The sequence below is a fragment of the Streptomyces sp. NPDC029014 genome, assembly GCF_055564695.1.
On the sequence record NZ_JBVHVT010000058.1, the window covers coordinates 1 to 50,411 of the forward strand.

Consider the following 50,411-nt stretch of genomic DNA (forward strand, 5'->3'; position numbering starts at 1 on the left):
CCCCCCCCCCCCCCCCCCCCCCCCCCCCCCCCCCCCCCCCCCCCCCCCCCCCCCCCCCCCCCCCCCCCCCCCCCCCCCCCCCCCCCCCCCACGGCTCCTCCCCCGGGCCGCGCCGCGCTCACGAGCGTCGGCACGAACCGGTACCGGGGACCACGCTCCAACGGGTCCGGTTTCGCCCGAACCGGCGAAACGTGGCCGTGTGCCCTCCCGTTGGCGGGCGCGCCCTGGGACCCTCGGGCCCATGGCGCAGATGACGGTCGAGGTGTCGCTGGACCCGGTGCTCGCGCGGATGCGCCGGCTGGACGACCTGCTGCACCCACGCGACGGGGTCGCCGTCTTCAACCGGATCTACCTGACGGTCACGCGGGAGCTGCGGGAGCGCATCGCCCGTGGGGGGTTCCCCGAGGTGCGCACCGCCACGACCCTGACCGTGCTGTTCGCGGAGCGGTACCTCGCGGCAGTGGAGACCGCCTCCGACGGGCGCCGGGTACCGGCCTGCTGGCGGCCCCTGTTCCAGTACCGGCGCCACCCCGGGGTGCGCCCGCTCCAGCACGCCCTCGCCGGGATCAACGCGCACATCGGCTACGACCTCCCCGTGGCGGTGGTGGCCTCCTGTCGCGCCCTGGACTGCGCGCCCGCCGCCCTGGAGGCCGACTTCGACCGGGTCGGGGACACCCTGGTGACACTGGAGGAGCACATCCGCGAGGACCTGATGCCTGGCCCCGACCTGCTGGAGGTCGCCGACCCGCTGACGCATCTGCTCGGCTCCTGGAGCCTGGAACGGGCCCGCGACGCGGCCTGGTCGGCAGCCCGCCTGCTGTGGGCCCTGCGCGACAGTCCCGATCTGGCGGGGGAGTTCACGCAGTCCCTGGACGCAGGCGTCGGCCTGGTCGGACGCTGCCTGCTCACCCCGACCGCCTGAGGTTCCCGCCGGGCCGCCGCCCCGGCCTCCCCTCGCGCCGCCACTTCGCAGCCGGGACCGCGCCACCCCGACCCCGCCGGCGTTCGAGACGCGTGGCTGGGGCAGCACCCTGGGAACCCGGCCGCGCTGGGCACCGGGCCGCGCCGGCGGGGGCGGACCTGCTCGCCTACAGTCGGGCGGTGACCAGCTTCGCCACGCACCGCCGCCGCGTCCACGACGTCTCCCGCCCGCCCCACCGGCGGCTGTCGGCCCTGCGGACCTGCCTGACGGAGTTCGCCCCGTACGGTTTCCGCGCGACCTACCACCACCTGACGGTGAGCGCCGGGGTCCCGGCCCGGCTGGAGGACGATCCGGGCGCGCTCGTGTGGGCGGTGGAGGAACTGCACGCCGCGCGGGAGCTGTGGCGGGCCGGGTACGCCGCCTGGCAGGTCCGGCGGACCGCCCAGAAGGCCGCGGGCGTACGCGCGGCGAACCCGCCGGAGCCGACACGCCGCCTGTGGTGTCCCGATCCCGAGTTCCACCCGGACGAGCCCCTGCATGCCGTCATGCCGCGGATCCTGCGCACCGCGGCCGGGGCCCCGGAGGGTTGCCCGGTCTGCGGGGCGGACCGTGGCACCCGGGTCCTGCGCGACGGCCACCACCGCCACCGGCTCTGCGCGGGCTGCGGGGTGAGCCTCGGCACCACCCCGACGACGCGGGACGAGGCGGTGCTGGCCGCGCGGGCGGAGCGCTGGCGGCTGGTGTGGCGCCGGTCGGCGCCGCCACGGGATCCCGCGGAGGGGGCTGCGCCGAACGCAGCGGCCGCCCCCGGGCATTGAGAACGGGCCGCCGCCGCGCTGTGTACGCGGGGGCGGCCCGTGGTCGCGGGGGCTGCGGAGGTCAGTCCTCCGGCAGCTCGACCGGGGCGATCTCGTCGTAGACGTCGCCCGGGCCCGGGTTGGTGGAGTCCGTGGCACCGCCGAGGTGGTGCATGACGCCCCAGACCGCGTTCAGCGCCGTCTGCACGGCGCCCTCGGCCCAGCCGGCCGTCCAGGAGATGTCGTCGCCGGCGAGGAAGATGCCGCGCTTGTCCTCCGGGAGGCGGTCCTGCATGAAGTGGGTGAACAGGCGCCGCTGGTAGCGGTAGTGACCCGGCAGGTTGGCCTTGAACGCGCCCATGAAGTAGGGCTCGTTCTCCCAGGAGACGGTCACCGGGTTGCCGATGATGTGGCGGCGGATGTCGACCTTGGGGTAGATCTCGCCGAGGGACTTCAGCATGACCTCCATCCGCTCGTTCGCGGACAGCGGGAGCCACTTCAGGCTGTCGTCGCACCAGGTGTACGACAGGCAGATCACGGCCGGCTGGTCCGGGCCGTTGTCGAGGAGGTAGGTGCCGCGGGTCATGCGGTCCGTGAGCGTCATCGACATGACGTCGCGGCCGGTCTCCTCGTCCTTGTCCAGCCAGAACGGCCGGTCGACCGGGACGAACAGCTTGGAGGACTCCATGTAGTGGGTGCGCTCCATCGCCGTCCAGTGGTCGATGGGGAAGAGCGAGTCGTCGCACTCGATCTTGGACAGCAGCATCCAGGACTGGGCCGTGAAGATCGCGGCACGGTAGGTGCGGATGTCGCCGGAGGCGTCGGTGACCGTGATGCGGTTGCCGGCCGTGCGGTGCAGGCGGGTCACTGCGGGGCGCGGGGTGCCGTCGTGCAGGGAGGACAGCGAGGTGCCCTGGGCCCAGTGGATGATCTTCTCGGGCTCGCGCTCCCACAGGCGCAGCGGCAGCTGCTGGGAGCCGCCGACGATGCCGCGGTGGTGGTCGTCGGCCTCGGTGTAGACGACGCGGAGGATCTCCAGGATGGAGTTCGGGAAGTCGGTGTCCCAGCCGCCGGTGCCGAAGCCGACCTGGCCGAAGATCTCGCGCTTGCGGAAGGACTGGAAGGCCTCCGACTCGCACAGGTAGCCGTAGAAGGTCTGGTTGTCGAGCTTCTCGACGAGCTTGGCCCAGATCTCGCGGATGCGCGGGACGTCGCGCTCGCGCATCGCGGTGTTCATGTCGGAGAAGTCGGCGCCCTCTTCCAGGCAGGCGTTCCATGCTTCGGCGACGTCGCGGTAGATCTGCGGGAGGTCGGCGATCGTCTCGGCGTAGTGGCTCTCGCCCTTGAGGTCCACGACCGTCGAGGGGGTGGCCTCGGCCAGCGGGTTCGGGAACGGCTCGGTCTTCAGGCCGACGAGGTCGATGTAGTGCTGCAGGGCGGTGGAGGAGGGCGGGAAGCGCATGGCGCCCATCTCCGCGGTGAGCCCCTCGGTGCCGGTGCCCTCGAAGCCGACGGTGCGCAGGCGGCCGCCGATCTGGTCCGCCTCGTAGACGACGGGCTTGAGGCCCATCTTCATGAGCTCGTAGGCGGAGATGATGCCGGACAGGCCGCCGCCGATGACCGCGACCTCGGTGCCGTGCTCGGTCGCCGGTATCTGGCCCAGGCCCGCCGGGTGGGCGAGGAAGTCGTCGTACGCGTACGGGAAGTCCGGGCCGAACATGGTGATCGGCGGCTGTCCGTCGCTGTGCGGGACGGCGGTGGTGGGCACCGTGGACGTCATGGGGTACGACTCCTTGCAGGGTGGGGCAGAGGGGGAGGACGGAGCGGGCCGGGGGGCTCAGACGAGGGAGGAGTAGAGCCCGGGGCGGCGGTCGCGGAGGTAGGGGTTGTTCTCGCGCGAGTTCCGCAGCAGTTCGGGATCGGCCTCGCCGATCACCATCTCCTCGCCGCGGCCGGCCCGGGTCCGGGTGACCCCGTCCGGAGAGGCGAGGCAGCTGAGTCCGACGAACTCGAACTCGCCTTCCGGGCCGGTGCGGTTGACGTACGCGATGTACATCTGGCTCTCGAAGGCCCGTACGGGGACGAGCTGTTCGGCGACGAACTGGAACGGGTGCATCTGCGCGGTGGGCACGAGGAGGAGGTCGGTGCCGGCCAGCGCGTGCGCCCGGACGTTCTCCGGGAACTCCACGTCGTAGCAGATCATGATGCCGATGCGGAGGCCGTTCAGCTCGGCCTGGACGACCTGGACGTCGCCGGGGGTGAAGGCCTCCTGCTCGAAGCAGCCGAACAGGTGCGTCTTGCGGTAGTTCGCGAGGCGGGCCCCGTCCGGGCCGATGAGCTGCGCCGAGTTGTAGACGGTCTCGCCGTCCCGCTCCGGGTAGCCGTACAGGACGGCGAGCCCGTGGCGGCGGGCGATCTCGCCGATGGCGCGGGCCGACATGCCGTCGGCGGCCTCGGCGAGGGAGGCGATGTCCTCGACCGGCAGTGCGTAGCCGGTCAGGAACATCTCCGAGGTCACGAGGAGCCCGGAGCCGGCCTCGGCGGCGCGGGCCGCGGCCTCGTCGAGCGCCTTCAGGTTCACGGCGGTGTCACCGAGAACTCCGGAGCTCTGGAGGAGGGCGGTGCGCAGCGGGGGCATGGGCGTACCTCTGTGGCAGATGGGGCGTGGTGTCCTATGAAGGTACGGTTACGCGTTCGACCCCGACAAGCCGTGACCGTTGCGCTGCGCGCATCGATTCGTTGCGCGTTTGGCCCGTGGGGCGGCGATTCGTTGCGCGGGGTTGCGGGGTTACCGTCACGACAGGGCGGAACGGGCCTCGGGGCGCCACCGCGGGCGGCCGGCCGGAAGCCGGGTCGCCGCAGGTCGTCCAGCATATCGGCCGTCGTCGGCGCGGGCGGGGGGTCCGTCCGGCGCTCCACGGGGCATAAAGCCGCCCGCGACCGTTGCTGACCATGGTGACCGTCGTACCGAGCAGTCTGTCGGCGGTGCGCGGGGCCGTCGACACGCTGTGCGGGGCCCGGGCGCGCCGTCCGGTGGAGAGGAGCGCCCCGCACCATGTCGCCCGAAACCGAGACCGCAGCGCCCGTGCACGTCCTGGACAACCCCGTCTGGGCCGCGCTGAACGGCCCCAGCGGCGGCGCCTTCGCCGAGACCGCGCCCGGCGGGCTCGCCGCCCGCTACACCGCCGACACCTCCCCGTTCGCGGCGCTCGCGGACCCGGGGGACCCGCGCGCCTGGGCCGACCTGGCGGAGCTGGTGGGGCCGGACGCGCCGGTGTGGGTCACCGGGCTGCTGGCCCCGCCGGACGGGTGGACGACGGTGCTCTCGATCGGCGGTGTCCAGCTGGACGGTTCGGCTGTCCGGGCCGAGTCCGCGCCGGAGGCGGTGCGGCTGGGCCCGGCGGACGTGCCGGAGATGCTGGAGCTGGTGGAGCTGACGAAGCCGGGGCCGTTCCTGGACCGGACCGTCGAGCTGGGCACCTACCTGGGGATACGGGACGAGGGACGGCTCGTCGCGATGGCGGGCGAGCGGATGCGGCCGCCGGGCTGGTCGGAGATCAGCGCGGTGTGCACGCACCCCGACCACCGGGGCCGGGGGCTCGCCGCGCGGCTGATCCGGGCGGTGGCGGCGGAGGTCGTGGCCCGCGGCGAGCGACCGTTCCTGCACGCCGCGGCGGACAACACGGGGGCGATCGCCCTGTACGAGTCGATGGGCTTCACCCTGCGCCGCCGCCCGTCCTTCATCGGCCTGCGCACCCCGGCGGCCCCGCAGACATGACCAGGCCCCGCCCTCAGCCCCGTCCTCGGCCCTCCGGGGGCGGAATCGCGCCATCCGGTGCGGGGTGGGGCGGCCGACAGGTTTGGCGGGGCGTCGAGCGGTCACACGCGGACTCATCGACGACAGGAGGTACACCGCCATGAACGACGTCTCACGGCTGCCGGGGGCCGCGTACCACCACTGGCAGTGGCAGCTGCGGGCGGCCTGCCGGAACCTGGGCCCCGGCCGCTTCTACCACCCGGCGGGCGAGCGGGGTCCGGAGCGGGAGGAGCGCGACGGGGCGGCGAAGCGGGTGTGCGCGGTCTGCCCGGTGCGGGCCGCGTGCCTGGAGCACGCCCTGCGGACGCGCGAGCCCTTCGGGGTGTGGGGCGGACTGACGGAGGAGGAGCGGCGGATGCTGCTGGCCCGCCGCCAGGCCGTCGTGGCCGACCTGGCGCCCGCGGCCGCGGCCGCGGCCCGCGGCGGCCGGTGAACGCCGTCCCCGCCCCCGCGGGGCTCGCGGTGCGGGTACGCGGAAGGCCCCCGGCACGATGTGCCGGGGGCCTTCCGTCGTACGTCCGCTGCCGCCGCGGGCCGCAGGGACCCGTCCCCTGCGGGGCCCCTACGCGGGGGCGCCGGAGGTGAAGCGGCGCAGGAGCGGGGAGAGGACGAGCACGGACTTGGTGCGCTCCACGAAGGGCTCGCCCGCGATGCGTTCCAGGACCCGCTCGAAGTGCCGCATGTCGGAGGCGAAGACCTGGACGAGGGCGTCCGCGTCGCCGGTCACGGTCGACGCGGACACCACCTCGGGGTACCGCTCCAGTCCTCGCCGGATGTCGTCCGGGGAGGTGTTGTGGCGGCAGTAGATCTCGATGAAACCCTCGGTCTCCCAGCCCATGGCGGCGGGGTCGACGCGGACGGTGAAGCCGGTGATGGCCCCTTCGGCGCGCAGCCGGTCCACGCGCCGCTTCACGGCGGGGGCGGAGAGTCCGACCTCGGAGCCGATGTCCGCGTAGGAGCGGCGGGCGTCCTCGGCGAGGGCGTGCACGATGCGTTCGTCGAGATCGTTCAGTCGCACTGCGGGTGGATCACATTTCTGCTGTGGCCACTTCTTCCGTGGCCAGGCGGGAACGGCGGATGCCGTAGCAGAAGTACACCACGAGGCCGACCGCCATCCAGCCACCGAAGACCATCCACGTGGCCATATCGAGGCTGAACATCATGTAGCCGCAGGCGAGGAAGCCCAGGATCGGGGTGACCGGGAAGAGCGCCACCTTGAAGGTGCGCGGCATGTCGGGCTTGGTGCGGCGCAGGACGATCACGGCGACGTTGACCAGGCCGAAGGCGAAGAGGGTGCCGATGCTGGTGGCGTCGGCGAGCTTGCCCAGCGGGATGAAGGCCGCGAGGACGCCGCAGAAGACGGAGACGAGGACGACGTTGGCGCGGGGGGCGCCGGTCTTCTCGTCGACCTTGGCGAAGACCTTGGGGACGAGGCCGTCGCGGGACATCGCGAAGAGGATGCGGGTCTGGCCGTAGAGGACGGCGAAGACGACGGAGAAGATCGCGATCACGGCGCCGGCGGCGAGGACGACGCCCCAGACGCTGGTGCCGGTGACGTCGGTCATGATCTGGGCGAGCGCGGCCTCGGTGCCCTCGAAGTCCTGCCACGGCATGGCGCCGACGGCGACGAAGGCGACGAGGACGTAGAGGACGGTGACGATGCCCAGCGACAGCATGATCGCGCGCGGCAGGTCCTTCTTCGGGTTCTTGGCTTCCTCACCGGCGGTGGAGGCGGCGTCGAAGCCGATGTACGAGAAGAACAGGGTGGAGGCGGCGGCGCTGATGCCGGTGACGCCGAGCGGGGCGAGCGGCGTGTAGTTGCCGGACTTGATGCCCATGACGCCGATGCCGATGAAGAGCAGCAGGGTGACGATCTTCACCGCGACCATGATCGAGTTGACCGTGGCGCTCTCCTTGGCGCCGCGCATCAGGAAGACCATCGAGAGCAGGACGACGACCAGCGCCGGCAGGTTGATGAACCCGCCCTCGCCCAGCGGTGCGGAGACCGACTCGGGGATGGTGACGCCGATGGTCCCGTCGAGGAGCTCGTTGAGGTACTGGCCCCAGCCGACGGCCACGGCCGCGACGGAGACGGCGTACTCCAGGACCAGGCACCAGCCGCAGATCCAGGCTATGAACTCACCCATGGTGGCGTACGCGTACGAGTACGAGGAGCCCGAGACCGGAACGGAGCCGGCCAGCTCGGCGTAGGAGAGGGCCGAGAAGAGCGCGGTCAGGCCCGCGATGATGAAGGAGATCGTCACGGCGGGGCCGGCCTTGGGGGCGGCGGTGCCGAGGACGACGAAGATGCCGGTGCCCAGGGTGGCACCGATGCTGATCATGGTCAGCTGCCACATGGTGAGCGAGCGGCGCAGCGTGCCGCCCTCACCCTGGCCACCCTCGGCGACGAGCTGCTCCACGGGCTTGCGGCGGAGCAGCGGGTTCACAGGCCCTCGCGACTCCTTCGGGAGCGGCGGCGCCTGGTCGTGATCGAGCACGAGGGGACTCCTTTGACACTGCGGATGAGGGTTGAGGCATCGGCCGCAGCGATCCGGAGCAGGACGCAGACAGGTGTCTGGGCATGGGCGGACCGCCGAGCAGGCGGACCGCGCCACTCCACGTACAGCGAGTGAGCCTACGAGCTGAGTGATACCGCCCGTAATGCACCATCCTTGCACATTGGCGCACGATCATTGCACGGATCCGTTCTGAGTAGCCCTTTGTTGCACGCTGATGATCGATCAGTGCGTGAATCACCCAAACCGCCCTTCTTGACAGTCCGTCAGAATTGCCGGAGCGTGCGGCCATGGATGCCGACACCACGGCCGCGGCCTGGCTCGATCCGCAGCCCTTCCTGCGCGGGGTCGCCTGGCTCGACCGGGGCCGCCCGGTCCGCGCCGATCCGGACGACACCCTGCGGCTGCCCTGGGACACCGGCGAGCGGGCCACGCTGCCGATCGGGGTGCGGCTGGAGTTCACCGCGGACGACGCGGCGCGCGCCCTGGAGATCCACTACCGGGCCACCGTCCCCGGCCCCACCGACGCGCTGCGTGACCTTTCGCACGGCTTCGCCCTGTGGGACCGCCACGGCGTGGTCCGCGAGGTGTGGACCGACCCGGCCCCCGAGGCCGTCGTCCGGATCGGCCTGCCCGGCGGGCCCGGCCCCTTCACCGTCCACCCGCCCGAGGCGCAGTCCCCGCTGATCCTGGGCCTGCGCGGGATCGGCGGCCCCGTCGCCCCGGCGCCGGCCGCGCCGCGCTGGGTGGTGCACGGCGACTCGATCACCGAGGGCTGGTGGTCGACCCGCCCCGCCCACGGTTGGCCGGCCGTCGCCGGGCGGGCGCTCGGCTGGGACACCGTCAACCTCGGGTACGCGGGCGCCGCGCGCGGCGAGCTCGCCACCGCCGAGCAGCTCGCCGCCCTCCCCGCCGACGTCCTCACCCTCGCCTTCGGCACCAACTGCTGGTCCCGCGTGCCGCATTCGGCGCCCCTGTTGTACGAGACCACCCGCGCCTTCCTCGACCTGGTCCGCCAGGGGCACCCCCGCACCCCGCTGCTGCTGGTCTCCCCGGTGCTGCGGCCTGACGCCGAGCGCACCCCGAACCGGCTGGGCGCCACCCTGGGCGCGCTGCGCGACGCGATGGAGCGGGCCGCCCGGGACCGGGTCGCCGCCGGGGACGACCGGCTGGCCCTGCTGCCCGGCCGGGACCTGCTCGGACCCGAGCACCTGGAGGACGGGCTGCACCCCAATGACGCCGGACACCGGGTGATGGGCCTTGCTGTGGTCACGGCTCTGCGGCGGGCCGGGTTCGACGGCGGCTGAGTGAAACACCCCACACCGCCCGCCGTGAACAGATCGGGCTCCCCACCCCGTGTCCTGAGCACAGTTGCCGACGCACCGCACATCGGGGCGCCGGACACGGGAACACCGACGTGGGAGAGATCGAGATGGGCATCAAGCGCGGAACCACCCTGGCCACCGTGGCGGTCTTCGTCGCACTGACCGCCACGGCCTGCGGCCAGGGCGAGACCAAGGCCGGCGCGGTCAAGCCGGCGGGGGCCGCCGCGCAGGCGGGTTCGGAGTACGGCTCGGACTACGGCTCGGGCGGCGACGCGGGTGCCGGCGCGAACCCGGGCACCAAGGCCGCCGGGCAGCTGGCGATCGCGCAGACCGAGCAGCTCGGGCAGGTCCTCACCGACAGCGCCGGCTTCACCCTCTACCGCTTCGACAAGGACACCCCCAAGCCGCCGAAGTCCAACTGCGACGGCGACTGCGCCAAGGCCTGGCCCGCGGTCGCGGCCGGCGACGTCACCGCCGCCTCGGGCATGGACGCGTCCGTGCTCGGCGAGGTCGCCCGCAGCGACGGCAGCAAGCAGCTGACGGTGGGCGGCTGGCCGGTGTACCGCTACGCCAAGGACACCAAGGCCGGCGAGCAGAACGGCCAGGGCGTCGGCGGCACCTGGTTCGCGCTCGCCCCCGACGGCAAGAAGGCCGCGAAGGGGGCCGCCGGCTCCGGTGAGGGCTCCGGCTCGGGCTCCGGCTCCGGCTCCGGCTCGGGCTCCGGTGAGGGCTCCGGGTCGGGCTCCGGCGGCGCCGCCCCGGCCCAGGGGTCCCTGTCCGTGGCCAAGGACCCCAAGCTCGGCGACCACATCGTCGACGGCAACGGCATGACGGTCTACCGCTTCAAGAAGGACACCGCCTGGCCGATGGCCTCCAACTGCACCGGCGACTGCGTGGCCAAGTGGCCGATCGTACCCCCGGTGGACAAGGCCAACGCCAAGGGCATCATCGAGAAGGGCTTCTCGGTCCTCGACCGCCCCGACGGCAAGAAGCAGCAGAGCGTCGACTGCTGGCCCATCTACACCTTCACCGGCGACAAGAAGCCCGGTGACATCAACGGCCAGGGCGTCGGCGGCACCTGGTACGCCGTCTCCCCCGACGGCAAGCTGATCACCACCTCCTGACCCCTTCCCCTCACCTCCCCCCCCACCCTGCGAGCCGCGCGGCCCCCCGCCTCCCCCTCCCCCGGCGGGCGGGCCGCGCACCGTTCCGCCACGGCGCGCCGCTCCCTACACTCTCGTCGCATGCTGCGCGTACTGGCCGTCGACGACGAGAAGCCGCTCCTCGAGGAACTCCTGTACCTGCTGCGGTCCGACGACCGCGTCCTGAGCGCCGAAGGCGCCTGCGACGCGACCGGGGCCCTGCGCCGGATCACCCGCGCGCTGGAGAGCGGGCCCGACGGGGCCGACGCCATCGACGTCGTCTTCCTCGACATCCACATGGCCGGGCTCACCGGCCTCGACATCGCCCGCCTGCTGGCCGGGTTCGCGCATCCCCCGCTGGTCGTGTTCGTCACCGCCCACGAGGGCTTCGCCGTACAGGCCTTCGACCTCAAGGCCGTGGACTACGTCCTCAAGCCGGTCCGGCCGGAGCGGCTGGCCGAGGCCGTCCGGCGGGCCTGCGACCACCTCGGCCGCAGCGCCGCGCAGCAGCCGCCCGGCGCGGCCGGCCCGACCGGCCCGACCGGCCCGACCGCGGTGCCGCCGGCCGGCCCGGCGCGGCACCGCCCCGCCCCGGACACCGCCGCGGCCCCCACCCCGGGGAGCGCGGCCGGGGCCGCCGCCGACCGGGCCCAGGACCTGATCGCCGTCGAGCTCGGCGGGGTCACCCGGTTCGTCGCCATCGCCGACATCGCCTACGTGGAGGCCCAGGGCGACTACGCCCGGCTGCACACCGACGCCGGCAGCCACCTGGTCCGCATCCCGCTGTCCACCCTGGAGGAGCGCTGGGCGCCCCGCGGGTTCGTCCGCATCCACCGCCGCCACCTGGTGGCACTGCGCAGGATCGACGAGCTCCGGATCGACGCCGGCACCACCAGCGTCCGCATCGGCGCCGCCGAGCTCCAGGTCAGTCGCCGGCACGCGCGCCAGCTGCGGGACCTGCTGCTGCGCCAGGCGACCGGCTGATCCGCCGACCGTCCGGCGCGCGGGCGGGCCGTTCGTCGCGTCGCACGGGACGTACGGCGCCCCAGCCGTGCCGTCGGTCGCAGGGGCGGCGGCCGCATGCGCCCGGACCCCCGGCCGCCCCTATCGTGGGACCGCGGGTCGTCAGGGAGGGGGGTGGGTGCCGATGGCGGAGATCCAGGCACTGCTCGACGCGGTGGCCGGACTGCCCCGGACCCGGCCGGCCGGTCCCGCCGAGGCCGAGGTGCTGCTCGCCCGGCTGCGCAGCGCCGCCGCCCGCTGGGCCGACGTCCTGTACGCGGTGAACGAGGGGGCCCACCTCCAGCTCCCGCCCCGGGCGGAGGCCGCGCTGCGGCTGGCCTTCCGGCGCGCCGAGGACTCGTACGTGGAGCTGGAGATCGCTCTGCGGGACTGCACGGAGCACCGAGACCTCACGCCGTGAGGCCTCCGAGGCGCCTCCCGAGGTGCCTCCCTCCGCAGGTCCCGGATGGCCGACGGGAGGCCCCCGGAACACGCCGGATCCCGCCTGTTGCCGGCCGGTTGCGCTGCATAGAATCCGGTCACCCCGCCCTCCCCCTCCCCGGCCGAAGGACCCCCGGTGAACCAGACGTACGCGCTGACCGCGGTCACCGTCGTCGTCCTGGTGACGGTCCTGGTCGGCGCGCTGGGCCTGCGGATATCCCGGACCACCTCCGACTTCTACGTCGCCTCGCGCACCGTGGGCCCCCGCCTCAACGCAGCGGCCATCAGCGGGGAGTACCTCTCCGCGGCCTCCTTCCTGGGTGTGGCGGGGCTGGTGATGCTCCAAGGGCCCGACATGCTCTGGTACCCGCTGGGCTACACCGCCGGCTACCTGGTGCTGCTGGCCCTCGTGGCGGCCCCGCTGCGCCGCTCGGGCGCGTACACGCTGCCCGACTTCGCCGAGGCCCGCCTCCAGTCGCAGGCGGTGCGCCGGACCGCGGTGCTGTTCGTGGTCGGGGTGGGCTGGCTGTACCTGCTGCCGCAGTTGCAGGGCGCCGGGCTGACCCTGGAGATCCTCACCGGGGCCCCGCACTGGGTGGGCGGGGTCGTCGTCGCCTCCGTGGTGACCGCGACCGTGGCGGCCGGCGGCATGCGCAGCATCACCTTCGTGCAGGCCTTCCAGTACTGGCTCAAGCTCACCGCCCTGCTGGTCCCCGCCTTCTTCCTGCTGGCCGCGTGGGCCGGGGACGGCGCGCCCCGGGCCTCCTTCGACGCCCCGGCGGTCTTCCGCGAGCACACCGCGGTCACCCTCGCCGAGGACGTCCGCCTCACCCTGGACGCACCGCTGACGGTGACCGTCACCGGACGGCTGGACGGCCGGACGCACACGGCCGCCCCGCTGACCCTCCCGGCCGGGGAACACCTCGTACGGGCCCCCGCGCGGCTGGAGTTCACGCCCGGCACCCCCGTCCCGCAGTCCCGGCCGGCCGCCGGGGCCGGAGCCTCCCGCTGGTCGGAGCCGCTGGGCGGGGACCGACAGGCGTTCGGCCTGTACGCCACCTACGGGCTGATCCTGGCGACCTTCCTGGGCACGATGGGACTACCGCACGTCGCGGTGCGGTTCTACACGAGCCCCAACGGCCCGGCCGCGCGCCGCACCACCCTGGCGGTGCTCGCCCTGCTCGGCTTCTTCTACCTGCTGCCGCCGTTGTACGGGGCCCTCGGCCGGACCTACGTGCCCGAGCTGGCGCTGACCGGCGACGCCGACGCGGTGGTGCTGGTGCTGCCGGAGCGGATGCTGGGCGGGCTGCTCGGGGAGCTGCTGGGGGCACTGCTGGCCGGGGGCGCGTTCGCGGCGTTCCTTTCGACGGCCTCGGGGCTGACCATGGCGGTGGCCGGGGTGCTGCACCAGGACGTGCTGGCCCGGCGGGGGGTGCGGACCTTCCGCATCGCGGTGCTGGTGGCGATGCTGGTCCCGCTGGCCGGGAGCGTGGCCCTGGCGGACGTACCGGTGGCGGACGCGGTGGGGCTGGCGTTCGCGGTGTCGGCCTCGTCGTTCTGTCCGCTGCTGGTGCTGGGGATCTGGTGGCGCGGCCTGACCCCGCCCGGGGCGGTCGCCGGCATGGTCACGGGCGGCGGGGCGGCGCTGGGCGCGGTGCTGGCGACCCGCGCGGGGCTGGCCCGGGAGGGCTGGGCGCACGCGCTGCTGGCCTGGCCGGCGGCCTGGTCGGTGCCGCTGGGCTTCATGACGATGGTGTTGGTGTCGGTGGCGACCCGGTCGCGGGTCCCTGCGGGGACGGCTGCGACCCTGGCCCGGCTGCACCTGCCGGAGTCCGTGGCCGGGACCCTGCCGGGCGGCGGCCGCCCGGGCCACGGGCGTACGGGCGCCGCCCGGGCCACGGGGGGTACGGCGTGACCACGGCGCTGCTGGCCGCCTCGGCGGTGTCGGGGGCGGTGCTGCTGGGCCTGGGCTGGGCGGGCGGGCGGTGGCACGCCCGGCGCGCCGAGCGCGCAGCGGGCCCGGACCTGGGCACTCCGGTGGAGCGGGCCACGTTCCACACCCTGTACACCGCGGCGCTGGCCGCTCCCCCGCTGCGCGCCGGGCTGACCGAGGACGCCGCCCGCAAGGCCGCCCGCCGGCTGCGCTCCCTGCTGGGGACGGAGGCGCTGTGCCTGACGGACCGGGACGCGGTGCTGGCCTGGGACGGGCCGGGCGCCGACCACCACCAGCGGCGGGCGATGGCACGGGTCACGGTCATGCTGGACTCGGGGCGCAGCCAGAGCGTGCGGACCGAGTGCCAGCGTCCCGACTGCCCGCTGAAGTGGGCGGTGGTCGCCCCGCTCACCGGCGAGGACGGGGTGCTGGGGGCGCTGGTGGCGTACGGCTCGCGGGAGTCGGCGGTGCTGGTGCGGGCGGCGACCGAGGTGGCGCGGTGGGTGTCGGTGCAGCTGGAGCTGGCCGAGCTGGACCGGTCGCGGACCCGGCTGATGGAGGCGGAGATCAAGGCGCTCCGGGCGCAGATCTCCCCGCACTTCATCTTCAACTCCCTGGCCGCGATCGCCTCGTTCGTCCGGACCGATCCGGAGCGGGCCCGTGACCTGCTGCTGGAGTTCGCCGACTTCACCCGCTACTCCTTCCGGCGGCACGGGGAGTTCACCACGCTGGCCGAGGAGCTGCGGTCCATCGAGCAGTACCTGGCCCTGGCGGGGGCCCGGTTCGGGGACCGGCTGAAGGTGACCCTGCAGGTGGCTCCCGAGGTGCTGCCGGTGGCGCTGCCGTTCCTGTGCCTCCAGCCGCTGGTGGAGAACGCGGTCAAGCACGGGCTGGAGAACTCCGCCGGGGAGTGCCTGATCACGATCGCCGCCCGGGACGCGGGGGCGGAGGCGGTGATCAGCATCGAGGACAACGGGGTGGGGATGGACCCGGCCCTGCTGCGGCGGATCCTGGCCGGGGAGCAGGCCGGCTCCTCGTCCGGGATCGGGCTGACGAACGTGGACGAGCGGATCCGGCAGGTGTACGGGGACGCGTACGGGCCGGTGATCGAGACGGGCATCGGGGCCGGCATGAAGGTCACCCTGCGGATCCCGAAGTACCGGGCGGGCGTGCACAGCTCCGCCCCGGGGGAGCAGCGCCCCCGCCCCTGACCGGGCCGGGCCTTCCCCTGACCGGGCCGGGCGTCCCACGGGCCGGCCGGGCCGGCCCCGGAACGCCGGTGGCCCCGGGCCCGTCCGCGAGGAACAGGCCCGGGGCCACCGGGACGACCCGGGTGGGCCTCAGGGACGGGTCAGCTCCAGCTGGCGTGGAGCGGCTTGCCCTCGGCGTAGCCGGCCGCGGACTGGACGCCGACGACGGCCTTCTCCGCGAACTCGGCCAGGGAGCCCGCGCCCGCGTAGGTGCAGGAGGAGCGGACACCGGCGATGATCGAGTCGATCAGGTCCTCGACGCCCGGGCGCTGGGGGTCGAGGAACATGCGGGAGGTGGAGATGCCCTCCTCGAACAGCGCCTTGCGGGCACGGTCGTAGGCGGACTCCTCCGAGGTGCGGTTGCGGACGGCGCGGGCCGAGGCCATGCCGAAGGACTCCTTGTAGAGCCGGCCGTCGGCGGTCTGCTGGAGGTCGCCCGGGGACTCGTAGGTGCCCGCGAACCAGGAGCCGATCATCACGTTGGACGCGCCGGCCGCCAGGGCCATGGCCACGTCGCGCGGGTGGCGGACGCCGCCGTCGGCCCAGACGTGCTTGCCGTACTTCTCGGCCTCTGCGGCGCACTCCAGCACCGCGGAGAACTGCGGGCGGCCCACGCCGGTCATCATGCGGGTGGTGCACATGGCGCCGGGGCCCACGCCGACCTTGATGATGTCGGCGCCGGCGTCGACGAGGTCCTTGACGCCCTCGGCGGCGACGATGTTGCCCGCGACGATCGGGACCTGCGGGTCCAGCGCGCGCACGGCCTTGACCGCGTTGATCATCGACTCCTGGTGGCCGTGGGCCGTGTCGATGACGAGGGTGTCGACGCCCGCGTCGAGGAGCTGCTTGGCCTTGCCGACGTAGTCGCCGTTGATGCCGACGGCCGCGGCGATGCGCAGCTTGCCGGCGGCGTCGGTGGCCGGGGTGTACAGGGTCGCGCGGAGGGCGCCCTTGCGGGTCAGGATGCCGACGAGGCGGCCGTCCCCGTCGACGGCGGGCGCCAGCTTGCGGTGGCCGGCGTCGAGCTGGTTGAAGGCCTCGCGGGGGTCGATGTCGGCGTCGATGAGCAGGAGCTCCTTCGACATGACCTCGGAGAGCTGGGTGAAGCGGTCCACGCCGGTCAGGTCGTGGTCGGTGACCACGCCGATCGGGCGGTTGTCGGCGTCGACGACGACACCGGCGCCGTGGGCCCGCTTGGGCAGCAGCGACAGGGCGTCGGCGACGGTCTGGGTGGGCGCCAGCGTGATCGGGGTGTCGAGCACGTGGTGGCGGGTCTTGACCCAGGAGATGACGTCGGTGACGACCTCGATCGGGATGTCCTGCGGGATGACCACGAGGCCGCCGCGGCGGGCGACGGTCTCGGCCATCCGGCGGCCCGCGATGGCGGTCATGTTCGCCACGACGAGCGGGATGGTGGTGCCGGTGCCGTCGGGCGACGCGAGGTCGACGCCCTGTCGGGAGCCGACCGCGGAACGGCTCGGCACCATGAACACATCGTCGTACGTCAGGTCGTACGGCGGCTTCAGGTCATTGAGGAAACGCACGTGCAGAACATCCCAGTCAGTCGGAGGATCCCGTCATACCCGTGCGGGGCAGCCGGGAAAACGCACGTACTTCATTCTCCCATGGACCGGCACGAATGCCGCCCGGGCCGATCGTCCAGGACGGAGCGGACCCTCTCGTGGCTTCCTACGGGAGATGGCCCCCGAAAGGCCGCGAGAGGGGTCCGGGCCGCGGTGCGCCCCCGTCCGGGGCGGGGTTCCGGCGGACGGGTCAGCGGATGTACGCGCGCCGGGCGCTCTGGCCGGGGATGAACGGCCGGGGCGGCAGCACCGGCGCCGGGCCGGTTCGGGCGGCGCCGGCGGCGGGTGCCGTGGCGGTGGCGGCGGGCGCGGCGGCGGTGGGGCGGCCCGCCGGGGTGACGGCGGCGCGGGCGGGGCCGAGGGGGCCGCGGGCGGGGCCGGGGTATCCGGCGCCGGCGGACGTCCGGCCACGGGAGCCGAGCAGCATGGACGCGTGGGCGACGCTCGCGAGGGTGGCGTGGTGGTGCCAGCCGCGGAAGGAGCGGCCCTCGAAGTCACGGATGCCCACGGGTTCGCAGGTCTCGGCGAAGTCGAGGGACACCCGGTCGGTGAGTTTGGCCAGCAGGAAGAGCTGGGCCAGGGGCCGGTCGCCGATGTTGGTGATCCAGAACTCGGTGGGCAGCAGCGCCGCCTCCGTCCAGGCGCCCATGAGCAGCAGCGGGGTCGGCGGGAGCGGTACGGGACGGTCCTCGCCGGGAGCGGCGAGGATGGCGGCCGAGGTCAGCAGGGTCACCGCTCCCTCGGCGCGGCCGTGCCGGGTCCACTCGACGACGCGCCGCTGGGAGCGCAGGGAGTCGATGAGCTCGCGGGCGGGCGCCGTGTACGGGCCGGGCCGCTGGCGGCCGGCGCCGCCGAAGGAGACGGGCAGCGAGCCGTCGACCTTGAAGACGAACGGGATGTCCTGGAGGGTGAAGGACTCGACGCAGCTGGCGACGTCGCCGCCGGCGACCTCCATCACCACGGGCCGCCGCTGGAGCTGCCAGGTGGCGGCCATCCGCTGGACGGCGTGCACGGCGTCCTGGGCGGGGGTGAGCGAGCGCGCCGTGTCGGGGATCCCGGCCCGGCGGCGGCGCAGCAGTTCGCCGGTCCAGGGCGCGGGCAGGGTGAGGGTCCACTCGACGGGGAAGCTGGATTCACTGGAGGCGAGCCAGATCCCGCTGGCCTGCTGACAGTTGGCGGTGCGGCCGAGCTGGGGGACGAACTGCCGGCCGACGCCGACGGAGCGGTCGCCGGCCTTCTCGATGACCATGGGCCGGACGACCCAGGCGAGCGGGCGCTGGGCGGTGCGTTCGAGGTACTGGGCGAGCGAGCGCCGTACGGGGGTCCAGTCCCAGGGCGACTTGCTGATGAACTGCTGGAGGCTCTGCTCGACGGAACTCGCGCCCGTTCCGGCGATGTTGCGGATCGTTTTCTTCCCGCTGGTGCGGACGAGGCCGTTGAGATATACGCGGGCCCAGTTTCGCTGGTCCCGCCGGGGTAACGATTCGAAGAATAGCGAGATCAGGACGTCGATCAATTCGGAGATTTCCTTGGCGGATTCCTCCGGCAGCACTGTTCGAGCCATCTGGGCCTCCCCCGCGACCACTAGATCCAATACCCTACTTGACGTCCCCAAACGGCCGTAGGCCGTGGCGGCTACTTCCTGAGGTCGCTGGCAGATTCGAGCCGCTCTTCTTCTACCACGAGGGGGATGGGGATCTGGTTCGCCGCATAGTAGAGCGCAATGACGAAGTGTGCGACGAGAGTGAGGGTGGCGGAGAAGAGTGACAGGACGACGGTGAGCGGGTAGGCGATGGCGCCCAGGCCGAAGCGCATCCGGGTGGCGCGGGCGCCTTCCCGGTCGACGTGTTCGTGGAACAGGTGGCCGACCCGGGTGACGTACCACCAGAAGGCCAGGAAGGCGAGCGCGTAGGCGACGGTGACCGAACTGTAGAGCACTGCGGCCGAGTTGGCGGAGCTGCCGCCGTGGACGAGGTGCTCCGCGAGGACGGTGGTGGTGTACGGAATCACCGAGACCACCATCAGCACCACGAGATTCAGGAACAACAGGGGTCGGTCCACTCGCTTGAGATGCGTGAAGATGGTGTGGTGGTTCACCCACATCACGCCGATGATGAGGAAACTCACCACGTACGCCGCATAGTGCGGCCACTGTTCCCACACGCCGTGCCAGAAGTCCGATCCCGTCTCCTCCGGAACCTTGAGCTCCAGGACGAGAATCGTGATGACGATGGCGAATACACCATCACTGAATGCCTCGATACGACCGGTTTCGCGTTCCATGACCTCCCCTTAGCCATTTCCCCACGCGCACGGGGAGGGCGCTGCCCCGCCCTCCCCGCACACGCTACCCGGATATCGCCGGTCAGCTCCCGAAGCCGGCGGTCTGGCGCCAGATCCGGCCATCGCGGACCACCAGTGTCCCGAATGCGTGCTCCGGCGCGCCGTTCAGATTCATGATCGCCCGGTAGAAGATCGTGTCGTCGGTCTCGATGTACTCCTTCAGTTCCACCAGGGTCGGCTTCAGCGTCAGGTAGCCGGTGAACGTCTCGCGCACGGCGTCGATCCCGACCGAGGCGCCCTCGAAGCGGACCAGTACGGCGTCGTCGGTGTAGTTCTTCATCACCGCGTCGATGTCCAGCGCGGCGAGCGCGTCCATCTGCCGGACGAAGACCGGGTGCAGCTTGGAGATGTCGTACGTGGCCATGGCGACTCCGTTTCAACTGGTGGTGGTGGGTTCGGACGGTGGTTCGGCGCAGGCGGCGGCCGCGCTCAGCGGCAGCCGGACGATCATCCGGGTCTCCCCCGGACGCGAGCGGGCCGTGATCGACCCGCGGTGGCGCTGGGTCACGATGCGGTAGCTGAGGTGCAGCCCGAGGCCGGTTCCCTTGCCCACGTCCTTGGTCGTGTAGAAGGGCTCGAAGATCCGCGGCAGGGAGTCCTCGGGGATCCCCCGCCCGGTGTCGGCCACCTCCACGACCAGGCAGGCGCCCTCGGCCCGCACCCGCAGGGTGAGGGTGCCGGAGCCCTCCATGGCCTCGGCCGCGTTGTCGACCAGGTTCGTCCACACCTGGTTCAGCTCGCTCGGGTAGCCCGTCAGTTCGGGCAGGTCCGGCTCGTACGCGCGCACGATGGTGATGCCGGCGAGCTTGGCACGCAGTACGACCAGCGTGTTCTCCAGTCCGTCGGGCACCGCGAAGCGCTGCTCGGGCGCCCGGTCGAGATTGGCGTAATCACGGGTGGCGGCGACCAGTTGGGAGATCCTCGGACCGGCCGCGCGCAGCTCCGCGGCCAGCGCCCGGATCTCCAGCAGGGCCGCCAGGTGGTCCAGGGCGGCGGGCAGGGCCGGCTCGCCGATGCCCTCCAGCCGCTCCAGCAGCCAACCCAGCTCCAGCCCGAGGTCGGCGATCCCCGCGCCGAGCAGGCCGGGGCGCTCGGCGCCCGCCTCCTCCGCCCAGTCGGCGACCTCCTCCTCGGCGTCGGCCTGGGCGAGCGGGTCGGTGGTGGCGGGCGGGGGCAGCTTGTCCAGCTCCTCCGCCACCCGGTCCAGTACGGCGCGCTCCGCGCCGCCCGCGGCGGCGCCCCAGGCGTGGGCGCTGCGGGTGAGCCGGTCCAGGGCCGGCGAGAGCTCCTGGGCCGCCCGGGCGACGGCGGCCGCCGGGTTGTTCAGCTCGTGCGCGAGGCCCGCGGCGAGCGTCCCGAGGGCCTCGACGGTGGCCCGTTTGCGGGCCTGCACCTCGGAGGACTTGATCCGCCAGGCCAGCACGGGGATCAGCACGGCCGCCACGCCGTTGCAGCGGGTCAGCATCTCGAAGAACACCGGCTTCGGGTAGGCGACCACCGTCGTCGCCGGCCCGCTCGCGGCGGCCGTGGCCACGTACGCGCCGTCCGTCAGCAGCGGCAGCTCGCCGGTGAAGCGGTGCGCCGCCGAGGGCTTGCCGTCGTGGTCCTCGGCGGCGACGCCCTCCTCCTCGGTGGAGTGCCGGGTGAGCACCTCCTCCCGGCCGTCCACGACCTTGGTGACGACCAGCCCGCCCGAGAGCAGGACGTGGAAGCCGGTGGCCTCCTCGCCGTCGCGGAAGAGGACCTCCCCGTCGGCGAGGACCCGGGGCTCGGAGACCGAGACCAGCCAGTCGAGCTGCTCCCCGGTCAGCGCGGCGAAGACCTCCAGCCCGGCCAGGGCCCGGCGCAGGTCGGTGCCGCCCGGGCCGGTGCGGCCCGGGTCCGTACCACCCGGGTCCGCACCGCGCGGGTCGGTGGCGCCCGGATCGGTGCCGTCGGCGGCGCTCATGGCGTACTCCCTTCGGCCCGGGTCCGGGCGGCCAGCCGCAGCGTGGCGGTCAGGGCCAGGACGCACACCCCGGCGACGGCGGCCATGAAGCCGACGGAGGTGCGGTGCAGCCCGTGGATGTTGGTGAGCAGTCCGGCGAGCACCGCCGGCACGCTCATCGCGAGGTACGCGAAGACGTAGACGGCGGCGGTCAGCTCGCCCCGGTGCTCCGGTTCGGCCAGGGCGCTCAGCGCCCGGAAGGCGCCGAGGAAGGCAGCGCCCCAGCCGCTGCCGAGCACGGCCGTGCCGGCCAGGAACACCGCGGCGGAGCCGGTCCACAGGGCGAGCAGGACCAGCGCGAGCCCGGCCAGCAGCCCGCACAGGCCGAGGACGGCCGTCCGCAGCGGTGCGGTGCGTCCCAGCAGCAGCTGGGCCGCGGTGGCGGCGCCCGCCAGCAGGGCCACGGTGGCCCCGCCGACGAGGTAGTTGGTGCTCCGCAGCAGCGACAGGGCCAGGTGCGGCCCGAGCGAGAGGTAGAAGCCGCCGACGGTCCAGACCGCGACGACGGTGAGCACGAGCACGGCGAACCGGCCGCGCACGGCGGCCGGGACCCCGATCCGGTGCGGGACGACCCGCCAGCTGCGCCCGCCCGGGCCGAGCGGGGCGCTCTCCCGCATCCGGGCGACGCCGACCAGCGTGGCCGCGAACGCGGCGACGAGCAGCAGGTAGCTGAGCACCGTCGGGGCGGGCGCGTACTGGACCAGGAGCCCGGCGCCGATCCCGCCCAGCCCGATGCCCACCGTCGGCCCCGCACTGTTGACCTGGGCGCCGAGGGCGGGCCGCGAGCGCGGGGCGAGTTCCAGCAGGGCCGCCCCCATCGCCCCGGTGGCCAGGCCCACGGCGAGCCCCTGCACGGCGCGGGCGGCGAGCAGCAGCCCGGGCCCCTGGGCGCCGGCGAACAGTCCCATGGAGGCGATCGCCAGGACCAGCCCGGCGCCCAGCACGGGGCGCCGGCCCAGGGTGTCGGACAGGGACCCGAAGAGCAGGAGCCCGAGCAGGACGGTGACGGCGTACACGGCGAAGACGACGGTGACCATCCCGGAGGACAGGTCCCATCTCTCCTGGTAGAGCACGTAGAGGGCGGACGGTACGGAGGAGGAGAGCATCAGCAGGACGAGGACCGCGCCCACGACCCAGAAACCGGAACCTTCGGTGCCGGAGGCGTGGCCCCCGGAGCCGGCGGCCGGCGGGCCACCCGGGCGCGGGTGGACCCCCGCGGTCGTCCTGGTCACGTCGGCCACTCCTGTCGGTTCCGCGTGGTGGGCGGTCAGGCGAGGGCCCGTTCCGCCCTCTGCAGCGCGCGGGCGGTGAGTACTCCCGCGAGGTGGCCGAGGTACTCGGCCGAGGCACCGCGCCCGGGGACGAACAGCTCCCGGGGCTCGGCGCGGAAGGCCGCGAGCACGGCCTCGGTGGTGTACGGGCCCCCGAGCAGCCGGGCCTCGACCCCGCGCAGCCGCAGCGCTCGGGCGGTGGCCCCGGTGACCGCGATCCGCGGCCCCTCGGGGGTGATCCGCACGGCGGCCGCGCACACCGGGTAGCGCGTCGCCCGGTCGGCCGTCTTCTCGAAGGCGGCGGCCGGCCCGGCGGCGGGCACCAGCAGTGCGGTGACCACGGCACCGGGCGGCGGCCCGTCGCCCTCCAGTTCTTCGGCGGTGGCGGTGGTGCGCCCGCCGGGGCCGGCCAGTTCGACCACCGCGCCGGCGGCGATGGCGGCCGCGGGCAGGTCGGTGGCGCGCGGCCCGCGGACGGCCAGGTTGCCCCCTGCGGTCCCGAGGTTGCGGACCTGGGGGTCTCCGTTGGCGCGGGCGGCCGCGGCGAGCTCCGGGGCTTCGGCGAGCACGAGCGGGCTGGCGGCGAGTTCGGCGAGGGTGGTGAGCGCGCCGATCCGGATCCCGCCGGGGGTGCGGGCGATGCCCCGCAGCTCCGGGAGCCGGCGTACGTCGACGAGCAGGCGGGCGCTGTCCTCCCCGGCGCGCAGGGCGGGCAGCAGGCTCTGGCCGCCGGCCAGCACCCGGGCGTCCGGGGTGCCGGAGAGCAGGTCCAGGGCCTCGGCGAGGCCGGCGGGCCGGACGTAGTCGAAGTCGGTGAGGATCACTGGGCTCCTCCTCGCAGGCGGCGCCAGACCTTCTCGGGGGTGAGCGGCATGTCGATGTGGGTGACGCCGAGGTCGGACAGGGCGTCGACGACGGCGTTGACGACGGCCGCGGCGGGCGGCACGGTAGCGATCTCGCCGGCGCCCTTGGCACCGAGCACGTTGTGCGGGCTGGGCGTGACCGTCCGGTCGAGCGTGAAGAACGGCGCGTCCGCCGCGCGCGGCAGGGCGTAGCTGCCGAGGTCGCGGGTGAGGAGGATGCCCTGCTCGTCGTAGACGGCGGCCTCCATCAGGGCCTGGCCGAGGCCGTGGAGGATGCTGCCCTCGATCTGGCCGCGCACCACCTTCGGGTTGCCGATGTTCCCGGCGTCGTCGACGGCCGTGTACGCCACCACCTCGGTCTCGCCGGTGAGTTCGTCGACCTCGACGACGGCGACGTGGGTGCCGAACGGGTAGTTGAAGTCCGGCGGGTCGAAGTGGGTGGTCTCGTCGAGGGCGGGCTCGATCTCGGGGGGCAGCCCCCAGCCGTACCAGAGGGCCATCGCCATCTCGGAGAACGTCTTGCCGTTGTCGGGGTTGTCGGCCTCGTGGACCCGGCCGGCGTCGTAGACGACCTGGTCCTCGGGGACGCCGAGGAGCACCGCGCCGGCCCTGACCATCTTGTCCTTGATCTTGCGGGCGGTGAGGGCGACCGCGGGCGCGGCCATGCTGTACGAGCGGGAGCCGTAGGTGCCCTGCCCGTACGGGGCCTTCAGCGTGTCCCCCTCGTACACCCGGACGGAGGCCGGGTCGATGCCCAGCTCGGCGGCGGCGACCTGCGCGAAGACCGTGCCGTGGCTCTGGCCGGTGGAGGCGGAGCCCACGGTGACGGCGACCTCACCGGTGGGGTGGACGCGGATGTTGGCGCTCTCCCAGGTGCCGCCCAGCATGCCCTCCTGGGACATCCGGGTGGAGGGACCGACGCCGCAGATGGCGACGTAGGTGGCGAGCCCGACGCCGAGGCGCTTGCCGCGGGTGCGGGCCTCGGCCTTGCGGGCGGGCATCTCGGCGTAGCCGGCCAGCTGCAGGGCCTTGTCGAAGTTGTGGGCGTAGTCCCCGGAGTCGTACGTCCAGCCGAGGCCGTTGTCGTACGGGAAGCGGTCGTTCGGCACCAGGTTCATGCGGCGGACCTCGGCCGGGTCCATGCCGATCTCGCCCGCGTACCGGTCGACGAGGCGCTCCATCAGGAACGCGGCCTCGGCGCGGCCGCTGCCGCGCTGGGCGCCGAGCGGCACGGTGTTGGTGAAGGCGGCGTAGACCTCGCAGAACGCGGCGGGGATCGCGTACATGCCGGTGATGGAGCGGCCCATGAGGGCGGTGGCGACGCCGGGGCCGATGGTCGACGGGTAGCCGCCGAGGTTGGCGTAGCTGGTGCAGCGCACGGCGGTGATGCGGCCGTCGCGGGTGCCGGCGAGGGTGACGTGCTGGCGGTGGTCGCGGCCCTGGACGGTGGAGTTCATCAGGCCGGTGCGGGTGTCAACCCACTTCACGGGCCGGCCGAGCGCCTTGGACAGCAGCAGCACCAGCGCCATGTCGGGGTACAGGTAGCCCTTGGTGCCGAAGCTGCCGCCGACGGTCGGGGCGATCACCCGGAGCTGGTTGAACGGGATGCCGAGGACCAGTGCGGACAGCAGGAAGCGGTGGTTGTGCGGGCCCTGGGTGGTGGCGTACAGGGTGTACTCGCCGGTGGCGGCGTTGTAGTCGCCGACGGCCCCGCGGGGCTCGATGGGGCTGTTGATGGTGCGCTGGTTGACCAGGTCGAGCTCGACGGTCACCTCGGCCGCGGCGATGGCCGCGTCGGTGCTCTCCTCGTCCCCGCAGGTCCAGTACGCGTTGAGGTTGCCCGGGACGGCCTCGTGCAGCTGCGGGGCGCCGTCGGCGAGGGCGTGGTCGGCTCGGGTGACCACGGGCAGCGGCTCGTACTCGACGGCGATGGCGGCCAGGGCCGCGGCGGCCTGCTGCGGGGTCTCGGCGACGACCGCGGCGACCGGGTCGCCGACGTGCCGGACGGTGTCGCCGGACAGGACCGGGCGGGCGCCGGGAAGTCCGTAGGGGTGGGGCGGGAAGTGGCTCTCGACGCCGCCGGGGATCCAGATGCAGGGCAGCGGCATGACGTCGGCGAAGTCGGCGGCGGTGGCCACCTTCAGCACCCCGGGCAGCTGCTCGGCGGCCTTCGTCTCGACGGACAGGATCCGCGCGTGGGCGAGCGGGCTGCCGAGGATGGCCATGTGGGCGGTGCCGGGCAGGTTGACGTCGGCGACGTACACCGCCTCGCCGCGCAGCAGCTGCGGGTCCTCGCGGGCGTCGAGGGGCGCGCCGAGCACGCTGCCGCCCGGCGTCCGGTCCTGTGACTCCACCCGGTCCTGTTCCTGTTCCTGGACCGGGCTCTCCCCCGTCACTGCGGTCATGTCCTCACCCCTCCTGTCCGGACGCGGTGGCGGGCACGGCCGCGCTCTCCCGGAGGCCCTCGGGGACCTCGGCCCGGGCGGCGGCGCAGGCGCGCTGCACGCCCCGTACGACGCTGTGGTAGCCGGTGCAGCGGCACAGGTTGCCGGTGAGCCACTCGCGGATCTCGGGCTCGGTCGGGGCCGCGCGGTCGGCGGCGTCGTTGGTGAGCACGGTCTCGACGAGCTCGCCGAGGGCCATGACCATGCCGGGGGTGCAGAACCCGCACTGGGTCCCGTGCTCCTCGCGCAGCGCCTCCTGCAGGCCGGTGAGCCCGCCGTCCTCCGCGGCGACGCCCTCGATGGTGGTCACCGAGGAGCCGGCGGCCGCCGCGGTGAGGACCAGGCAGCTCTTGACGGACCGGCCGTCGAGGCGGACGACGCAGGAGCCGCACTGCCCGGTGTCGCAGCCGACCTTGGTGCCGGTGAGGCCGAGGCCGTCCCGGAGCCGTTCCACGAGCAGTTCGGTCGGTGGGGCCGAGAACCGCTCGGGTCTTCCGTTCACGTTCAGTGAGAGATCCATGCCAGCGCCTGCGCTTCCGTGAGCGGCCGGTTGAAAAGTGGCCCGCCGGGCTGCTGGAGAATTCCTCCGGAGTGCAGCGGGCCGGTGTCGACGGCGGCGAATCCGAGGTCCGTGATGATTCCCGCGACGATTTCCTTCGCTTTTCCGTCGTCGCCCGCCGTGAAATGGGCCAGGCGCTCGCCCTGGGCGGTGCCGGCCACGGCGAGCGTTTCGTAATGCATGGTGTTCAGGGACTTCACGACCCGGGCGCCGGGGTACCACTCGGCGACGAGTTCGCTGGAGGTGCGCCCGCCGAGGTCGGCGGGGGTGCCCGGGCCGCTGAACGCGTTGGTGGCGTCCACCAGGAGCCGGTCGCGCAGGGAGTCCGGCGGGAGCAGTCCACGGACGGCGGCGTGGGGCAGCATCAGCACCAGGAGGTCGGCCCGTTCGGCGGCCTCGGCGGGGTGCGCCGCCGTGGCCGCCGGGCCCAGTTCGGCCAGTAGGGGGCCGACGGACTGCGGGCCGCGGGCGTTCGCCAGCACGACCTCGTGGCCGGCGGCCACCAGGATGCGTGCCAGGACGGAGCCGATCCGCCCGGTGCCGATGATGCCTGTGCGCATGTGCCGCTCCTCGTCGTGGGCCGTGGTTGCCGTGGTGGCGGCGGCCGGGCCGCCGTGGCCGTCGGGCCGTCGGGCCGTCAGTCCATGCCGATCCAGACCGACTTGGTCTGGGTGTAGCTCTCGAGGGATTCGGGTCCGCACTCGCGCCCGTAGCCGGAGGCCTTGTAGCCGCCGTAGGGCACCGAGGGGTCGTACTGGTTGTAGCAGTTGACCCAGACCGTGCCGGCCTTGATCTGGGAGGCGACCCGGTGCGCACGTCGCAGGTCCTTGGTGTGGACGCCGGCGGCGAGCCCGTAGGCGCTGTCGTTGGCGATGCGGATGGCGTCTTCCTCGGTGTCGAAGGGGATGATCGACAGGACCGGGCCGAAGATCTCCTCCTGGGCGATGCGCATGCCGTTGTCGACGCCGGTGAAGACGGTCGGCAGGAAGTACAGGCCCTGGCTGGAGGCGCCCTCGGGGGTCCAGCCGGTGCCGCCGGTGCGCAGGACGGCGCCTTCCTTCTCGCCGATCTCGATGTAGGAGCTGACCTTCTCGAACTGGCCGCGGTGGGCCAGCGGGCCGAAGAGGGTCTCCGGGTCGCGCGGGTCGCCGGGCTTGAGGGCGGCGGCCCGGCGGACCAGGCGTTCGACGAGTTCGTCGTGGATCGGGCGCTGGAGCAGCAGCCGGGAGCCGGCCGTGCAGATCTCGCCCTTGTTGTAGTAGATGCCGAAGAAGGCGAGTTCCTCGGCGGCGTCGAGGTCGGCGTCGGCGAAGACGATGTTGGCGGACTTGCCGCCGAGCTCCATCGTGACCTTCTTCAGGGTTCCGGCGGACTTGCGGATGATCGACTGGCCGACGGCGGTGGAGCCGGTGAAGGCGATCTTGTCGATGCCGGGGTGGTCGGTGAGGGTCTCGCCGAGTTCCACTCCGGGACCGGTGATCACGTTGAGGACGCCGTCCGGGATCTCCGCCTCCTGGAAGAGTTCCGCGATCTTCAGGGCGGTGAGCGGGGTGGCCGGGGAGGGCTTGTGGACGACCGTGTTCCCCGCCGCGAGGGCCGGTGCGATCTTCGTCATCGACAGCAGCAGCGGGAAGTTGAAGGGGGTGATGGCGCAGACCACGCCGAGCGGCTCGCGCAGGGTGTAGGCCAGCTGGCCGCCGGCCGGGGCGCGGGAGGAGCCGTCGACGCGGGTGACGGCGCCGGCGTAGTAGTGCATCAGCTGGGCGGCCATGGGGGCGTCGACCGTGCTGGAGAAGGCGAACGGCTTGCCCATGTCCACCGTCTCCAGCAGGGCGATCTCCTCCAGGTCGCGTTCGATGAGCTCCCCGACCCGGTTCAGCCGCAGGGCGCGCTCCTGGGCGGACAGTCTGCTCCAGGGACCCTCCTCGTACGCCGTGCGGGCGGCGGTCACGGCCGCGTCCGCGTCGGCGGTGGCGGCCTGGGCCACCGGTACGATCTCCTGGCCGTCCACGGGGCTGATGTCCGGCTCGGTCCGGCCGTCCTGCGCCGGTACCCACTTGCCGCCGATGAACAGCTTCCCGGGGTTGGCCAAGGGCTGGTCGCTGAGCGCGCGCCTGGTCATGGCTGAAGCCTTCCGGTGTCGGGGGTGCGGGGGTGCTAGCTCTTCGCGAGCTGTTGCAGGAACGTCTCGGCGAGGGCCTTCGATGAGTACGGGTTCTGGCCGGTGGTGAGCTTGCGGTCGACGACGACGTGGGAGTCCCAGATCACGTCGGCCTTCTCGTAGCGGGCGCCGAGCCGGGTCAGCTCGGCCTCCAGGATCAGCGGGAGCCGGCCGGCCATGCTGGTGACCAGTTCCTCGCTGTGCGAGAAGGCGGTCATCCGGTAGCCCTCGAAGGGCCAGCGGCCCTCGCCGTCGCGCAGGGCGAGCAGCGCGGTGTGGCCGTGGCAGACGGTGGCGATCGGCTTGTCCTGGGCGATGGCCCAGCGCAGGACCTGCGCGAGGGCGTCGGACTTGGGGAGGTCTCCGATGGCGCCGTGGCCGCCGCTGACGTACAGGCCGTCGTAGCCGGCGACGTCCTGCTCGGTCAGGGACTCCACGGCGAGGGGGCTCTTGAGCTGGGGGGTGTTCCCGATGACTCTGACGTACTCGGCGGCGTTGGCCGCGTCCTCGTCGGGCGAGCCCTGGGGGCGGACCCACTGGAGGAACTGGGGGTCGATGCTGGTCTCGTCCACAGTGGGGGTCCGGCCGCCGACGGTCGCGACGTCCACGGTGTGGCCCGCGCCGGTGAACTGGCTGTAGGGGACCACGAATTCCTCGGCCCAGAATCCCGAGGGGTGTTCTTCTCCGTCCAGCAGGTGGAGGGTTGCCTTGGCCGTCATGACGACAAGAATCTTCATGACTTCTTTCTCCTTGTTCAGGAATCGCTGCCGATTCAACACGCCGCTCGCGGAGGGCGTAAGGGGGGAGCGTCAGGCGCGGGATACTTCGTCACGTGCGTCCAACGCGGAGATGATGGTGCGGAATTCACCGACCAGGGGGTGGTCGGGATGGGCTTCGGCGAATATGCGTTCGCCGTACAGGGCCGCCATTTCCGGGACGTACGGGAGGATTCCGGCCAGGGGGGCTCCGTACACCTCCTCGGCCCGGCGGCGGGCCTCGTCCCGGTCGATCCCAACTGGGGCCATGCTCACGACAAGTGCGCGGCGGCAGGCGAGCCGCCCGGCGAGGGCGATCGTCTCCTCCACCCCCATCAGGTCGATGCGGTCCGCCCTTGCCATGATCATCAGTACGTCGGCGCTCGCCATGGCGGCCACCGACTCGTTGTTCAGCCCTGCATGGGTGTCGAGCAGCAGGACGTCCAGACCGTAGTGGTCCGCGAGCCGGTCGAAGCCCTCCGGCAGCAGCCCGACGTCGTACCCGCTCGCCATGAGCTCGCGCAGCGCCGCCGTCCCGGTCCGGGCCGGCACGACGTACGGCCCGCGCGGGCCCGCCCGCCGCGCGGCCGCCTCGATCTCGCACCGCCCGAGCAGGTAGTCGGCCAGGGAGGGACCCGGGCCGAGCCGGAAGAGCAGGTCGAGGGTGGGCGACTGGATGTCGGTGTCGACCACCCCCACCCGGCGTCCCTCGCCCGCCAGCAGCAGGGCCAGGTTCGCCAGGACCGAGGACTTCCCGGTGCCGCCGCGGTGCGAGTGCACCACGATGGTCCGGGCCATCAGGCCACCGCCGTACGGGCCGGGGCACGACGGTCCGCCACGGCCACGGCCACGGCCGGGCCGCCGTGCGGCCCCCGCGCCGCACGTGGCCGGTGCAGGGCCAGCATGGTCACGTCGTCGTGCTGTTCGGCTGTGCCGGTGTGCTCGCGTACGGCCGCGTCCATCCGGTCGACCACCTCACTGCCGCTCCCCGGGGGGCCGGCGAGCAGCTCCAGCATCCGCGCGTCCCCGAGGAACGTGCCGTCGGGGCAACGGGCCTCCGGCACTCCGTCGGTGAACACGAACAGCGTGTCCCCGTGGTTCACCTGGGCGTAGCCGAGCGTGAACACGCAGTCGGGCAGCACCCCGACGGCCGGCCCGGTGACCTCCAGCGCGAGCGGTTCCCCGCCGTCGGCACGCAGCAGCAGCGGCGGGTTGTGGCCGCCGTTGATGTAGACGAGGCTGCCGGTCAGCGGGTCGAGCACACCGAAGAACAGGGTGGCGAAGTAGCCCTGCCTGAGGTGGTTGCGCGTCAGGTACCCGTTGGTGGCGGTGACCGCGTTGAGCAGCGGCGTGGCGCCGACGACCGGGATGCGGCGGCTGCCGCCCGAGCGTCCTGCGGCCACCAGGTGCTGGAGTCCGCTGTTCTCCGCGGTGTGCCGCAGCAGGGAACGGATCAGGGCCATGAAGAGCGCCGCCCCGACCCCCTTGTCGCAGACGTCGGCGACGACGACGGCGAGTCGGCGGCCACGGGATATCTCGAAGACGTCGTAGAAGTCCCCCGCGACCTGCCGGGCGGGCCGGAACCGGACGTCGATCTCCCAGCCCTCGGGAACCGGCAGGGCGTCCGGCAGGAAGCCGGCCTGGATCTCGCGGCCGATCTCCAGCTCCTTCTCATAGCCCATCAGCTCGGCCCGGGCGTCGGCCTCGCGCAGGGTGCGGCCGAGTCCGGCGCGCTCCGAGCAGCTGTGCAGCCGGGCCCCCACCAGGGCGGGCAGGAACGGGGGGACGAGGTAGTCGTGGCCGAGCCGGACGTGCTGCTCCAGGGCGGCGAACCCGGTCACCGTCCAGACGACGACGATCGGCGCCCCGGCCCAGCCGCGCAGCCGGCGTACGGCCAGGCGTACGGCCTCCCCCTCGGTCTCCGCCGGGGCGAGCAGCACGTCGGCGACGGGCAGCGCGTCCGACGGGCCGCCGAGCAGCTCGCGCAGGGTGAGTCCGACCAGCTCCGCGTCCATCAGGCGCAGCGCGTGGAGCAGGTCACCCGGGGGCGGCGGGTACTCGTCGAGGATGATCACGGTGGTGGAGGGCATCGGTCCGTCCCCTCGGCTGTGACGGTCAGCGTGCTGATGTTGCGGCCGTCCCTGCGTGCGTAGCCGAACTCGTCCACGCTGGTCAGGGCCAGGTGGATGCCGAGTCCGCCGATCCGCCGGCGCTCGGGGGGAGTCCCGGGGGCGGGCGGCACGCGCCCCGCGACGGGGTCGAAGGCGGGCGCGCCGTCCATCAGGACGATCTGCACCCGGCCGGGGCCGGGGCGGCCGCGGACGGTGATCCGCCCGCCGCCGCCCCGGTACCCGTGCATCACGATGTTCGTGGCCAGCTCGTCCACGGCCAGCCGGATCCGGTACGCGGCCCGCTTGTCCAGGCCCGCCCGGGCGGCCAGCCCCAGGACGAACGCGGCGATCTCGCCCAGCGCCCCCAGCTCGGCGGGCACCTCCAGTTCGGCGGGCGTCGTCGCCACGTCGACCGTCTCTCCCGTGTGGCTCACTCGTCGGAGAGGACGATGCTGCGGTCCAGCCCGGCCGTCCGGATGGTCCGGGAGACGGGCTCGATCGCGCCGACCACCTTGATGGTCACGTGGTCCGCGACCTTCTGCTGGGCGAAGACCAGGGACCGCAGACCGGCGCTGGCCATGTAGCCGACCCCCGCCATCCTGATCTCGACCGTGGCCGTGCCGTGCCCGGCGGCCTTCTCGATGGTCTGGTGGAACTCCGGCGCGGTCTTGGCGTCCAGCTCGCCCGCCAGCTCGATCACGGTGGTGTCGCCCTCGATGCTCAGGGACACGGAAAGCGGCATGTCAGGTCTCCTTCGGCCGTACGGGTCGTGAGGGTGCGGTCGGATCCCGCCGCGGGGCGGCGCCCCGCGGCGGGGACGCGGCTAGAGCGCGCGGTCCGGGTCGGGCGTGCGGCCGACCAGGATCACCACCGAGCGCGGGCCGATCAGGTACTTCCCGGCGTTCTCCAGCTCGGGCTCCGAGCCCGGGGTGCGGATGTCGTGCGGGGCCTCGGCCCCGGTGTCCGCGAACAGGTGCCAGCTGCGCCCGTGGGGCAGCGCCGGCAGCTCCAGGTCGTGCGCCTCCCAGTGGGAGTTCATGGCCACGTAGACCACGTCGTCGTCCCCGACGCCGCAGCGGGCCACCGCCAGCATCCGGCTCTCGCCCGACCAGTCGGGCTGCCAGGCCCGCGCGCCGTGCCAGCTGATGTCCGGCAGGCCCAGCTCCTCGCGGATCTGCCCGGTGGGGTGGGAGGTGGAGCGCAGCTCCCGGTGACGTCCCCGGAAGGCGATCATCTCCCGGGTGAAGCGGAGCAGTTCGGCGCTCTCGTCGACCTGGTCCCAGTCGAACCAGGAGAGTTCGTTGTCCTGGCAGTAGGTGTTGTTGTTGCCCTGCTGGGTGCGGCCCACCTCGTCGCCGGCCAGCAGCATCGGGATGCCCTGGCTGGTGAAGAGCATGGCCATCGCGTTCTTCGTCTGGCGCAGCCGCAGCGCGTTCACCGCGGGGTCGTCGGTGGGTCCCTCCGCCCCGCAGTTCCAGCTGTTGTTGTCGTTCGCCCCGTCGTTGTTGCCCTCGCCGTTGGCCTCGTTGTGCTTGTCGTTGTACGAGACGAGGTCGGCCAGGGTGAACCCGTCGTGGGCGGTGAGGAAGTTGACCGAGGCGGAGGTGCCGCGGCCGGAGTACAGGTCCGGCGAGCCGGCGAGCCGGGTGGCCAGCTCCCCGGCGACCCCGGGGTCGCCCTTGAGGAAGCGGCGCACGGTGTCGCGGTACTTGCCGTTCCACTCCGCCCAGCGTCCGTACGCCGGGAAGTTGCCGACCTCGTAGAGGCCGCCGGCGTCCCAGGCCTCGGCGATGAGCTTGGTGTGCCGCAGCACCGGGTCGTAGGCGAGCAGTTCCAGCAGCGGCGGGTTGGGCAGCGGCGTGCCGTCCGGGGACCGGCCGAGGATGGCCGCGAGGTCGAAGCGGAAGCCGTCGATGTGGTAGTCGGCCACCCAGTGGCGCAGGCAGTCGAGGACGAAGTTCCGCACGACCGGGTGGTTGCAGTTGACGGTGTTGCCCGTGCCGCTGAAGTTGAAGTAGTACCCCTCCGGCGTGAGCATGTAGTACGTGGCGTTGTCGAGGCCCTTGAAGGAGATCGTCGGGCCCTGCTCGTTGCCCTCGGCGGTGTGGTTGAAGACCACGTCGAGGATGACCTCGATGCCGGCCGCGTGCAGGTCCTTGATCAGGGTGCGGAACTCGTCGCCCTGCATCCCGTAGCGTCCGGTGGCCGCGTAGCCGGCCTTGGGCGCGAAGAACGAGACGGTGTTGTAGCCCCAGTAGTCGTAGAGCCGCTCGCCCGTCTCCGGGTTGGCCCGCGGGTTGTCGCTCTCGTCGAACTCGAACACCGGGAGCAGCTCGATGCAGTTGATCCCGAGCTCCTTCAGGTACGCAATCTTCTCCCGCAGCCCCGCGAACGTGCCGGGGGCGGTGACCTGCGAGGACGGGTGCCGGGTGAAGCCGCGCACATGGGCCTCGTAGACGACGAGGTCCTCGGCGGGCAGCCGCAGCGGGGTGTCGTCGCCCCAGTCGAAGTCCTGCAGGCAGACCCGGGAGCGGTACTGGTAGTCGCGGCTGCGGTCGGGCTCCACGCCCCACACGTCCCGGCCGGCGATCAGACGGGCGTACGGGTCGGAGAGGACCTGGCGGGCGTCGAAGCGGTGGCCGGTGATCGGGTCGTAGGGGCCGTCGGCCCGGTACCCGTACTCGATGTTCTCGTGGTCGAGGCCGAAGACCGTCATGGCGAAGACGCTGCCGGTGCGGAATTCCTCGGGGAACTCCAGTTCGGCCATCGGCTCGGGCTCTCCGCGCTTGTAGATGACCAGGGTCATGGAGGTGGCCTGGTCGGAGTAGACGGAGAAACTGACCCCGCCGGGGACCACGTTGGCCCCGAAGGGATACGGCTTGCCCGCGCGGACGCGGTACCCGCCCACTTCGTGGGTCGGGTACGCGTCGACGCGCAGGACCTGCTCGGACGTCACCTCGGTCATCGGGCGACCGTGCTCTCGACCGCGGGCCGGGTGCGTCCCGTGGCCCGGGCGCCGGCCTTGGCCTTCGCCTTGGCCTCGGCCGCGGCCGCCTCGCCCGTCTCGAAGAAGTCGAGGAAGCCGGTGGCCGACATGACGAACCGGACTTCCTCGCTCACCCCGTACAGGGTGACGGCGACGCCGGCGTGCTGGGCCTCGCGGTACACGACCAGCAGCGTGCGCAGGCCCGCGCTGGACACGTACGTGACGGCCGTGAGGTCGATGCGCAGCGGCCGGCCCTGGCGGACCAGCGGCAGGAGCGCCGCCAGCAGCTGTCCCGAGGTCTCGCTGTTGATCTCGCCGGTGGCGACGAGCACGGTGCCCGTCCTGTTGCGGCGTTCCTTCACGTTCAGAGTCATGGCTTGCTTTCCCCTTCTGTCGGGGCGCCCCCCGTTGAGCGCTATGACGTCACCGGCCGCAGCCGGACCTTGACCTTGACCCGCCCCTGGACGTCGGGCAGCCGGACCGTGAGCCCGTCCGCGTCGAAGTCCGTGTACGGCTTCTCGTCGATCTCGACGGACGCGATCCGCACCGAGCCCGCCGGCAGCAGGTCGGGAGAGACGCGCAGCACGCGGTCGGGCAGGTTGGTCGGGTCGGGCTTGAAGTGGAAGTCCATCTCCCGGCCGTTGATGAGCAGGTTGTTGTACACGGCGGCGAGGTAGCACAGCTCCGCCGAGTGGTACATGGACATCGAGTGGCTGCCCTTGAGCCGCTCGGTGCCGAGCAGGTACGGCGTACCGCTCGCGAGGACGTTGAAGTAGACGGCTCCCTCGTCGTGGTCGAGGAAGAAGGTGTTGTAGAACGACTCGGCCTGCCGGGCCTCGCGCAGGAACGCCTCGCCGCCGACCGTCCCGTGCAGGATGAGGTAGGCGAGGATCGCCTGCTCCTGCTGCCACCAGGCCTTGCGGTCGTGCCAGGCGAAACGGTACGCCTCCTGGTCGCCCTGCTTGATCCGCTCGACCACGTCGTACCAGCCGCCGCGCTGCAGGTCGCTGCCGACCTCCGGCATGATGTCGCCGATCTTCCGGGCGAGGTCGGCGTAGGCGGGCTTGGCCTTCAGCGAGTTCATCCGCATCAGGTTCCAGGCGATCTTCAGGTTGTGGCCGACGACCGCGCGGTTCTGCTGCCAGCTGTGCTCGGTGTCGTGCGACCAGTCGCGGAAGAAGCGCTCCTGGACGAAGGGGCTGCGCCCGTAGTCCGGGAACCGCTCCGCAATGGTGTCGAAGGTGTACTCCAGGAAGTCGGCGTACTTCTGGTCGCCGGTCGCCAGGTACAGGTTGATCAGGTACGCGGGCGCGTGGTCGCCGACCGAGTTCCAGTTCTTGCGCTCGGCGTTCTCCCCGAGGGACTCGTGGTCCGGGCTGAACAGGATCGGGTCGACGTGCGAGTAGTAGCCGCCCTGCTCGCGGTCCAGGAAGAACTTGTCGAAGAGCCGGATGGTGGCGTCGGCGTCGCTCTTGATCCGTACGTCGCCGGTGACCCGGTAGGTCTGGATCGGGCCGGCGAGGGCGTAGATCTGCTCGTACATCGGGATCGCGTCGTAGTCGTCGGAGAACTCCGAGGTGAACAGCTTCTTCTCGGAGTCCCCGTCGACGCTGATGCCGTGGTACCAGTAGACGACGTCTTCCTCGCTGTCCACGACCCGCATGTGCTTGCGCAGGTACTCGGTGCCGCGCTCGGCGACCTCCAGGTACTCGTCCTTGCCGGTCAGCAGGTAGGCCGAGGCCATGCCGTACACCAGCCGCGAGATCGTGTCGGTCTCCTGGACGTGGCTGGCGGTCTTGTCGCCGCCGAGCCGGATCTCGGTGCGGTACTCGTTGAAGTCGACGGGCCCGTCGCCGAACTGGGCCCGCCTGTAGAAGTCGGCCAGCGACTCGATCTGCTTGATCCACCAGCCCGACTCCTCGAACCGGTAGTCCTCGGCGCCGCGGCCCAGGAACACCAGGCGCTTGGCGTCGAACCGGCCGCCGTGCTCGGGGTAGTGGACCCCGTAGACGAAGAGGAACCGGCCGGGCGAGAGCATCTCGTCGATGTGCCCGGAGGCGTCGATGTACGGCTCGTCGAGGTTGCGGACCAGCTCGGCGCTGGGACCGGAGGCCAGCGAGACGTCGAACTCGCGGCCGTCCGAGGTCTTCAGGCGCAGCAGGCGGGAGGCGCTGTCGAACCGGCTGACGTAGCCCGCGATGGTGTCGGAGAAGGAGAAGCTCACGGCGTCCGCCATGTCATGCACCGTCCTTGTCGTGAGAGCGGTCGTCCTCGAATCCCTGACTGACCTCGACGATCACCCCGTCGGGGTCGCGGACCCACACGGTCCGCCAGCCGCAGACGAAGTCGTCGAAGTCGAGCGGTCCCAGGGTCACTTCGGCCGCGTCGCCCAGCTCGGCCAGGAACGCGTCCACGCTGTCGGTCTGGAAGGCCAGGTGGCGCATCCGGCCCGGCTCCTGCGGCCCGTCTCCCCCAGCAACCGCTGGGGGGACCCCCAGCGCCGTACGGGCCGGGCCGGTCCCGGAGGCGAAGAGCTCCAGGTACGCGTCCCCCCGGCGCAGGAACACGATCTGCGACGCGCCGAGGTCCACGACCCGGGCCCGGCTGAAGCCGAAGTACCGGGTGTAGAACTCCTCGGTCGCCTTCTGGTCGGCGCAGTTCAGGCCCACGTGCGACCAGTCCATCCGGCGCATCAGCCGGCCCTCCGCCCCCGGTCGGCCGCGAGCAGGTCGATGATGCGGCGGGCGAAGAGGTGGTGGTGGGCGCCCGTGCGCCCGGTGACCAGGTCCCCGTCGACCACCACGTCCTCGTCGACGTACTGGGCGCCCATGTTGCGGACGTCGCCGATCAGGTTGTTGTGGCACACCACCTTGCGGCCGCGGACCTTCCCCGGGATCGAGGAGGCCAGCCACATGCCGTGGCAGATGATCCCCTTGAGGACGGTCGGCTCGTCGAACGCCCGCCGCAGCAGGTCCGTCGCCGGCGCGAGGACGTCCACGTCCTCCGTGTAGCGGAGCCGGTCGGCGACCATGCCCGAGGGCACGATGACCGCCGCGTACCGGCGCAGCTCCTCGTCGTCGATCCCCTCCAGGGACCGGTCGGCGGTGAACGGGGCCCGGTACTCGTGCCCGGTGAAGGTGATCGAGTCGTTGCCCCACAGCCGGGTCAGGAAGTCGACCTCCGCGCCCTCCTCGGCGAACCGGCGCTGGTAGTAGAAGATCTCCGGCTCGTAGAAGTCGCTCTCCACCAGGACCGCGATGCGGGTCCCGCTCAGCGCGCCCTCGCGCAGCACGGCCTCAGCCACGGGACAACCCCTCTCTGCCGCGGAGGAAGTCCGCCGCGCGCTCGGCGATCATCGCGATCGCGGTGTGGCAGTTGCCCGACGGGACCGCGGGCATCACGCTCGCGTCGACGACGCGCAGGTTGCGCACGCCGTGCACGCGCAGCTCCGGGTCGACGACGGCGAGGTCGTCGACGCCCATGCGGCAGGAGCCGGACTGGTGGTGGTAGCTCTCCGACTTCTGCTTCACGAAGGTCCGCAGCTCGTCGTCGGTGGCCAGGCCCGGGCCGGGCTGCAGCTCCTGCTTGTACCAGGGCGAGAACGCGGAGGTCGCGAAGATCTCCCGGGCCACCTTGACGCCCTGCACCATCCGCTCCAGGTCCCACCGGTCGCCCAGGTAGTTCGGGTTGACCAGCGGGTGGGCCAGCGGGTCGGCGCTGGCGAGCCGGATCCAGCCGCGCGAGACGGGCCGGACGACCCCGGGCAGGATGCTCACCGTGTTCGGGTGGTCCCTGCCGACGATCACGTCGAACGGGACGTGGACGAAGGCGATCTGCAGGTCCGGGGCGGGCAGCCCGGGGCGCGACGACAGGAACAGCGCGCTCTCGGACAGGTTCTGCGCCGGAGCCGGCAGCTCCTGCGTGACCTCGGCCATCAGCCCGGTCAGCACGTGGTTGTGGAAGTTCTCGCCGACGCCGGGCACCGCCGCGGTGACGGCGATGCCGTGCTCCCGCAGCCGCTCCGGGTGGCCGATGCCGGAGAGCAGCAGCAGCTTGGGGGACTCGATCGCCCCGGCCGCCACGATCACCTCCCGGCGGGCCCGTACGGTGTGCAGGCCGGGCGCGGAGGCGGTGCTGTGGCCGTCCCGGACGGTCCGGCCGGGGATCTCCGTGGTCGGGGCCAGCTGTACGTACTCCACCCCGGTGCAGGTGTCGCCGTCGAAGAGCAGCCGCGTGCTCTGGGCGCCGGTGCGCAGGGTCAGGTTGGGTCGGGCCAGCGCCGGCTCCAGCCAGGCGGCGAGCGCCCCCTGGCGGCGGCCGTCGGCGACGTCGATGTGGTGCCAGCCGGTGCCGAAGAGGCCGCGGCGGGGCCCGTCGGTGTTGAAGTCGGCGATCTCCTCGTGGCCGAGCTCGACGGCGGCGTCGATGAAGGCCCGCGAGACCGGGTTGGGCTGGTGCCGGCCGGCGTGGGTGACCCGCTGCGGGCCCGTGGTGCCGGTGGTGGCGGCGGTCGCGTCCTCCTGGGCCTCCAGGCGGGCGAAGTACGGCAGGACGTCCTCGTGGGCCCAGCCGGCCGCGCCCTGGTAGGCCCAGTTGTCGAAGTCCGAGGCATGGCCCCGGATGTGCATCATGATGTACAGGTTGCTGCTGCCGCCGGGGCCCTTGCCGCGCGGTTCGTAGGTGCGGCGGCCGTCGAGCCCGGGCTGCGGGACGCTGGTGTAGCCCCAGTCGACGGGCCCGCCGAGCAGCTTGTACCAGGAGGACGGGTCGTCCACCTCGGGCGGGATGCGGTCGCCTCCCGCCTCCAGGACCAGGACGGAGACGTCGGGGTCCTCGCTCAGCCGGTTGGCGAGGACGCTGCCGGCGGTACCGGCTCCGACGACGACGTAGTCGTACTCAGCTGCGGCCGTCACGTCTCCCCCTCATCCCTGGCCCAGCACCTGGAACGGGACGGTGTCGTGGTAGTTCGCCATGTAGGCGATCTTCCCGTCCGCGATCTTGAAGAAGTTCATCACCTCGGCCTCGATCGCCTCGCCGGAGGCGCTGACGGCACTGAGGTGGGAGACGGCCGCGGCCTTCTGCCCGTCGGCGTCGACGATGAAGTGCACGGGCCGGTTCTGGAAGACGCGGTACATCGTCCCCATGCCCTTCATCATCGAGCGCAGCACCTCCAGCCCCTCGATGTGCCCGGCGAGCTGCTCGTCCATGACCTGGTCGTCGGCGAACAGGTCGCACCAGCGGTCCCAGTCCCCGGCGTTGGCGTACGCGTAGTACTTCCGAAGGATTTCCGTTGCTTCGTCCACGGTGGTCATCGCGCTCCCCTCCCCTATCGGTCCCTGCGGGTTCCGTCGGGCGTCATCGACGCCCAGAACTGGCTGAACGCGGTCGCCGAGTCCCCGAAGAGCCCGTCGCGGCCCTCCACGATCCGGCCGTCCCGCCACCGCATGAAGTGGAAGACCGGGTAGTCCATCCGCTCGTACGGCGATGCGGCCGCCGGGTCGGCGCCGTCCCGCAGGGCGGTGTTGCGACAGACGTCGGCACTGCAGTCCTCGCCGGTGAGGACGGCCTCGATCTCCATCCGGAACGTGCCGCCCGTGAGCTTGTGGGTCCGGCCCATCAGGTCCAGGAAGTCGTCGAGGCTCTCGTACCAGCCCGCCAGCGGGTGGTTGCCCGGCACGAGCCAGCGCAGGTCCTCGGCGTAGAACTCCAGGATGCGCGCCCGGTCACCGGAGCCGAGGGCCCGGTAGGCCGCCTCGACCCGCTCCCGTGTCACTTCGGTCATCGTCGTCGCTCCTCGCTCGCCGGCGTTCAGAGGGAGGCCGAACCGGGCATCGCGGCCAGCTCGTTGACGGTGTACTGCTTGATCAGCGGCCCCTGCGGGCCCGCCACCACCGTCCACGTCTGGTCGGCGTCGAAGCCGAGCCAGGTGCTGCGGGCGGCCGGCGCGTCCCAGATCTTGGCCTGCCAGTTCACGAGGACCCGGACGACGGCCCGGTCGCCCTCGATGACCGGCTCCACCTTCGTGACCGTGTGCACCTCGTCGAAGAACCGGTGGGTGACGGCCTCGTACCAGCGGCCGAACCCCTCGTGTCCGAGGAAGGTGTCCTCGGGGACCTTGAACTCCAGGTCCTCGGTGATCAGGGCGAGCACCTGGTCGGCCGGCACGTGCCGGTCCAGTGCCACGTACCAGTTCTCGGCGAACGTGCGGATCGCGTCCTCGGTCAGCTGCTGCCGCTCGGCGGGCATGCGGTCTCCTCCTGTCCGTACGGGGGTGGTGCCGTGACTGCTCTGCTCGGATGCGGGTGCCGGCTCAGACCTGGACGTCCACGAGGAACGGACCGGGGTGCTCCAGCATCCGGACCGCGGCCGCCGCGGCCTCGTCCGGCTTCTCCACCCGCGTCCCCTCGGCACCGAGCGACCTGGCCAGCCCGGCGAAGTCGATCTCCGGGTGGGACAGGTCGAAGGAGCCCGGGAAGCCGTGCTGCGGGATGTCCCGCTCCCGCCAGTACTGGGCGATGTTGTCGTCCAGCAGCCGGTACTTGCGGTTGTTGCAGACCACGAACTTGGCGTCGACGCCGTGCCGCACCGCGGTCCACAGCGCCTGGTAGGTGTACATCGCCCCGCCGTCCCCGGCGAAGCCGACCACCACCCGGTCCGGCCGGGCCAGCTTGACCCCGACCGCGCCCGGGAAGCCCACCCCGAGCGAGCCGCCGCGGGTCAGGTGGTAGTCGCCGGGCCGCTCCGCCGGCAGGTAGCGGGTGACCAGCGGCGAGGTGGTCAGCGCCTCGTCGAAGACGATCAGGTCCCCGCCGGTCCGCTCGGCCAGGGTGCGCAGGAAGACCGCCATCGGCGTGCCGTCCTCCCCGTCCCCGGCGGAGCGGGCAGCGAGCGCACGCTCCCGGGTGCGGGCGTCCACCCGGGCGGCCGCCGCGGCCCGCTGCCGCGGGGTCAGCCGCTCCTCCAGTACGCCGGCCAGCGCGCGCAGCGCCTGCCGCGGGTCGGCGGCCAGCCCGAGGTCCACCGGGTGGTTCTTGGCGATCTCGTAGGCGTTCAGGTCGATGTGGACGACCCGGGCGCCGGCCCGGAAGGGGCTGTCCAGCTCGGGGAACACCTCCGGGAACACGTAGGTGCCCACGATCAGCACCCCGTCCGCGTCCCCGACCAGCTCCTTGCTGTGCGGGCCGAACATGTGCCCCGTCTGCCCGCGGCGCAGCGGGTGCGAGGCCGCGATGTTGACCTCGGAGGAGTCCACTTCGTACACGTCGGCGCCGAGCAGTTCGGCGACGGCTACCAGCTCGCGCTGCGCCCCGGAGAGCGCGACCCCGTCGCCGACCAGGACCACGGGCCGCTCGGCGGAGGCCAGCAGCTCGGCCGCGCGCCCCACGGAGGCCGGGGACGGCGCCACGTCCGTGAGCGGCACCGTGGCGGGCAGGACCGGCTCGGAGTTGAGCTCGTCCAGCACGTCCATCGGCAGTGCCACGAACACCGGGCCGCGCGGCGGGGTCAGGGCGATCTTCACCGCCCGGCGCAGGGTGCGCAGCACGGACCGCGGGTCGGTGACCCGGGTCGCGTACTTGGTCACCGGCTTCGCCAGGGCCACCAGGTCGCAGGCCATCTGCGCGTCCATGGCGTCGTAGCGGATCCCCGCGTCGCCGGCGACCACGACCAGCGGGGTGTGGCCGCGCAGCGACTGGTAGAGCATGCCGACGCCGTTGCCGAGGCCCACGCCGGAGTGCAGCTGGAGCAGGGCCGCACCCCCGGTGGCCCGGGCGTAGCCGTCGGCGATGCCGGCGGCCACCGTCTCCTGGAGGGCGAGGACGTACCGGAAGTCCTCCGCGGCGTCCGCCGCGTCGAGGAATCCCTGCTCCACCGTCCCCGGATTTCCGAACATCACCGTCAGGCCGTCGGCCTTGAACTGCTCGATCAGCCTTTCCCGTCCGGGAGTGGCTCCCATGAATTCCCCTTCTTTCCCCAGGGTTTCCGGATTACCAGCCGTAGCGGGTGAGGCCGTCCTCCAGGACTTCCACGATCTTCTGCCCCGTCAGGTACGAGTCGGGGGTGGAGCGGCCCGTCACGAACGGGTAGTCGACGATCACCGACAGCGGGTGGCCGAAATTCCCGTGATAGGCCCCGTCGGGTCCGGTCGCGTCGCGCAGGATGTATTCCAGCGGGTACGGCGGCGGGCCCATGTTGAAATCGGTGCCGAGGAATCCGGTGCCGTCCTTGTAGTCGTACTCCTTGCAGTGGCCCGTCACGTGCTTGCCGCGGATGATGCTCTCGCGGTCGCCCCAGTCGCGGGCGAAGGCGAGGCAGGCGACGCCGTAGCACTCGGCCGCCACGACCTTGTCGGCGTTCTTGAAGGCCAGGATCAGCGCGTGCACGCGCTCGTTGTTGGCCAGGTCGGCGATGGGCCCGCTGCCGCCGACGACGAGGATCGCGTCGTAGTCGGCGACGTCCTCGGCGAGCCGGTCCAGGTCGCGGTGGTACTGCTCGAGCTTGCGCAGGTAGCCGTCGTCGCTCGTGTACGGGCGCTCGGGCACCCACGCCTCGATGTCGAGCGGCGAGTCCAGCCGGCTCGACTGCTCGAATTCCCGTCCCAGCCGGGCGTTCTCCTCGGTGGTCACCGAGCGGCCCAGCGGGGGGTCGATGTAGTTCGCGTCGAGGCTCGGCGGAAGTGCGTGTGCGCGCTTTCCGGTCGGCGTGGCGAACACGACCTCGTAGCCCCGCTCGTCGAACTTCGAGACCGGTCCTATCAGTTCCTCCGCCCAGTAACCGTGTTCGGAGACAATGACCAGAATCTTTCTGCTCACGGATTCCTCCAGGCGCCGCCTGTTGTGTTGGCGTACCCCACACTGCTTGTGCCCGGGAGGCTGCGTCAAAGCGCCGGTGTGCGACTTCGTGAGGTAGCGGCGCACCTGTCGGGGGCACCTCAGGAAGTCGTCCGCGGAGGTCATGAAGTAGCCGCGGGACTTCCTGACTTCGGCCGAATCACTGAACCGTTCACGCACCCGGCGCCTATGGTCTGGACGCGCCGTGAATCACGGGCGCGCGGAGGACGAGCACTGCGCGGACGAGGAGAGGGACGGGGACGATGACCACGGGCCTGTTGTGCACACACACCGATCAGATACGCCCGGTGGAGCCGGGCAGCGAGGGCTGCGAGGAGTGCCTGGCCCTCGGCGACAGCTGGGTGCACCTGCGGATGTGCCTGAGCTGCGGGCACGTCGGATGCTGTGACTCCTCCAAGAACCGCCACGCCACCCGGCACTTCCGCACCACCGACCACCCGATCGCGGCCTCGCACGAGCCGGGCGAGGCCTGGGCCTGGTGCTACGCGGACAAGCTGATGCTGGACCCGGCATGAGCGCGGCCCCCGAGAGCACCAAGGGCGCTGCCACTGCCGCCGCCACTGCCACTGCCGCTGCCGCCGCCACCCCGCCCGCGACGACCGCCGCAGCCGCCCCGGGCGCCGCGGCCGCCGAGCGGGCGGAGAACCGCAAGCCGGTCATCCTGGCCGTGGACGACGACCCGCAGGTACTGCGGGCCGTCCGCCGGGACCTGCGCAGCGCCTACGGCGACCGGTACCGGGTCCTCGGCGCCTCCTCGGCCGCCGACGCCCTCAAGATCCTCGACTCCCTCGACGAGCGCGGTCACGACCCCGCGCTGTTCCTCGTCGACCAGCGGATGCCCGACGTCACCGGGGTCGAGTTCCTCCTGGAGGCCGTCAGCCGCTTCCCCGACGCCCGCCGGGTGCTGCTCACCGCGTACGCGGAGACCGACGCGGCCATCACCGCCATCAACCGGGTCCGACTGGACTACTACCTGCTCAAGCCCTGGGACCCGCCGCACGAGCGGCTCTTCCCGGTCCTGGACGACCTGCTCTCGGACTGGCTCGCCACCTACCGCCCCGCGTACGACGGCATCATCGTCGCCGGCCACCTCGTCGCCCCCGGCACGCACGCCGTCCGCGACTTCTTCACCCGCAACGGCCAGCCGTTCCGCTTCCTCAACGTCGAGCGGGACCCGGAGGCGCTGACCCTCATCGCGGCCCAGCCCGACGCGACCCTGCCCCTCGTCCGCTTCCCGGACGGCTCGGTGCTCTCCGCCCCGAGCGACACCGAGCTCGCCCGCCGCCTCGGCCTGGCGACCACCGCCTCCCGCCCGCACTACGAGTGCGTCATCGTCGGAGCGGGCCCGGCGGGCCTCGCGGCCGGGGTGTACGCGGCCTCCGAGGGCCTGTCCACGCTGATGCTGGACTCCCGCGCCCCGGGCGGCCAGGCCGGCACCTCCAGCCTGATCGAGAACTACCTCGGCTTCCCCTCGGGCCTGTCGGGCGGCGACCTGACGCGCCGGGCCACCATCCAGGCCTCCCGGTTCGGCGCCGAGATCCTGCACCCGGTGGAGGTGGTCTCCCTGACCCGGGACGACCCCGCGAAGATCCTCACGCTGTCCGACGGTACAGAGATCAGCGCCGAGACGGTGCTGCTGGCGACCGGGGTCTCGTACAACCGCCTCCAGGCGCCGGGCGCGGAGCGCTTCGAGGGCGCCGGCCTGTACTACGGGGCGGCCACCACCGAGAGCTCGGCCTGCATCTCGCAGCACGTGTACATCGTGGGCGGGGCGAACTCGGCCGGCCAGGCGGCGGTCCACTTCGCGAAGTACGCGGCCCGGGTCACGGTGCTGGTGCGGGCGGACTCCCTGGACGCGAGCATGTCCCGCTACCTGATCGACGAGATCGAACGCACCCCGAACATCGAGGTGAAGGTCCGCACGACGGTGGTCCGGCTGGACGGCGGCGAGCACCTGGAGAAGCTGACCCTGCACGACGCGGCGACCGGCGAGGACACCGAGGTCCCGGCCCGCTTCATGTTCACCTTCATCGGTGCGCGCCCGCACACGGACTGGCTGTCGGGCGTGGTCGAGCGCGACGAGTACGGCTTCGTCCTCACCGGCTCCGACCTGGTCGCCAACGGCGGCGAGCTCCCGGCCGAGTGGAGCCTGGAGCGGGCCCCGTACCCCTTGGAGACCAGCGTCCCGGGGGTCTTCGCGGCCGGCGACGTCCGGGCCCACTCGGTGAAGCGGGTGGCGTCGGGCGTGGGCGAGGGGGCGATGGCGGTCTCGCTGATCCACCGGTACCGCTCGATGGGCTGACGGCGGTGACCCGGACGGGGAAGCGGCCGAGCATGCCGATGGGCTGAGAGCGAACAGGAGGCGGGAGCGACCGCGAACCCCTTGCGATCAAGCATGCTTCGGATGCAACGTCGATTACATGATTACATCCGAGCAGAGCGAGCAGCTGCGCACCTGGTTCGCGGACCGCCTTCCGGTGGACGTCTACGAGTCCCTGGTCGAGGTGGCGGTCGACCGCGAGGAGATCACGGTCGTCGGCACCCTCCCGGCCAACGAGTCGGTCAAGGCGTTCCGCGAGCGCACGCGCCACCAGCGCATGGAGGTGGCCGGCGAGGCGGAGGAGCTCTACCGCCGCAAGGTCGCCTGGGCCGTCCAGTCCGGAGACGACCGCATCCTGTTCACCCACCTGGCGGTCCCGGTGATGACGCGCCTGCGCCAGCCGGAACGCCAGGTCCTCGACACCCTGGTCGAAGGCGGAGTGGCCCGCAGCCGGGCCGACGCCCTCGCCTGGTGCGTCCGCCTGGTCGGGCGCAACACGGACGAGTGGCTGACCGAGCTCCGCGACTCCCTGGCCAAGGTCCGCGAGGTCCGCGAGGCGGGCCCGGACCGGACGCCCGACGCCGACGCCGACGCCGACTCCCAGAAGTCTGGGTCGGAATGACGAAAGGGCCCCGCGTCGCGGCATGATCGCGCAAGGCTTGGCCGCGACCGACGCCCGACGCCAGACGTCCCGACCCAGGGAGAGGCAGGCAGCATGACCACCACCGTCGAATACATCCGCTACCGGATCGCATTGGACGACCAGCAGGCCTTCGAGGACTCGTACCGGCAGGCCGCCGAGTCCCTGGCCGCCTCACCCCAGTGCATCGACTACGAGCTCACGCGCTGCGAGGAGGAGAACGACCGCGAGCGCTACATCCTCCGCATCCGCTGGACCTCGGTCGACGCCCACCTGAACGGATTCCGCAAGGGCGAGCACTTCCCGGCGTTCTTCAACGCGATCCGCCCGTACGTGAAGGCCATCGAGGAGATGCAGCACTACCGCGTCACCGACGTGGCCGGCCCAGGAAAGGCCTCGTCCCCGTCATGAGCACCACCCCCACACCCGGCACCACCCCCACCATCTACGAGTGGATGGGCGGGGAGGAGGCGATGAACCGCCTCACGGAGGCCTTCTACGGCCACGCCCTGCAGGACGAGATCCTCGCCCCCGTCTTCGCCGGCATGGACGCGGAGCACCCCCAGCACGTCGCGGTCTGGCTGGCGGAGGTCTTCGGCGGCCCGGCCGACTACACGGCCCACCACGGCGGCCACCAGCACATGGCCACCAAGCACCTGGGCCGCGGCATCACCGAGCGGCAGCGCCGCCGCTGGGTGGACCTGCTGATGGACACCGCCGACGAGGTCGGCCTCCCGACGGACCCGGAGTTCCGCGCCGTGTTCGCGTACTACATCGAGTGGGGCACCCGCATGGCCCTGATCTACTCGGGGCCCAACCCGCCCCCGGTGGACGCGGCCGAGATCCCGGTCTGGTCGTGGGGCCAGACCCCTCCGTGGATCCCGAAGTCCTGAAACCGGACGTAGGCACACCCTGAACCCCCGGCGGATCCGGCCCGAGCCGCTCCCGCCGGGGGTTCACCGCTTCCCGGCCCCGCCGGCGTTCGAGTCCTGCTCCCCCAGCCTCCAGCCCCGCCCACGTTCGAGCCTCCCTCCCCAACCCCCCCAGCCCCGTCGGCGTTCGAGGCGCGGGGGTGCAGCGGGCGGAGCTCCCGCGTCGGGCTCCGGGTCCGGGGCGGAGCCCCGGTTTCGGGAAGGGGCGGGGAGGGGAACTACGCCCGCGCAGCGGCCACCACCACCTCCAGCGCCGGCCCACCCTCCACGGCCCCCCAGTAGGCACTGGCCTCGTCCAACACCTCCCGCAGCACACCCCAGTCCCCCGGCCGCGCCTCCCCCAGCTCACGCCACCCCGTCACCACCACCAGCCGCCCCACGCCGGCTCCCCCCGGCACCGGCAGCCAGGACAGGTCCCTCAGGCAGTCCGCCAGCGCGTCCCAGTTCCGCCCGAACCACTCGGGCAGCCGGAACGCCTCCGCGCACGCGTCCATCAGCCGCGCCTTCGTCCGTACGCCGTCGAGGTCGAGCCGTACGACCGCCCACCCCGCCGCCTCGGCGGCAGCCAAGGCAGGGTCGAGCGGATGCGGATGCGGGTGCGAATGGGGGTGTGGTTGCGAACCCGGGTCCGTCGTCATCGAAGAACCGCCTTGAACGAGTCGTAGTGGTCGTCGGTGTAGTACAACTCCCCGCCCCGCCCGGTCACGATCCGCCGCGACCCGCGATCGCGCTCCCCGGGCGTCTTCACCGTGTACTCGTGGTAGTAGCCGCGCTCCTGCCGCGGCAGCACCTTCTCGAAGTTCCCGAACACGGTCCCGTCCTGCCGGTACGGGTACGGCCCGCCCTCGTCGATCAGCGCGAGCACGTCGCGCGCCTGCCGCGGCAGCTCCTCGGCCCGTACGGTCGCCATGCCCGCGGCCCAGGCGGGCGCACTGACCCGCGCGCCGGCCCGCGTTCCGTCGTCGGCGGACGGCCCACCGCCGGCCCCGCCGCACGCGGCGAGCGCCAGGCAGAGCAACGCGACCCCCAGCAGCCGGCCGAGGCTGCGAAGCGGGCGCGGAAGTGGGGGCGGCAGCAGTGATCGGGGCACGGTCCGGAAAATCATGCCCCGATCGTGTCAAAAAGGACCGTTCACCCGCGCACCGCGGGCACCGCGGCCGGACCGCGGCTCACTCGTCCGGGTCGGCCCGGTCCAGCGCCGGCCGCAGGCCCGGAGCCGACTCGGTCAGCAGGTAGTCCGCGACGGCCGTGTCGGTGACCAGGCTGGTCACCAGGCCGGAGCGCAGCACCGCACCGATCGCGGCGGCCTTGCGCAGCCCGCCCGCGATGGCCACGACCTCGGGGATCCGGCGCAGCCGGTCCGCCTCGACGGTGATGCACCGCTCGCCGAGGTCGCGGCCGACCCGCCGGCCGTCCTTGTCGAAGAGGTGCGCGGACATCTCGGCGGCGACGCCGAGCGAGGCGTAGTGCGCCCGCTCCTCGTCCGTGAGCATGTCGTGGACGGTGGAGATGCCCGGCTCCCAGGAGCCGATGGACACCGCCGCGACAGTCACCTTGTCGAAGTACTCGAAGGCCCGCGCGATGCCCGTCTGGTTGCGCAGCGCGGCCGCGGTCGCCGGGTCGGGCAGCAGCATCGGGGCGTAGATGGGGTGCGCGTCGCCGCCCGAGACCTGGGCGGCGCGGCGTACGGCCTCCACGGACCCGCGCTCGGCCGTGCCGGCGTCGTACACGCCGGTGAGCTGGACCACGGTGCACTGCGGGAGGCGGCGCAGGGAGGCGGCCATGTGGATGGTCGACCGGCCCCAGGCGAGCCCCAGGACATCGCCCTCGCTGACGAGCTCGCCGAGCAGGTCGGCCGCGACGGCACCGAGGTTCTCCGGGTCGGGCGCGTCGTCGGCCGTGTCGGCCGGGGACTCCACGACGACCGCGTGGCGCAGCCCGTAACGGGCGCGGAGCGCGTCGGAGCGCTCCGCGTCCAGCTCGGCCGGCACCCGGATCTCGATGCGGACGAGGTCGCGTTCAAGGGCGGTCTCCAGGACCCGGGCCACCTTGAAGCGGCTCACGCCGAACTCCTCGGCGATCTGGATCTTGGACTTGCCCTCCAGGTAGAAGCGGCGGGCCATGGCCGCCGCCTGCACCAGCTCCGCGGGTCCCATCCGCAGGGCTGAGCGTCCCGCCGACACACCAGACACCGCGATCTCCTCACTGCTGTTCACACTCTCGACTCGTCGTTCATCCTGTCAGATCCGACGGCCGTTGATCAGCCTGGACAGCTCCCGTTCACCGAGCCGTCCACCAACCCTTGATTTTGTTGTTTCCGCAGCCCCAATGACCTCAGTGGTCGCACACCCAGGGGGCCGCGGCGATCGCCACGTCCGCCTGCTCGCGCAGCGTACGGACGGCAGCCGCCGGGTCGACCGCCCCGTAGACCGCGCTGCCCGCCACGAACACGTCGGCGCCCGCCTCCGCGCACCGCTCGATGGTCGTGGCCGAAACCCCGCCGTCGACCTGGAGCCACATGTCCAGACCGTGCTTGGTGATCAGCTCCCGGGTGCGGCGGATCTTGGGGAGCATGATGTCCAGGAACGCCTGGCCGCCGAAGCCCGGCTCGACCGTCATGATCAGCAGCATGTCGAGCTCGGGGAGGATGTCCTCGTACTGCTCGATCGGCGTGGCCGGCTTGAGCGCCATGGCCGCCCGGGCGCCCTTGGCCCGGATCTCGCGCGCGAGACGGACGGGCGCGGCGGCGGCCTCGGCGTGGAAGGTGATGGAGCCGGCGCCGGCCTCGACGTACTGCGGCGCCCAGCGGTCCGGGTTCTCGATCATCAGGTGCAGGTCGAGCGGCGTGTCGGTGGCCCGGCTCAGGGACTCCACGACGGGCACGCCGAGGGTGAGGTTCGGGACGAAATGGTTGTCCATGACGTCGACGTGCAGCCAGTCGGCGCCCTCGACGGCCTTGGCCTCCTCGGCAAGGCGTGCGAAGTCGGCGGACAGGATGCTGGGAGAAATCTGAGCGGCCATGACCCAAGCCTGCCATGCCTCCGCGCACTTCTGGCCACGACCCCGCATCTCGACATCGCAGTAGCATCGCTTAACGGCATGCGGAGATCAATTAACCTGTCCTTCGGTATGGGCCTCCACCACGGTTCCGTACATGACACCCCACTCCCGACGGACGCTTCCTCCGCCGCCCACCCGACGGAAACGACCCACCTTTTAGGCCGGCCCACGCCACCGAACCCCTCGCCGGCCATGGATCCGCACCTGGCGGTGGCCACGGAATCGCCGGCGGATGCGTCTGCAGACGCGGCCGTGGACGGCCGGTACCCGGAAGGCGGGACGGCGGGAAGGCGGGACGGCAGGACGGCAGGACGGCAGGACGGCAGGACGGCAGGACGGCAGGACGGCAGGACGGCAGGACGGCAGGACGGCAGGACGGCAGGACGGCAGGACGGCAGGACG

At 72.5% G+C, this 50,411-nt stretch carries 50 protein-coding genes; 15 read left to right on the plus strand and 35 right to left on the minus strand.

Annotated features, from left to right (window positions below; genetic code table 11):
• Positions 1 to 241 precede the first annotated feature (241 nt).
• Positions 242 to 922 carry a DUF5995 family protein gene (locus ACZ4VL_RS27685; RefSeq protein ID WP_468205009.1) on the plus strand — a complete coding sequence of 227 codons (681 nt, stop codon included), beginning with the start codon at positions 242 to 244 and terminating at the stop codon, positions 920 to 922.
• A 179-nt stretch (positions 923 to 1,101) separates the two neighbouring features.
• Positions 1,102 to 1,740, plus strand: a complete 639-nt coding sequence (locus ACZ4VL_RS27690) for a hypothetical protein (RefSeq protein WP_468205011.1) — start codon at positions 1,102 to 1,104, stop codon at positions 1,738 to 1,740.
• A gap of 61 nt (positions 1,741 to 1,801) precedes the next feature.
• Here the strand turns inward: ACZ4VL_RS27690 and ACZ4VL_RS27695 are convergent, their stop codons facing one another.
• Both ACZ4VL_RS27695 and ACZ4VL_RS27700 read right to left on the minus strand, forming a co-directional pair.
• Positions 1,802 to 3,499: a flavin monoamine oxidase family protein gene (locus ACZ4VL_RS27695; RefSeq protein WP_361091332.1), complete on the minus strand. Its 1,698-nt coding sequence runs from the start codon at positions 3,497 to 3,499 to the stop codon at positions 1,802 to 1,804.
• Positions 3,500 to 3,556: 57 nt separating this feature from the next.
• Positions 3,557 to 4,357 carry a carbon-nitrogen hydrolase family protein gene (locus ACZ4VL_RS27700; RefSeq protein WP_385805262.1) on the minus strand — a complete coding sequence of 267 codons (801 nt, stop codon included), beginning with the start codon at positions 4,355 to 4,357 and terminating at the stop codon, positions 3,557 to 3,559.
• Positions 4,358 to 4,774: 417 nt separating this feature from the next.
• Between ACZ4VL_RS27700 and ACZ4VL_RS27705 the strand changes: the two genes are divergently transcribed.
• Both ACZ4VL_RS27705 and ACZ4VL_RS27710 read left to right on the plus strand, forming a co-directional pair.
• Complete coding sequence (locus ACZ4VL_RS27705; RefSeq protein WP_468205013.1) at positions 4,775 to 5,497, plus strand: GNAT family N-acetyltransferase; 723 nt, start codon at positions 4,775 to 4,777, stop codon at positions 5,495 to 5,497.
• Positions 5,498 to 5,636: 139 nt separating this feature from the next.
• Positions 5,637 to 5,969: a WhiB family transcriptional regulator gene (locus ACZ4VL_RS27710; protein WP_468205015.1), complete on the plus strand. Its 333-nt coding sequence runs from the start codon at positions 5,637 to 5,639 to the stop codon at positions 5,967 to 5,969.
• 129 nt (positions 5,970 to 6,098) lie between these two features.
• On the opposite strand, the gene ACZ4VL_RS27715 is transcribed toward ACZ4VL_RS27710, so the two are convergent.
• Both ACZ4VL_RS27715 and ACZ4VL_RS27720 read right to left on the minus strand, forming a co-directional pair.
• Entirely contained in the window at positions 6,099 to 6,554 is a 456-nt protein-coding gene (locus ACZ4VL_RS27715; RefSeq protein WP_007262967.1) for an Lrp/AsnC family transcriptional regulator, read from the minus strand.
• A gap of 10 nt (positions 6,555 to 6,564) precedes the next feature.
• Positions 6,565 to 8,034, minus strand: coding sequence for an amino acid permease (locus ACZ4VL_RS27720; protein ID WP_468205017.1), 1,470 nt, complete (start codon positions 8,032 to 8,034; stop codon positions 6,565 to 6,567).
• A 308-nt stretch (positions 8,035 to 8,342) separates the two neighbouring features.
• On the opposite strand from ACZ4VL_RS27720, the gene ACZ4VL_RS27725 reads away from it, so the two are divergent.
• The 6 genes from ACZ4VL_RS27725 (at position 8,343) to ACZ4VL_RS27750 (ending at position 15,106) form a co-directional block, all read left to right on the plus strand.
• Positions 8,343 to 9,359, plus strand: a complete 1,017-nt coding sequence (locus ACZ4VL_RS27725; protein ID WP_468205019.1) for a GDSL-type esterase/lipase family protein — start codon at positions 8,343 to 8,345, stop codon at positions 9,357 to 9,359.
• 125 nt (positions 9,360 to 9,484) lie between these two features.
• Positions 9,485 to 10,501: an SCO0930 family lipoprotein gene (locus ACZ4VL_RS27730; RefSeq protein WP_468205091.1), complete on the plus strand. Its 1,017-nt coding sequence runs from the start codon at positions 9,485 to 9,487 to the stop codon at positions 10,499 to 10,501.
• A gap of 120 nt (positions 10,502 to 10,621) precedes the next feature.
• Positions 10,622 to 11,503: a LytR/AlgR family response regulator transcription factor gene (locus ACZ4VL_RS27735; RefSeq protein ID WP_468205021.1), complete on the plus strand. Its 882-nt coding sequence runs from the start codon at positions 10,622 to 10,624 to the stop codon at positions 11,501 to 11,503.
• Between the two features lie 163 nt (positions 11,504 to 11,666).
• Positions 11,667 to 11,942: a hypothetical protein gene (locus tag ACZ4VL_RS27740; protein WP_468205023.1), complete on the plus strand. Its 276-nt coding sequence runs from the start codon at positions 11,667 to 11,669 to the stop codon at positions 11,940 to 11,942.
• Between the two features lie 156 nt (positions 11,943 to 12,098).
• A complete protein-coding gene (locus tag ACZ4VL_RS27745; protein WP_468205025.1) occupies positions 12,099 to 13,877 on the plus strand; it encodes a sodium/solute symporter in 1,779 nt (592 codons plus the stop codon).
• Positions 13,874 to 15,106: a sensor histidine kinase gene (locus ACZ4VL_RS27750; RefSeq protein WP_468205027.1), complete on the plus strand. Its 1,233-nt coding sequence runs from the start codon at positions 13,874 to 13,876 to the stop codon at positions 15,104 to 15,106. The genes ACZ4VL_RS27745 and ACZ4VL_RS27750 overlap by 4 nt, the downstream gene beginning before the upstream one ends.
• A 140-nt stretch (positions 15,107 to 15,246) precedes the next feature.
• Here ACZ4VL_RS27750 and ACZ4VL_RS27755 read toward each other — a convergent pair whose 3' ends face one another.
• The 27 genes from ACZ4VL_RS27755 to ACZ4VL_RS27885 all read right to left on the minus strand — a co-directional run bounded on the left by ACZ4VL_RS27755 (position 15,247) and on the right by ACZ4VL_RS27885 (position 43,018).
• A complete protein-coding gene (locus tag ACZ4VL_RS27755) occupies positions 15,247 to 16,695 on the minus strand; it encodes a GuaB1 family IMP dehydrogenase-related protein (RefSeq protein WP_468205093.1) in 1,449 nt (482 codons plus the stop codon).
• A gap of 223 nt (positions 16,696 to 16,918) precedes the next feature.
• Positions 16,919 to 18,292 (minus strand): IS701 family transposase, encoded by a 1,374-nt coding sequence (locus tag ACZ4VL_RS27760; RefSeq protein WP_468205029.1) that lies wholly within the window; start codon positions 18,290 to 18,292, stop codon positions 16,919 to 16,921.
• A gap of 71 nt (positions 18,293 to 18,363) precedes the next feature.
• Entirely contained in the window at positions 18,364 to 19,011 is a 648-nt protein-coding gene (locus ACZ4VL_RS27765) for a TMEM175 family protein (RefSeq protein WP_404238660.1), read from the minus strand.
• Positions 19,012 to 19,093: 82 nt separating this feature from the next.
• Entirely contained in the window at positions 19,094 to 19,435 is a 342-nt protein-coding gene (locus tag ACZ4VL_RS27770) for a nuclear transport factor 2 family protein (protein ID WP_404238658.1), read from the minus strand.
• A 12-nt stretch (positions 19,436 to 19,447) separates the two neighbouring features.
• Positions 19,448 to 21,019, minus strand: a complete 1,572-nt coding sequence (locus tag ACZ4VL_RS27775; RefSeq protein ID WP_468205031.1) for an ATP-binding protein — start codon at positions 21,017 to 21,019, stop codon at positions 19,448 to 19,450.
• A complete protein-coding gene (locus ACZ4VL_RS27780; protein ID WP_468205033.1) occupies positions 21,016 to 22,290 on the minus strand; it encodes an MFS transporter in 1,275 nt (424 codons plus the stop codon). The genes ACZ4VL_RS27775 and ACZ4VL_RS27780 overlap by 4 nt, the downstream gene beginning before the upstream one ends.
• 35 nt (positions 22,291 to 22,325) lie before the next feature.
• The gene (locus ACZ4VL_RS27785) at positions 22,326 to 23,153 is read right to left on the minus strand and encodes an FAD binding domain-containing protein (protein WP_468205035.1); all 828 of its coding nucleotides are present in this window, start codon (positions 23,151 to 23,153) and stop codon (positions 22,326 to 22,328) included.
• Positions 23,150 to 25,597, minus strand: coding sequence for a xanthine dehydrogenase family protein molybdopterin-binding subunit (locus ACZ4VL_RS27790; protein ID WP_468205037.1), 2,448 nt, complete (start codon positions 25,595 to 25,597; stop codon positions 23,150 to 23,152). Before ACZ4VL_RS27790 ends, ACZ4VL_RS27785 begins: the two co-directional genes overlap by 4 nt.
• Before the next feature lie 4 nt (positions 25,598 to 25,601).
• A complete protein-coding gene (locus ACZ4VL_RS27795) occupies positions 25,602 to 26,156 on the minus strand; it encodes a (2Fe-2S)-binding protein (RefSeq protein WP_468205039.1) in 555 nt (184 codons plus the stop codon).
• A complete protein-coding gene (locus tag ACZ4VL_RS27800; protein WP_468205041.1) occupies positions 26,141 to 26,896 on the minus strand; it encodes an NADPH-dependent F420 reductase in 756 nt (251 codons plus the stop codon). Before ACZ4VL_RS27800 ends, ACZ4VL_RS27795 begins: the two co-directional genes overlap by 16 nt.
• On the minus strand, positions 26,833 to 28,317 hold the full coding sequence (locus ACZ4VL_RS27805; RefSeq protein ID WP_468205043.1) for an aldehyde dehydrogenase family protein: 1,485 nt from the start codon (positions 28,315 to 28,317) through the stop codon (positions 26,833 to 26,835). The genes ACZ4VL_RS27800 and ACZ4VL_RS27805 overlap by 64 nt, the downstream gene beginning before the upstream one ends.
• A gap of 35 nt (positions 28,318 to 28,352) precedes the next feature.
• A complete protein-coding gene (locus ACZ4VL_RS27810; RefSeq protein ID WP_468205045.1) occupies positions 28,353 to 29,093 on the minus strand; it encodes a type 1 glutamine amidotransferase domain-containing protein in 741 nt (246 codons plus the stop codon).
• Between the two features lie 72 nt (positions 29,094 to 29,165).
• Positions 29,166 to 29,909, minus strand: coding sequence for an AAA family ATPase (locus ACZ4VL_RS27815; protein WP_404238642.1), 744 nt, complete (start codon positions 29,907 to 29,909; stop codon positions 29,166 to 29,168).
• Positions 29,909 to 31,201, minus strand: a complete 1,293-nt coding sequence (locus ACZ4VL_RS27820) for a PP2C family protein-serine/threonine phosphatase (protein WP_468205047.1) — start codon at positions 31,199 to 31,201, stop codon at positions 29,909 to 29,911. Before ACZ4VL_RS27820 ends, ACZ4VL_RS27815 begins: the two co-directional genes overlap by 1 nt.
• The gene (locus ACZ4VL_RS27825) at positions 31,183 to 31,656 is read right to left on the minus strand and encodes an ATP-binding protein (RefSeq protein WP_468205049.1); all 474 of its coding nucleotides are present in this window, start codon (positions 31,654 to 31,656) and stop codon (positions 31,183 to 31,185) included. Before ACZ4VL_RS27825 ends, ACZ4VL_RS27820 begins: the two co-directional genes overlap by 19 nt.
• Complete coding sequence (locus tag ACZ4VL_RS27830; RefSeq protein WP_361091410.1) at positions 31,653 to 31,964, minus strand: STAS domain-containing protein; 312 nt, start codon at positions 31,962 to 31,964, stop codon at positions 31,653 to 31,655. The genes ACZ4VL_RS27825 and ACZ4VL_RS27830 overlap by 4 nt, the downstream gene beginning before the upstream one ends.
• A gap of 81 nt (positions 31,965 to 32,045) precedes the next feature.
• On the minus strand, positions 32,046 to 34,187 hold the full coding sequence (gene glgX / locus ACZ4VL_RS27835; RefSeq protein ID WP_468205051.1) for a glycogen debranching protein GlgX: 2,142 nt from the start codon (positions 34,185 to 34,187) through the stop codon (positions 32,046 to 32,048).
• Positions 34,184 to 34,582 carry an STAS domain-containing protein gene (locus ACZ4VL_RS27840; protein WP_468205053.1) on the minus strand — a complete coding sequence of 133 codons (399 nt, stop codon included), beginning with the start codon at positions 34,580 to 34,582 and terminating at the stop codon, positions 34,184 to 34,186. Before ACZ4VL_RS27840 ends, glgX begins: the two co-directional genes overlap by 4 nt.
• 41 nt (positions 34,583 to 34,623) lie before the next feature.
• On the minus strand, positions 34,624 to 36,444 hold the full coding sequence (locus tag ACZ4VL_RS27845; RefSeq protein ID WP_468205055.1) for an AGE family epimerase/isomerase: 1,821 nt from the start codon (positions 36,442 to 36,444) through the stop codon (positions 34,624 to 34,626).
• A 1-nt stretch (position 36,445) separates the two neighbouring features.
• Complete coding sequence (locus ACZ4VL_RS27850; protein WP_468205056.1) at positions 36,446 to 36,901, minus strand: VOC family protein; 456 nt, start codon at positions 36,899 to 36,901, stop codon at positions 36,446 to 36,448.
• Positions 36,901 to 37,512 carry a DJ-1/PfpI family protein gene (locus tag ACZ4VL_RS27855; RefSeq protein ID WP_361091425.1) on the minus strand — a complete coding sequence of 204 codons (612 nt, stop codon included), beginning with the start codon at positions 37,510 to 37,512 and terminating at the stop codon, positions 36,901 to 36,903. The genes ACZ4VL_RS27850 and ACZ4VL_RS27855 overlap by 1 nt, the downstream gene beginning before the upstream one ends.
• Positions 37,505 to 39,121: a GMC family oxidoreductase gene (locus tag ACZ4VL_RS27860; protein WP_468205059.1), complete on the minus strand. Its 1,617-nt coding sequence runs from the start codon at positions 39,119 to 39,121 to the stop codon at positions 37,505 to 37,507. Before ACZ4VL_RS27860 ends, ACZ4VL_RS27855 begins: the two co-directional genes overlap by 8 nt.
• A 9-nt stretch (positions 39,122 to 39,130) precedes the next feature.
• Positions 39,131 to 39,520: a nuclear transport factor 2 family protein gene (locus ACZ4VL_RS27865; protein ID WP_468205061.1), complete on the minus strand. Its 390-nt coding sequence runs from the start codon at positions 39,518 to 39,520 to the stop codon at positions 39,131 to 39,133.
• Between the two features lie 14 nt (positions 39,521 to 39,534).
• Positions 39,535 to 39,990, minus strand: coding sequence for a nuclear transport factor 2 family protein (locus tag ACZ4VL_RS27870; protein WP_468205062.1), 456 nt, complete (start codon positions 39,988 to 39,990; stop codon positions 39,535 to 39,537).
• 26 nt (positions 39,991 to 40,016) lie between these two features.
• The gene (locus ACZ4VL_RS27875) at positions 40,017 to 40,454 is read right to left on the minus strand and encodes a nuclear transport factor 2 family protein (RefSeq protein WP_468205064.1); all 438 of its coding nucleotides are present in this window, start codon (positions 40,452 to 40,454) and stop codon (positions 40,017 to 40,019) included.
• A gap of 64 nt (positions 40,455 to 40,518) precedes the next feature.
• On the minus strand, positions 40,519 to 42,162 hold the full coding sequence (locus tag ACZ4VL_RS27880; RefSeq protein ID WP_468205066.1) for a thiamine pyrophosphate-binding protein: 1,644 nt from the start codon (positions 42,160 to 42,162) through the stop codon (positions 40,519 to 40,521).
• A gap of 31 nt (positions 42,163 to 42,193) precedes the next feature.
• On the minus strand, positions 42,194 to 43,018 hold the full coding sequence (locus ACZ4VL_RS27885) for a type 1 glutamine amidotransferase domain-containing protein (RefSeq protein ID WP_468205068.1): 825 nt from the start codon (positions 43,016 to 43,018) through the stop codon (positions 42,194 to 42,196).
• A gap of 281 nt (positions 43,019 to 43,299) precedes the next feature.
• On the opposite strand from ACZ4VL_RS27885, the gene ACZ4VL_RS27890 reads away from it, so the two are divergent.
• The 5 genes from ACZ4VL_RS27890 to ACZ4VL_RS27910 all read left to right on the plus strand — a co-directional run bounded on the left by ACZ4VL_RS27890 (position 43,300) and on the right by ACZ4VL_RS27910 (position 46,910).
• The gene (locus tag ACZ4VL_RS27890; protein WP_361091446.1) at positions 43,300 to 43,572 is read left to right on the plus strand and encodes a UBP-type zinc finger domain-containing protein; all 273 of its coding nucleotides are present in this window, start codon (positions 43,300 to 43,302) and stop codon (positions 43,570 to 43,572) included.
• Complete coding sequence (locus ACZ4VL_RS27895; protein ID WP_468205070.1) at positions 43,569 to 45,359, plus strand: FAD-dependent oxidoreductase; 1,791 nt, start codon at positions 43,569 to 43,571, stop codon at positions 45,357 to 45,359. Before ACZ4VL_RS27890 ends, ACZ4VL_RS27895 begins: the two co-directional genes overlap by 4 nt.
• A 118-nt stretch (positions 45,360 to 45,477) precedes the next feature.
• The gene (locus tag ACZ4VL_RS27900) at positions 45,478 to 45,999 is read left to right on the plus strand and encodes a hypothetical protein (protein ID WP_468205072.1); all 522 of its coding nucleotides are present in this window, start codon (positions 45,478 to 45,480) and stop codon (positions 45,997 to 45,999) included.
• A 93-nt stretch (positions 46,000 to 46,092) separates the two neighbouring features.
• Positions 46,093 to 46,428 (plus strand): putative quinol monooxygenase, encoded by a 336-nt coding sequence (locus tag ACZ4VL_RS27905; protein ID WP_468205073.1) that lies wholly within the window; start codon positions 46,093 to 46,095, stop codon positions 46,426 to 46,428.
• Positions 46,425 to 46,910, plus strand: a complete 486-nt coding sequence (locus ACZ4VL_RS27910; RefSeq protein WP_468205075.1) for a group II truncated hemoglobin — start codon at positions 46,425 to 46,427, stop codon at positions 46,908 to 46,910. Before ACZ4VL_RS27905 ends, ACZ4VL_RS27910 begins: the two co-directional genes overlap by 4 nt.
• Positions 46,911 to 47,167: 257 nt before the next feature.
• On the opposite strand, the gene ACZ4VL_RS27915 is transcribed toward ACZ4VL_RS27910, so the two are convergent.
• The 4 genes from ACZ4VL_RS27915 to rpe all read right to left on the minus strand — a co-directional run bounded on the left by ACZ4VL_RS27915 (position 47,168) and on the right by rpe (position 49,970).
• The gene (locus ACZ4VL_RS27915; RefSeq protein ID WP_468205077.1) at positions 47,168 to 47,518 is read right to left on the minus strand and encodes a barstar family protein; all 351 of its coding nucleotides are present in this window, start codon (positions 47,516 to 47,518) and stop codon (positions 47,168 to 47,170) included.
• A gap of 65 nt (positions 47,519 to 47,583) precedes the next feature.
• Positions 47,584 to 48,054, minus strand: a complete 471-nt coding sequence (locus ACZ4VL_RS27920) for a guanyl-specific ribonuclease (RefSeq protein WP_468205079.1) — start codon at positions 48,052 to 48,054, stop codon at positions 47,584 to 47,586.
• Between the two features lie 64 nt (positions 48,055 to 48,118).
• Positions 48,119 to 49,165 carry a sugar-binding transcriptional regulator gene (locus ACZ4VL_RS27925; RefSeq protein WP_361091468.1) on the minus strand — a complete coding sequence of 349 codons (1,047 nt, stop codon included), beginning with the start codon at positions 49,163 to 49,165 and terminating at the stop codon, positions 48,119 to 48,121.
• Between the two features lie 118 nt (positions 49,166 to 49,283).
• Positions 49,284 to 49,970: a ribulose-phosphate 3-epimerase gene (gene rpe, locus ACZ4VL_RS27930; RefSeq protein ID WP_468205082.1), complete on the minus strand. Its 687-nt coding sequence runs from the start codon at positions 49,968 to 49,970 to the stop codon at positions 49,284 to 49,286.
• Between the last annotated feature and the right edge of the window lie 441 nt (positions 49,971 to 50,411).

Coding starts and splice junctions, on each gene's coding strand:
- ACZ4VL_RS27685 (WP_468205009.1), top strand. CDS start 242: ATGGCGCAGATGACGGTCGAGGTGTCGCTGGACCCGGTGCTCGCGCGG.
- ACZ4VL_RS27695 (WP_361091332.1), bottom strand. CDS start 3,499: ATGACGTCCACGGTGCCCACCACCGCCGTCCCGCACAGCGACGGACAG.
- ACZ4VL_RS27700 (WP_385805262.1), bottom strand. CDS start 4,357: ATGCCCCCGCTGCGCACCGCCCTCCTCCAGAGCTCCGGAGTTCTCGGT.
- ACZ4VL_RS27705 (WP_468205013.1), top strand. CDS start 4,775: ATGTCGCCCGAAACCGAGACCGCAGCGCCCGTGCACGTCCTGGACAAC.
- ACZ4VL_RS27710 (WP_468205015.1), top strand. CDS start 5,637: ATGAACGACGTCTCACGGCTGCCGGGGGCCGCGTACCACCACTGGCAG.
- ACZ4VL_RS27725 (WP_468205019.1), top strand. CDS start 8,343: ATGGATGCCGACACCACGGCCGCGGCCTGGCTCGATCCGCAGCCCTTC.
- ACZ4VL_RS27730 (WP_468205091.1), top strand. CDS start 9,485: ATGGGCATCAAGCGCGGAACCACCCTGGCCACCGTGGCGGTCTTCGTC.
- ACZ4VL_RS27735 (WP_468205021.1), top strand. CDS start 10,622: ATGCTGCGCGTACTGGCCGTCGACGACGAGAAGCCGCTCCTCGAGGAA.
- ACZ4VL_RS27740 (WP_468205023.1), top strand. CDS start 11,667: ATGGCGGAGATCCAGGCACTGCTCGACGCGGTGGCCGGACTGCCCCGG.
- ACZ4VL_RS27760 (WP_468205029.1), bottom strand. CDS start 18,292: ATGGCTCGAACAGTGCTGCCGGAGGAATCCGCCAAGGAAATCTCCGAA.
- ACZ4VL_RS27765 (WP_404238660.1), bottom strand. CDS start 19,011: ATGGAACGCGAAACCGGTCGTATCGAGGCATTCAGTGATGGTGTATTC.
- ACZ4VL_RS27770 (WP_404238658.1), bottom strand. CDS start 19,435: ATGGCCACGTACGACATCTCCAAGCTGCACCCGGTCTTCGTCCGGCAG.
- ACZ4VL_RS27775 (WP_468205031.1), bottom strand. CDS start 21,019: ATGAGCGCCGCCGACGGCACCGATCCGGGCGCCACCGACCCGCGCGGT.
- ACZ4VL_RS27790 (WP_468205037.1), bottom strand. CDS start 25,597: ATGACCGCAGTGACGGGGGAGAGCCCGGTCCAGGAACAGGAACAGGAC.
- ACZ4VL_RS27795 (WP_468205039.1), bottom strand. CDS start 26,156: ATGGATCTCTCACTGAACGTGAACGGAAGACCCGAGCGGTTCTCGGCC.
- ACZ4VL_RS27805 (WP_468205043.1), bottom strand. CDS start 28,317: ATGACCAGGCGCGCGCTCAGCGACCAGCCCTTGGCCAACCCCGGGAAG.
- ACZ4VL_RS27810 (WP_468205045.1), bottom strand. CDS start 29,093: ATGAAGATTCTTGTCGTCATGACGGCCAAGGCAACCCTCCACCTGCTG.
- ACZ4VL_RS27815 (WP_404238642.1), bottom strand. CDS start 29,909: ATGGCCCGGACCATCGTGGTGCACTCGCACCGCGGCGGCACCGGGAAG.
- ACZ4VL_RS27820 (WP_468205047.1), bottom strand. CDS start 31,201: ATGCCCTCCACCACCGTGATCATCCTCGACGAGTACCCGCCGCCCCCG.
- ACZ4VL_RS27830 (WP_361091410.1), bottom strand. CDS start 31,964: ATGCCGCTTTCCGTGTCCCTGAGCATCGAGGGCGACACCACCGTGATC.
- glgX (WP_468205051.1), bottom strand. CDS start 34,187: ATGACCGAGGTGACGTCCGAGCAGGTCCTGCGCGTCGACGCGTACCCG.
- ACZ4VL_RS27840 (WP_468205053.1), bottom strand. CDS start 34,582: ATGACTCTGAACGTGAAGGAACGCCGCAACAGGACGGGCACCGTGCTC.
- ACZ4VL_RS27845 (WP_468205055.1), bottom strand. CDS start 36,444: ATGGCGGACGCCGTGAGCTTCTCCTTCTCCGACACCATCGCGGGCTAC.
- ACZ4VL_RS27850 (WP_468205056.1), bottom strand. CDS start 36,901: ATGCGCCGGATGGACTGGTCGCACGTGGGCCTGAACTGCGCCGACCAG.
- ACZ4VL_RS27865 (WP_468205061.1), bottom strand. CDS start 39,520: ATGACCACCGTGGACGAAGCAACGGAAATCCTTCGGAAGTACTACGCG.
- ACZ4VL_RS27870 (WP_468205062.1), bottom strand. CDS start 39,990: ATGACCGAAGTGACACGGGAGCGGGTCGAGGCGGCCTACCGGGCCCTC.
- ACZ4VL_RS27875 (WP_468205064.1), bottom strand. CDS start 40,454: ATGCCCGCCGAGCGGCAGCAGCTGACCGAGGACGCGATCCGCACGTTC.
- ACZ4VL_RS27880 (WP_468205066.1), bottom strand. CDS start 42,162: ATGGGAGCCACTCCCGGACGGGAAAGGCTGATCGAGCAGTTCAAGGCC.
- ACZ4VL_RS27890 (WP_361091446.1), top strand. CDS start 43,300: ATGACCACGGGCCTGTTGTGCACACACACCGATCAGATACGCCCGGTG.
- ACZ4VL_RS27895 (WP_468205070.1), top strand. CDS start 43,569: ATGAGCGCGGCCCCCGAGAGCACCAAGGGCGCTGCCACTGCCGCCGCC.
- ACZ4VL_RS27900 (WP_468205072.1), top strand. CDS start 45,478: ATGATTACATCCGAGCAGAGCGAGCAGCTGCGCACCTGGTTCGCGGAC.
- ACZ4VL_RS27905 (WP_468205073.1), top strand. CDS start 46,093: ATGACCACCACCGTCGAATACATCCGCTACCGGATCGCATTGGACGAC.
- ACZ4VL_RS27910 (WP_468205075.1), top strand. CDS start 46,425: ATGAGCACCACCCCCACACCCGGCACCACCCCCACCATCTACGAGTGG.
- ACZ4VL_RS27920 (WP_468205079.1), bottom strand. CDS start 48,054: ATGATTTTCCGGACCGTGCCCCGATCACTGCTGCCGCCCCCACTTCCG.
- rpe (WP_468205082.1), bottom strand. CDS start 49,970: ATGGCCGCTCAGATTTCTCCCAGCATCCTGTCCGCCGACTTCGCACGC.